Here is a 48,279-nt window from a genome sequence, read left to right on the forward strand (position 1 = left end):
AGCTGGAAAAGGCTGCGCTGGTGTATGCCAACCTATCGACCTGTACGATTGGGGAAATCATTAACTTCGTACCGAGAGAATCCGAGACGGTCATGATTTTGGACGATCAGGAACGGATTCTGTATCACACCATTCCGGGCTTAATCGGAAAGCATGCGATTAATACCGGCTTTATCAAAGGGCCCTTGAGCCTTTCGGATGCTTCCGGACAGTTTCAGGTATCGGTTGACGGTATAGAGTACACGGCTTCGTATATGCGGTCGTCGTTTAATAATTGGGTGTATTTATCCTTCATTTCCATCGACAGCCTGACCAGTGACGCGAAAGCAATCGGAACCTATACGCTGTTGTTTTGCGCTTTTCTTGCAGTAGTTTTTATCGCAATCGCATGGGCGGGCTCGAGAAAAATGTACGATCCGGTCAAACGGCTGCTTGTGCAAATGAATAACAAGGATGTGCCGGACTATCCTCGGAGCAATGAATTTGACCTGATCAGCGAGCGGCTCCACGATTTGTTCCGCACCCAAACCAAGCTGGAACGGGAGGCGAGGCAGTATTTACAGCAGGCCAGTCACTATTTCCTCATCAAAATATATCAGGGAAAGCTTAGGCGCAGCGAGATGGAGGAGAAGCTGGTGCTGTACGGCTTTGACCGGAAATTATCCGGCTGGCGTATCCTCACCGTGCTTACGCTTCAAATCGATACGCTTGGGAATACCAGCTACGATAAGGAGGATAAAGATCTTCTGCTTTTTGCGGTAAGCAATATGTTCGAGGAGCTATTGCCAGAGCATCAGCAGCTCCCGCCGGTTTCGATTGACCAGACGCTTGTGATCCTGGTCGGGGGAGAGGAACAATCGGAGGCTGATTTTCACAGTGATATGTATACGCTTACAGAATCGATCCAAAAAAGAGTGCTGCAGGTGCTTGGACTGCAGATCAGTATCGGGATCAGCTTGCCCTTTGAGGATTTGAAAGCTGCTTCCGTGGCTTATCGGGAGGGGCTGGAGGCGTTAAAGCACCGCATTCATTTGGGAGCTCAAGTCATTGTTCCTTATGCGAATGTGAACGAAGGCAAGCATCATATTCACTTGGATTATCCGTCATTAACGGAAGGCGAGCTGTTCGATGCAATCGTTTTGGCGGATGAGGAGACAGCGGCTCTGCTCTTCAAGCGATTTCTCGAGCTGGTGTTTAAGCATGAAATGAGCCCTCAGGAGGTTCAGGTCGTCATGCTTCGCTTCTTTAACAATATTTTAGTGATGATGCAGGAATCCGGCATTGCTTTGCATCAACTCGGCTCAGCTAAAGGCTCGCTGTATGAAGATTTGGGGAGTCTTCATATGGCCGCGGAAATCGAGGAATGGTTTTGGACGAATAGAATTCAGCCGCTCATCCAGATTTTTAAAGCACGTCAAAACTCCCAATACCAGAGCATTTCCGAAAAAATAATCAATATGATTCATGAAAGCTATGATTCGGAAATCACGATTGAAATGTGCGCGGCAAGGCTTCATTACAATGCGAATTATTTGAGCGGCGTCTTCCGGAAGGAAACCAATTCCACGTTTAGCGAGTATTTAAGCAGCTACCGGTTTTATATGGCAAAAAAATGGCTGGCGGAAACCGACATGACGATCCGGGAAATCGCGGAGCGGCTGCAGTACTTGAATTCGCAAAACTTTATTCGTTTTTTCAAGAGGCAGGAGGGGGTTACGCCGGGACAATACCGCGAATCTTGTAGAATAAATAGGCATGCCAAATAAGACTTATCGGATGCTCTTCCATGTGTTAAGATCAGGGGACACACTTCAAGGCTAATGCAAAGGAGAGCGTTTCCTTATGAATATAAAAATACCGGTGCGGGAGTACGTTAGGCTGCTGCATCGCTATCTGAGACCTCAGTGGAAATCGATGGCGGGCTTGACCCTGCTGCTGCTTGCAGGGATTGTAACGCAGCTGGTCAGTCCGCAAATCATTCGTTATTTTATCGACTCTGCTGAACAGGCGACTCCATTAGAGGCCTTGCTTGGAGCAGGAGCCTTGTTTATTGTCGTATCGCTGTTAAACCAGGTGGTTGTTATCGCCGCAACGTATATCGGAGAAAATGTCGGCTGGATCGCAACGAATCAGCTGCGGGGCGACTTGGCCGAGCATTGTCTTCGTCTCGATATGTCGTTCCACAAAGCTCAAACCTCAGGCTCGCTCATTGAGCGTGTGGATGGGGACATCAATTCGCTGGCGAATTTCTTTTCGAATTTTATGATCGTCTTGTTCAGCAATGCCCTGCTCATGATTGGCATCATCGTTTTGTTATTTAGGGAAAATGTACTGATCGGGCTTAGTATGCTGCTGTTTGTCGCGTTCGCGCTGGCTGCGTTTCAGTATATTCGTAAGCTGGCCGCCCCGCATTGGTCGAGGACGCGGCAGATCAGCGCCGAATTTTACGGCTTTCTTGGGGAGCATCTGGAGGGCACGGAGGATACGCGGGCGAATGGGGCGACCGGTTATGTAATGCATCGCTTCTATGCCATGCTGCGCCGCTGGCTGCCCATCCGCTTGAAGGCGTTTATGGGCTGGGCGGCGATGTGGAATACCAGCTTGTTCGTGTTTGCGCTTGGAAATGCTGTCGCCTTCGGAATTAGCGCCTACTTGTGGAAGCAGGGTGCGTTAACGATGGGGACGGTGTATATGATTTTCTTCTATACGGAGCTGCTGGCTAAGCCGATCGAGCGGATCCGTACGCAGCTGGAGGATTTCCAGAAGGCGGAGGCGAGCATCCGCCGGGTGCAGGAGCTGCTGCATACGCAGCCGGCCATCCCGGAAGGTCGCGGAGCTCCGCTGCCGGACGGGCCGCTTGCGGTCGAATTCGACCGGGTTACGTTCGGCTATGAGGAAGGCAGTACGAACCTGGACGGGGTGACGTTCCGCCTGGAAAAGGGCAAGGTGCTTGGTCTGCTCGGGCGGACAGGGAGCGGGAAGACGACGCTGTCCCGGCTGCTGATGCGCTTTTACGACGTGACGGGGGGATCGATTCGCTTGGACGGCGTAGATATCCGTGACCCTTACGTGAAGGAGCTGCGGCGCCGAATCGGGCTGGTAACGCAAACGATTGAAATTTTTGAGGGCAGCGTGCGCGACAATCTAACGTTCTATGATGACTCGATTACAGACGAGCAAATTCATATGGTATTGCGGGAGCTGGGGCTGGACCGCTGGGCGCAATCGCTTCCGGATGGGCTGGAGACACGGCTTGAATCGGGAGGCGGCGGGTTATCGGCGGGCGAAGCGCAGCTGCTGGCATTTGCGCGGGTGTTTTTGTCCGATCCCGGACTCATCATTATGGATGAAGCATCGTCAAGGCTGGATCCAGCGACAGAGCAGCTGATCGAGCAGGCGATCACGAAGCTGCTGGCGGGGCGGACGTGCATCATTATCGCCCATCGGCTGGGCACCGTTCAGCGGGCTGATGAAATCTTGATCCTGGAGGACGGCCGCATGATCGAATATGGTGATCGGGCGGCGTTAGCCGCGGATCGAGGCTCGCGCTTCAGCCGGATGCTGACAGCCGGGTTAGAGGAGGTGCTGGCATGAGCATGGCGGCGTTTCTTTGGAGGCTTGTGCGGTACCGCCCGGTGCTGTATACGCTCAACATTACCGCTTGGAGCTTGATTTATTTGGCGCCAATTCTGCCGGGTCTGGTGACCAAGCAGTTTTTCGATTATTTATCAGGCAGCTCTCCGTATGAATTCGGCGTTTGGACCATTGTGTCGCTGCTTATGGCGGCGGCGCTGCTTCGCATGACCTTGATTGTGGGCGGCTTTATAACAGATATTCAGTACCGCTTCCGCGTCGGGGGACTGCTGCGCCGGAACCTCCTGCACCATGTGCTGCAGGAGCCGGGAGCAAGGGCGATTCCTGTTTCGCCCGGGGAGGCGATCAGCCAATTCCGTGACGATGTGGATCAGGTGGAAGAAACGATCAGCTGGTCGGTGGACGGCTTCGGGATGGCGGCCTTTGCCCTTGTATCCTTCTTTATTCTCGTCCAAATCGATGCTTCGCTCACGTTCTGGGTGTTCGTTCCGCTTGTGCTCGTGGTTTCGGCGGCCCAGCTGTCGACGGCGCTGCTGCAAAAAACGCGCGCGGCCGCACGGGAAGCGACGAGCCAAGTGACCGGGGCGATCAGCGAAATGTTCAGCACGGTACAGGCGATCCAGGTGGCGGGGGCCGAAGAGCGTGTCATTCGCAAGTTTCGCGAGCTCGGCGATGCCCGCCGGAAATCGATGCTCAAGGATAAGGTGCTGACCCAGCTGCTCGATTCGGTATTTGCCAACACGGTGAACTTTGGCACAGGTCTCATCCTGATTTTAGCTGCGGAGTCGATGAAGAGCGGCGAGTTTACCGTGGGTGACTTTGCGCTGTTTGTATATTACCTGACTTTCGTAACGTCTTTTATCCAAAACTTCGGAAAGTTTGTTACTTATTATAAGCAGTGTGTCGTTTCGCTGGACCGGCTTAAGGGACTGCTGCAGGGGAAGCCGGCCGACAAGCTGGTCGAGCCGAATCCGCTGTATTTGCGCGGCAGCTTGCCGGAGCAAGGGCCGCCGGCACACGGTCAAGCAGAGCAGCTGCAGCTGCTCGAGGCGGAGGGCTTAACCTATCGGTACCCGCTGTCGGGCCGCGGGATCGAAAACATTCGCTTGCGGCTGGAGCGGCATTCGTTCACGGTGGTAACGGGCCGCATCGGGTCGGGTAAGACGACCCTTGTGCGCACGCTGCTCGGCCTGCTTCCGCTGGAGCAGGGGGAGATTCGCTGGAACGGGAAGCGGGTCGACGATCCCGGCAGCTTCTTTATTCCGCCGAACAGTGCGTATACGGCGCAAATTCCGCGGCTGTACAGCGATACGCTGCGGCAAAATATTTTGCTCGGCATGGCGGAGCAGCCGGAGCAGCTGGAGCAAGCGATACGCTCGGCGGTGCTCGAGAGCGATATCGGGAAGCTGCCGGCGGGGCTGGAGACGGTGATCGGCCCGCGCGGCGTGAAGCTTTCCGGCGGCCAGGCGCAGCGTACGGCTGCCGCCCGCATGTTTGTACGCGATGCGGAGCTGCTCGTATTCGACGATTTATCCAGTGCGCTGGATGTGGAAACCGAGCAGCGGCTGTGGGAGCGCCTGTTTGCGCGGCGTAAAGCAACGTGCCTGGTCGTGTCCCATCGCAAGGCGGCCTTTGAACGCGCGGATCATATTATTGTTCTTAAGGATGGATGGATCGAGGCGGAAGGCTCGCTTGAGGTGCTGCTCCAAACGAGCGAGGAAATGCGTCGTTTGTGGAGCGGGGATGCGGTAGAGGATGAGCCTAAGGTGCAGCCTTAATAGGCGCGGTGTAATAATTACCGATGGGCAAATATTTCCTGGAAAATATCATTAGCATGACGCAGAAAAGGCTCGGTAGAGATAAGAATCTCCGCCGAGCCTTTATGTTGACATCGTTTAACGCTGCTCTACCTTGCTCTACCTTTCGTCGGACAGCGCACTGCCGCCGCCAAATATAAAATTCTCTACCTGCGCAAGCTTCTCTCCGGAAGCTGGGCCCGTATTGTCTACGTATAAAACCGAGCCTTCCGGCAGCTTCCAACGGATCTCGCGGTGCACCAGTGTCCGGCTGAATTCGTCCCAATGCTCCAGCTTCCACTGATCGAGGACAGAGCCGCGCCCCTCAAGACGCTGACGGTACTGCTCCAGATCCTGCAAATATACGTAAACGACGCGCACCTCTACATCCGTGATCGATGCCCCGATTTGCGCCAGCTCACGTTCAATCCAATCCGGATCCTCCGTTTCTTTCGTGAAAGGGCCGACGACGAACACATCTAGGCCAAGCTCGATGTTTTCAAGCGCAGCCTCCATCGTGACGCGATAGCCCAGATCTCTGCAGTGCTTTTTATACACAGGCGAATCACGGTCGGTCGGGTCTTGGCCGCATAACGTCATAATGACCTCGGCCGACGGCCGGATAAGTGTGTCCATGTCGAGAAACACGGCTCGAAAGCGCTGGGCCAATGCTTTGGCCAGTGTCGTCTTTCCGGCTGCGGCGGGGCCGATGAAAAATACAAGCTTACGCATAAGTCACCCTCCACCTTGTGTCGTTTCGGCTTTCTTCCGCTGGAGGGGACGAATGAGCACAAGATAACATACAATCGACCCTAGCGCGGCCGTAGCGATTAAGATTCCAAGAGGCAGCGCCGATTCTTCGCCGCCGATCCCGGCTAGAGGGGATGTTATTGCCCCAAAGCCTAACGATAACACGCCCTGCAGCGCCGCTGCGCTTCCGGCAATTTTTCCCTTGCTCTGGAGAGCGAGAGAGGAACTGGTAGGGCCGACAATGCCGACACTTGATACAACAAGGAAAAATGCTGGTGTAATTCCAATAATTCCCGCATCAAGCAGCAGCATAATGACCAGCAACACGCCACCCGTCGCTGCAACGATAAAGCCGCTTACTAGCAGCTTGAGCTCCGATACCCGTCCGACGAGTCTGCCGGTAATTTGCGATGCCAATACAAAACCGAAGCCGTTCAGCGCGAAAATATAACTGAAGGTTTGCGCCGATACGCCGTAAATGCTTTGAAAGACGAAGGAGGAGCCGGACAAGTAACCGAATAACGCAGCGGTGATAAAGCCGGAAGCAAGTGCATAGCCCATAAATTCCCGGTCCCGCAGCAAGCTTCCGAAGGTTGTCACCGTTTGTCTAAGCCCGCCTGTGGAACGGCTTTCTTTCGTTAAAGTCTCCGGTAACCGCATCGAGACTACAGCGAGCAGCAGAAGGCCGACACCGAACAATACGACAAAAATTCCCGGCCACTCGGTAAAACGCAGTACCTGACCGCCGATCAAAGGTGCGATAATGGGGCCGGCCCCATTGACCAGCATCAGCAGTGTAAAAAACTTGGTCAGCTCCACACCGGAATATAAATCACGTACGATTGCCCGAGAAATGACAATTCCCGCAGCTCCGGCAAAGCCTTGGATTGTGCGGAACACGATCAGCCAGCCAATGCTCGGACTGAACGCGCAGAGCAAAGAAAAGATGGCGTAGACGAGCAGCCCTATGGTTAGCGGCAGCCGTCGTCCGCGCATATCGCTGATGGGTCCGGCGAGCAGCTGACCGAGCGCGAGACCGACAAGGTAGAAGGTCAAGCTCAGCTGTACCTGCGATGGCGTCGCCTGGAAATCAGTAACGATAGCTGGGAGCGCAGGCAGGTACATGTCGATAGTCAGCGGGCCCATCATTGCAAGGGAGCCGAGGATGGCAACCATCATGACTCTTGTGGGCATTTTGCCGCCAAGGGGCGTTTGCGGTTTGATTTCTGATTGTGCTTGGGAAGCGTTCAAGCCATCCACTACCTTTCCGAGTTAAAGCAATAACATCATGGAAATGTTTTTGCTTCTCTCTATGTTTTTAAAGATTAATTTTATCATTTTAGCAAAACCGGCTGATTCAAGCTAGACGTTTTTGGGCAATCGCAGAAGCATCGTCCAAGACGTTCCCGATTCCCCTACCTTGCCGAACCCGAACCGTTCGTACAGCCGCAGCGCTGCATTCGAAGGGTCGACACTAAGGGAAAGCGCGCCGTAGCCTTCTGCCGCGCACTGTTCGATCAGCTTTTGCAGCAGAAGAGAGCCAATTCCTTTGCCTGTATAGGACGGGAGCACGGCAATGTCGAGCTCCGGCGTTTGCTCGTCAACGAAGCCATAGCCCGGGGCGTCTGCACGAAACCGCCGGTACCATGCGGCGCCAACCGGACAGCCTTCCTCATTTTCCGCAATGAAGCCTTGATCCCCAGTTCTCCCCCAGCCCTCGAGACAGCGGGAAATTTCCGGTTTACGCAGCAGCTGCTCCTTGGGCGGCTTATTCACCGGAATATGCACCATTTCATAAAGCATATCCCATAAAAACGGCATGTCTTTTTCTTCAATATGGCGAAGGTTGATGGTTGTCATGATGATTTCTCCTTTAAAATGATGATCCCACTATAAGGAAAATTCGGGGGGCTGCCAAGGGTTAAAATGAATATAACGTTTTAACGCTACCTTAACCATACCTTAGGCATGCTTTGAATATACTTTAAGGGCTGGCAAGAGAATCGGTCAATTCGTAGGGGGGACTTCGCGGTGTACAATACACACGTAGTAATACAGCCGGGCGATATTTTGACTGTCTGTGATAACAATGATTGGGGAATTCCGACCGGTTATTTGGGGCATAGTGCAATTGCCGTTGATGAGCGGCAGCTGGTGGAAGCAGTTATGGAGTATCCGAATATTCAGCTGGGCTTGAATGAAAAGTTTTTGCGTCCGGATCGTCGGTGTGCCGTTTATCGACCGGTTCATGCACACTGGGGACCGGCAGCTGCAGGCTTTGCGTACCGCTATTATGAGCAAAGTGAGCATTACCGCAAGCATGGTATGATACGTCCGCCGTTTACGATTTCGCCTGCGGTGCCGCTTCACGATCCATGGACAGGAGTTTACTGCTCCAAGCTGGTCTGGCTCTCCTATTATTACGGGGCGGGGTATGCGATTTATAACGATTTTGGATTGTTTACACCGGAGGATGTGGACTCGTCGCTTCGAATGGATTCTAACTTTATGGCAGTGTACCGCCATCCTGATTTCGCTTTTCATATTGACACTTAATGAAGCAATGCCCGCACTGCTCCGGCGAGAAGCGAAGACAGTGCGGGCATTAGATGTTCATTAATCAAGACTGCCATGATCCATTTTATCGCGTACTACTCAAAAACCTTAATTTCTTCAAACACGACTTCTTTATCCTTGCGGTTGTAAACGATATAGTGCACCTCGTAATCCTCTTGATCCCATTCCGACCATGCGATTAATGCGCTGCCCTCTTCGTGTTGGCTGGCCCACGCAAAGCTTTTGTGCTTATAAGGGGAGCCGCTTCCGGCAGGTTTACTGAAAATTTGCAGGTATTGCTCGTGGCCTTCCTCAAGCACCCCGTCCATTGTTGCATGATGAACTGTATAGGAGCGTCCTTTTGCCCAATAAGGAGATTTGGTTTCAATCGCCTCGTCGGTAACCGTGAAGTCGTTTCCGGCTGCGTAGCCGGCAGCGGGAACGGTAAGTAACACAGAAGTGATAAGAAATGCGGCTATTTGCTTGTACATGGTCTCCTCCGGTAAAAAGCTTTTCCGATAATAGATGCTGCGGGGTATAATTCTACACTCGATGTGGAAATTCCTTCCTCCGCAAAAAGGCGGCTTTCCACTTTCCGTTACTCGGTCATGCGAATCGAATCGGTAATAGTTTGCTTTTGTGTTTTGCGGACCGGGAGCCATGCCGCAAGCTGCGAAAGAACGGCCATACCGAGCGAAGCCGTAAAGCAGGCAAGCCAAGGGGAGTTCCAGTGAGCGAGCAGGCCCGGGTCTTCTTCGTTGACATAACGGTACATCATATAGGATAGGGCCGTTCCAAGAGCGGAGCCAATGACCGACCCGATCAACGCATACGCCAAGCATTCAGAGCGAATCATCGCGCGGAGCTGGCCGGATGTCATCCCGATGGCACGGAGTATGCCGAATTCACGCATACGCAGCATGGCGCCCGTAGCGGCCGTATTCATCAGACTCATTCCGGCTATTAACGTAATGACGGAAAGGAAAACGGCTAGCATCACTTCAACCTGCCGGATATCTTCTTTGACACTGTCGATGCGATCCTGCAGCGAGTGCATCTTCCCGCCGTATGTTCCGGCAATTCGTTGGAGCTCCTGTTTTATATAGGCTGTATCTGCATGATCGGTTGTACGGATTTGGATTCTTCGGTCCAATCCTGATCCGGAAAACAATTCATAATGGGAGGAGTGGGTTAACAGTGACAGTCCGTCTGGAAAATCGCCCGAGGTTGGGAAATTTTCCAGGACAGCACCGATCCGATAAGTTTTCCTCTCGGGGGAGTAATTCCAGTTATCGTTTCTCGGGCCATCGACAAGCTTGGCGAAGCCAATTTCAATGAGATCACCCGCATGATAGCGGGTCTGCGGCCAAACGCTGCTCCGAAGCAGCAGCACTTCTTCCCCGTTTCGAAGCCGCTCCGGATTGATTTCCCCTTCCATCACATATTGATCTGCTTCCTTTACTATTGCATCTTCGTATGCATAGAGCTTCACGAGTGAGCTGAGCTTCCCGCTCTCTGAGAATGGATTGGCCAGCTCCTCCTGCTCTATGCTGAGGAGCTCTCGGAAGTCCGGCAGCAGCTCCGCTTCGTCCAGGCGGGTGTAGCCATAGCTGTATTTCATCGGAATGACGGCTTCGACTCCCGGCAGCTCCGCGAGCTCTTTCGCTGCTTGGGCCGGGAAGCCGTAGCCTTCCCGGTTGCTGACAAATAAATAATAGTCCGCGTCCCACGAAAAGTCGTCTCTAACCAAGGCGGCAGGATCTTTGGCCGAGACAAAGCCGTGCATCGTGACGAGAAGAGAGACGCTGATGGCCATGGACAAAACCGTGGTCCAAAATCGCGATGGGCTTCTCAGCATGAAGCGGAGCGCCATCCGATGAGCGATTCCTGCTCTGCTGGGAATCCAGCGGCTGAACGGTTTGGCCGGCTGTACGGACAGGAGCGATGAATCGGTGCCCCGCAGTGCTTCCAGCGGTGAAATAATCCGGGAGGCGATTCGCGCAGGTCCAAGACTGGATAAGAGCACGGTCGTAAAACCGATCCCGGCCACGATCAGAAGCATGCCAAGCGGGAGCTGCGGAGGACCTTCCAGCGTCCCGAACATCGTCCAATGAATGACCGACAAATGCAGCGCCATCCCTATAGCGATGCCAATGGGAACGGCGATGACGCCAATAAGTGAAGCCTCTCCGATTACGAGCCTTTGCAGCTGACGGCGGGTCATGCCGATGGCTCGGAGCATCCCGTACTGCTTCATTTTTTCCAGCACGGCAATATGAAACATATTGTAGATCGCCAGCATCATCGCTGCGCAGGTGATGACAACTATAAAATAAACGCTGGAATCCTGCTTGTTGTAGTCATTCATCGCTTTGACCAGCATATCGTTGTGATTCATCTGCCGATCGTGAACGCCAAAAGCTTTTCGCAGCTCAGCTGTTTTCGTGACAATATCGCCGCCGGTTTGAATAAACTCGGGACGGAATTGGACGTAGGCGGTGTGGGTCAGTTTTTCCTCATTTATCTTATTCAGAGTGGAGGGACCCGCTAAAGCGATAGATTGACTACTATTTACCGTTCCTTTCCAGTTCTTCATAATCCCGACGACGGTATATTTCGTTTCGCCGACGGTTACGGCATCTTTGCCTTGAATTGGCGCCGCTTGCAGCTGTTCGGCGAGCCAAGCCTCAAGTACGATTTCGTTCTCGGCCGAAGGCAATTGGCCCTGAATGAGCTTTACAGGGACCAGCTTTGTCTGGGCATTGGAATACTCGCTGAGCAGAAGCTTTACCCCTTCGGGGGTGTTGATCTGAACCGACGCGCTCTTTACCCAAAGCAGTTCTTCAATGGCTGCATGATGCTGCATCAGTTGAATCGTTTCCGGCTTCAAGCCCTGAAAATGCACATGGTACGTGCCCGCGGATTGAAGAGTAGATTGGAGCATAGCGACCTTAAGGTTGTGGGTAAATAAAACGGTTAAGGTTACGATGGCAACGGACAAAACAATTCCGAGCACAGCCAGCAGCTGACGTTTCCACTGATGCTTTACGGTTCGCGGGAGGAGCCCCCAATAAGATCGCATTATAGGGTCACCCTCCGGTCGTCGATGATCGCTCCGTCTTCGATTGTAATGATCCGATCGGCCGAAGCGGCAATCGATGCATCATGAGTGATCATGATCAAGGTTTGGTGATATTTCATTATGGAAAGACGAAGCAAGCTCATGACTTCCTGCCCGGTTTTACGGTCGAGGTTTCCGGTCGGCTCGTCGGCTAAAATCACGGCGGGCTTAGCAGCTAAGGCCCGGGCGATTGCCACCCGCTGCTGCTGCCCCCCCGACAATGCAGACGGAAGATGGCTGCGGCGCTCGTAAAGCCCAAGCCATTGCAGCAGTTCCTCGATAAAAGGCTGGTCCGGCGTATGTCCGTCCAGCAAAATAGGAAGCACGATGTTTTCTTCCGCCGTCAGCACCGGAATGAGATTATAATGCTGAAAGATAAAGCCAAACTTACGGCGTCTAAGCAGGGCTGCTTCCTGATCGGGGAGTGCCGTAATATCGCTTCCTTCCAGCCATACGCGGCCTCCTGTCGGCCGATCGAGGCAGCCGAGGAGATGCAGCAGCGTGCTTTTTCCCGAGCCGCTGGCCCCAATAATAGCGGTAAATTCCCCCTGCCGAAAAGCCAAGTCGGTTGGCTTCAAGGCTTGGACAGCGGCCGCTCCGCTTCCGTATGTTTTGCAAATTTGCTCCGTTCGCAGCAGCTCCAAAGAAAACATCCTCCATTCGTGTATATCTGTTCTTACTGCCGATTATAGGAGAATGAGCTTACGTTCCGGTGACGGTACTCCTTACCATTTTGTAAGCCGGGTTCGAGGCAGGGTTATGGTAAACATGCTTCCTTGACCGGACTTACTGGACGCACTAATCAAGCCCTCATGCTTCTCTACAATGAGCTTTGTCAATGCAAGACCGATGCCGCTTCCAATCCGTCCGCCGGCCCTGCCCTGCGAGCCTTGATAAAAACGCTGGAAAATATGCGGAAGCTCTTCCTCGGGAATTCCCGTTCCGCAATCGGAAATCGTGATGGAGGCGGTCACCTCACTGGCGCTCAGCGCGATGGATATTCGTCCATGGTCCGGGCTGAAGTCGGCCGCATTGTCAATAACGTTCCCGATCGCTTCTCCGAGCCAATCGCTATCATGAGGAAGGATAACGGGAGATTCGGGGACGCTTACGGACACCTCAAGCTGCTTGCGCGTAAGCCTTGCTTCGGAACGCCCGACAGCACGATGAAGCGTTTCGCCGAGATCGGCAGGCTTCACGGATAACGTCACGACATCTGCTTCGAGGCGCGAAAGCCGCAGCAGCGAGTGCAGCAGCCAATGAATCCGCTCAAGCTGCGCGTTGCTTTTCGACAGCAGCTTGCGCTGGTCGTCTTCGTGCAGCGGCTGGCCGCCAAGCAGCTCCATGAACATCATGAGGGAGCTCAGCGGCGTACGAATTTGGTGAGAGATGTCGTTGATGATATTTCGCAGCAGCTCCTTTTCCCGATCAAGCTTCTGCAGAGATTGCTGCAGCCGCTCCGACAGCCGGTTGAAATGATGGCCTAATACCGCCAGCTCCCCCTCGCTTTGTTCCGGCAGCCGAAAATCAAAAGAGCCGCGCATCATCCGCTCCGCTCCTTCCGACACCCGGCGAATTCCGCTATAGATTTGCGAGAACGCCCGATGAGCGGTGTAGGCGCAAGCCATGCAAAGAATAAGCAGCACACCTGCGGCCGTGTAGAGCATCGTCTGTCTCAGCTGCGAAAACAAGCCATTGGATGCTGCGAAAGCCGGATTCGAAAAGCCGTATTTTTCGGCAGCGGCAAGCCCGGCGGCGTATTCTTGTCCGCGGGTGTTTGGAACGGCGGTAGCACTGCGAATGACTGCTTCTTCAAGCTCCGGGTGCTCGATTAAGATGCTACCAATGGCTGTTATATGCGCTTGGTGGATTTGCTTCTGGAGAGCTGCAGTGCTTTGCAGTAAGGTACCCCACAGGATCAGGAAGGCCAGCAGGCACAATAAGGCCGTCAAGGCTAGACTTCTGCTGTACTCTTTGTTCCGCCAAAGGGTCGGATTCACAGCCTCTCACACCTTTCATTCCATTTATACCCGCTGCCGCGAACCGTCACAATCAGCGCTGGGGAGGAGGGATCGCTCTCGATTTTTTCCCGCAGCCGCCGGATGAGAACGGACAGCGTATTGTCGTCGACGAATTCGCCGTGCGAATCCCAGAGGCGCTCCAGCAGAATCTCGCGGGTCATCACCTGCAGCGGGTGCCGCATGAAATAGGCGAGCAGCTTGAATTCGGAAGGACTTAGCACCAGCGGCTCGTCCGCCAGCCATACTTTTTGTTCAAGCATACTGAGCGTGAGTTCACCTGAACGAATACGGTCTGCTTCAGCGGCCAAGAACGAGGCTTGATCTGCCGCAGCTTCCTTCTGGGGCGGGGAAAGCTGCGCGCGGCGAAGCGCCGCACGAATACGGGAAATCAGCTCCTGCAGGCGAAACGGTTTTGTGATATAGTCGTCGGCGCCGATTTCCAAGCCGAAAACAATATGCACCTCTTCATCCGAAGCAGTAAGAAATAAGATTGGAATATGGGAGCTCTTGCGCACTTCCTTGCAAAAGTCAAAGCCGCTTCCGTCCGGCAGCTGGTTATCGAGCAGAATGAGGTCCGGGGCGGTGGTTTGAAGGATGGCTCTCGCTTCGGCAAGCGTAGGGGCGAGCACCGTGGACCAGCCTTCCCGCTGGAGTGAAAATTGCAGCCCGAAAGCTAGTGTTTCGTCATCTTCAACGATCAGTAAGGTTTGCATTGGGGGTTCCTCTTTCCTAAGCCGGGTCAATGTACTATCACTATAACGCACACCGGCGACGAGTTGTCAATGAATTCCTGAACCTTGGCCACCTTACAAAAGCGTAATCTTCCCCGTAAGGCTGCGGTAAGCTGAGGGCGGTACGATAGCGGGGAATCCAGGGAAGAGGAGATCGTGAAATGAACAAACCAATAACCAAACCCGCTTGGAAAAAAGGGCTGCTTATCGTAAGCGGAGTTCTCTTTGTCTTAAGTGCTCCGATATCTGCTGCACAGGCTTCCGCAGAGTTGCCATCCATGATTCCAGTTCGGGTGGAATTAAATGGGTACGAGCTTCTGCAAAAGCAGCGCCCGTTATTAATTGAGGGGACGTCGTATGTATCCTTCGAGGAGATGTTCGGTGCTTTTGAAAACAGTAAAATCAGCTGGGACGAGAAAACGCAAACGGCTTCGCTGGAAGTCGTAAGCGGCGGTATGTTTGAGGCTGCGATATCAGCGAAGGTTGGCGAGGCGAAAGCCATTCTAAACGGAAGGACGCTGCCGCTCGGAGGAAGCAAGGTGCTGCTTGTAGACGGTGTCGTTATGATCCCGGTACGGCCGTTCGCCGAAGCGTTGGGCTGTGAGGTGGAGTGGAACGGCTCCGAGCTGACGGTCTCGATTTATCGCAACGGATTGACCGATCTGCTGAAGAAGGAGGCGATGGAGCAGCGGGCCTCTCGTTTCGTTAAGCCGGAGCTAAGCTCGGAGCATGCCTCGTTGTCCCAAGCGCAAAAAGTAGAGAAGGTAGATCATTATTTGACAGAAAACCTTTATAACGGAACCATTTTAATTGTAGATAAAGGCAGTGTACTGCTGCGAAAAGGGTATGGGCTGGCCTCTGCGGAAGGGAAGGAGAATCAGCCGGAATTGGCCTTCCGGCTGATGTCCGTATCCAAGCAGTTTGCTGCTGCGGCGATTTTAAAGCTGGAGGAGCAGGGGAAGCTCAGCACCGAAGACTTGATCGGCATCTACGCGCCGGGAATACCAGGAGCCGATCGGATTACCCTTCACCATCTGCTTACTCACACATCAGGGCTGCCTCGAGAGTACGAAAGAAGCGTAGATAATACGCTGGAGAAAATGGTGCAAGAGCTGCGCAGCGAGGAGCTGCTGTTTGAGCCGGGAACGCAGTACCGGTACAGTAACGTGGGCTACGCGCTGCTTGCTTATGTGGTAGAAAAAGTATCAGGACAAACCTATGAGCAGTTTTTGCGGGAGCAATTTTTCACACCATTAGGGATGACTCGCACCGGTCAGGCTCACCACAATAAAGAGGTGGAATATTTAGTACAGGGGCTCTGGCGGGCAAACGACGAAATGCGTGAAGCGGAATTTCATGTTTCGCTTTCCGGTAACGGGGATCTGTATGGCACAGTAGACGATCTATACTTGTGGGAGCGTGGACTGAGCGAAGGGAAGGTGCTTCACTCCGCTTCGGTAACGAAAATGTTTACGCCTTTCTTAAAAGGCTATGGATATGGCTGGCATATGAATGAGGATGGATCGGCGGAGCACAGCGGCTCGGGCAGCGGATTCTCCACGAATATATACCGCAGCCCGTCCACGTTCATTGCGCTGCTGTCCAACGAGTCGGAGGTCGAAACTGACGATGTTGGACGTTATCTTGTGGAAATGCTGAAGTAGTCCTCAGCTTGTGCTTTGATCCAGCTTCAGGGTCCATTCTGAGCCTTTTGCGTACGATGGGGCACAGGATGGGCCTGGATTTACTAATTCGAAGCGCAATTCGCCAGCGAGCTGAGTTAAGAGCTTGAGACCGTCACCGGTCGGGACACCGGCCATAATCGACGGCCTTGCTTCAATGCTCTGCTGACATTTGGCATCAAAAAATTCCTTGTACGGCTCCGTGACCTGCTGCAGGTTTCCTCCCTGGGCCAACAAATATACGTCTCTGTTCTGTGATCCGACAAGCAGATGAGAGCCCTCAATATAGCTGTCGACAGAATAGGTATCGTTTTCACCAAAAATTTCGGCCAGATCGATTTCCTTCTTCAGCTCGCCCGTGTCCGGATTGTAGATGAAAAGACGTGTTCCGTCGAGGAGAAACAGCTCGCTGCCTGCCAAAACGTCCTTCTGTTCCCGTTTTCGATAGGCTCCGCGAACTTCACCGGATTTGACAAGCTTTCCATTCATGAAATAGCCGGTCCGGTCTACAGAGTTGATCTTGGGCACTCCAAATGCTTTTGATCCATGGAGTATCGTTCCGCCTTGGGTCGAGTACAGTTGATAGGTCCAGCTCGGATCCTCCTCAGCTACCCGAAACCCGTCTTGGAAAAAGCTTTCCACATCCTGTGGAAGATCGCGTATCAGGATCAGCTCGTTCGAACGTGAGCTTTTTTGGATATACCACTTATTTTCGGAGATTCCAAATGTATATGTTCCATCGGGAAGGCTGTCGAAGGAAATGCTGCGTTCCGACGTGGCGGTGCAAGCGCTGATGATCGTGGCTGCGGCTAAAATTGCCGCGATGAATCGCCGGGTTCTCCTATCTTTCATGACACCATTCCTTTTCTGGAGACTTCTTAGAGCTGAGGTGGTCCCACTTCCTAATATGGTATAAAATGGAACACCTGTATATAGGAACGAGGACTTGTTTTCTGAACCCGTTATCTGAGGAAAGCCGGTGCAGGAGAGCTTGACAGCAGGTGACAAAAAAATGATCCCGACTGATCATAAAGACAGGGGACAGCAGGTCCCGGGCTGGATGTTCGGGCAATAGGAAGTATGATATTCTCAGGCTGAATGGCATCAGAGATTTTCAAACAGAGCACACACTTGAGATGAAGGAGTGAATGCATGTTGAAGAAGATTCTGATTTTAACCGGTGATGCGGCAGAGGTACTGGAGGTGTATTACCCGTATTTTCGGGTGATGGAGGAAGGTTACGAGGCTGTTATTGCCGCGCCGACCAAAAAGGTTCTGCATACGGTTGTTCATGATTTTGTTGAAGGCTGGGAGACGTTCACGGAAAAGCCTGCGCATCAGCTGCAGGCGCATATCGCCTTTGCTGACGTCGATCCATCGGAATACGCTGGAGTGATCATTCCGGGCGGACGGGCACCGGAGTATATTCGCACGAACGAGCATCTCCCACGGATTATGCAGCACTTCTTGGAAGAGGATAAGCCGGTTGGGGCGATTTGCCATGCGGCACAGGTGTTTTCCGCGCTTCGGGATACCAGCTTCTTCGAAGGTCGCACGCTGACGGCGTACAATGCGTGCCGTTTAGATGTAGAGAAGCTTGGCGCGAACTACACGGAGAATACGCTCCATGTCGATGGCAAGCTGGTCACAGGCCATGCTTGGCCGGATTTGCCGGGCTTTATGCGTGAGTTTTTGCAGCTGCTGAAAGCGTAGTTACGAATGGCAGGGTCCCATCTGGATTCATTTTAACGATGCGGAACAGAAAATCGATTCGTCTTAAGGCACAACCATTGGGTTGTGCTTTTTTTGCATTCATGTATCCACAAGTTAAAGAGGATAGCCAAGCTGCAATTCCGTTTTAATTGACCAATGGATCAATTCTAGTTACTCTCTGCAATAGCTTTGTTAGATAATATAACAGAGAAAATACTAATATTTAGTTAAAAAAATATTAATATAAAATGTTTACATAAATACTACCAACTATTGTATTGGTATGATATTCTTATGTCACATCAATGATACAAAATATTACAGACGTTAAATTATTTAAGAGAGGAGGAGATAGATTACTTTCAAGGGATTTCTGAAGTTGAAGCTAGTTTTTTGGTAAATCAAACATGTAGGTGCTTTGAAAAAAAAGAAAAGATTAGGAGAGGTGTTCTATGAAAATGAAAAAATTTACGGGAATGATGTTATCGGTTGTACTCGCAAGTCTTCCTTTTATTGCGGTTCAGGGCGCAGCTGCGGCGCCGGATGAGCAGAAGAAGAGCAGATTTGATGTGAAGAAGGCGATGTCCAAGCCTTACGAGGCAGGAGGAATTCTCGTAAAAATGAAGGAGGATGTAGTAGTCACGCAATCGCTGGTAAGTCAAGAGGAAGTGTCGACGATGTCCGCAGAGTCTTCTCTAGGTCTCACCTATATTAAATTGAAGGATCCTAAGAAACTAGAGAAAATGCTAGAGCGCTTAAACGCAGACCCTAACGTTCTCTATGCGGAGCCGAATTATGTATATCAGCTGGAGACCCCTCTAGCAGGGGCGGAGCTGCCAGCGCAAATCGCTGTGGCATACAACGACCCTTATGTTTCCAACCAATGGGGCCTAAGCGCAATTAAAGCTCCGCAAGCGATGGATTTGGTCAGCTCTTCGAGATTGGCCGGTGTAACCGTTGCCGTTGTCGATACTGGGGTCAATCTTTCCCATAGCGACCTTCAGGGCAGCATCGTTGCAGGCTATGACTTTGTAAACGGGGATTCGAACGCCAATGACGATAACGGTCACGGCACACACGTTGCGGGTATCGCTGCCGGAATCGGAAACAATGGCAGAGGCATTGCCGGTGTTGCCTCCGGAGCTAAAATTATGCCGATAAAGGTACTGAACGCAAGCGGAAGCGGAACGTCCTACGCCATTGTTTCGGGGATGCGTTACGCGGCAGACCGGGGGGCAGATGTGCTTAACCTCAGCTTGGGTAGCAGCTCGGCTTGCTCCAGCGCTTATCAAGACGCAATCAATTATGTCCGCAGCAGGGGCGCGGTTGTGGTAGCGGCTTCCGGCAATTCCAATACAGCGATTGGTTCGCCTGCAAGCTGCTCCGGAACGATTTCTGTCGGTTCCATTGACAGCAGCATGACACGCAGCAGCTTCTCCAACTATGGCAGCACATTAGATGTTACGGCGCCGGGCGGCTCGATCTTCAGCACTTATCCAACAAACACTTATCGCTCGTTATCCGGAACATCTATGGCTACGCCGCATGTTGCCGGTGTTGTTGCTTTAATGCTGGCGGCAGACAGCAGCCTGACGCCGAATCAGGTAGAGTCGCTCCTGAGGCAATCGGCTACCGATGCTGGCTCAGCAGGATATGATGCGTATTACGGCGCGGGAATTGTAAACGCGCAAAAAGCGGTTCAGTACGCGCTTCAATAAGATTGGACAAGCCGTACGCTTACATGCACCGAATGAAAAAAACTCCGCATTTCCGCGCATAGTTTGCGTGGAATGCGGAGTTTTTTCTTACATAGAGTTTAAGGTCAATAGCGGAGATGACTGATTACTTTTGCTGAGTCATCCACGCCTTAAAGACAACAACTGCTGCTTGCGCACGGGTTGTTGTTTCTGACGGGCCAAAACGTCCGTCGCCAAGCCCGTTAAGAATTTCGGCAGCTTTTAACCGTTGAATGTCGTCCGCAGCATACGCTGCAAAATCGCTTTGGTCGGCAAAAGGAGGAACACTGGTACGGGCGGCCGCCCATTGCTGATCCTGCGTCTTAAGAAGCCGATCAACCATGGCCGCCATTTCCTGGCGGGTGATCGGGTCGTTCACGCCGAAGCTGCCGTCTGTTTTGCCTTTACTAATGCCGAGCTTTTCGGCTGCAGTTATCGCATCGGCGTACCACGCGTTCGCGTTGACATCGCTGAATCGGGAATTTCCGCCGGCCGATTCACCCGTAAGATCAAAGGCCTGCATCAGCATCGTAATAAATTCGGCGCGGGTGACGTTACGGTCCGGCTCGAAGCGCGCCTCGCCGACCCCCTTGACCATACCGCGCGCCGCCAAGCCGTAAATGCTTTGCTTGGCCCAAGGTGCACGCTCCAAATCCATGAAATCCACTTCCGCGTAGCCGACCGCATAAACGCTGAAGTGGGATGGATAAAAGGCAACGGTGCTTGATGCCGAGTGATATACACCGTTTTTGATCGTCTCCATCGAACCGTTCTCGGCAAGATGCAGAACGACAATTTGCGAGGAAAGCTCGCCAGGGCGCTGCGTATACGGCAGCTCCACTTTTACAGCTTTCATGCCGTTGAATTTGCTGACAGAGGAGCCGTTCACTTGGGCATGGAATTTATAAACCGGGCGGGTTCCTACCCTCTGCTGCACTTGTTCGGAATAGCCGGAAACGTCTGCCTGCTCGACGCGCAGCTCAAGATTGCCCGCCGTATTCTCGGATGAGAAGAAGGCGTCCGGAGTCATTGTGAACGTCATATGGCCGGAAACGATAACAATTTGTTGCAGGCCGTCCGATTTTGCATCCGCCAAGGCTTGCGCAGGAACGACCAGCTTAAAGCCGTTCGTTTCTGCATCCGTCTGGGCGCGGATGGTTAGCCGGCCATTGCTTGCGCTCTGCAGAGCCGACCGGAAATCGGCGCTGCTCCATTCCACAACCGCAAAGCCGTCAACAACCTTGACAGCAGCCGGCTGCTGAACGGTGCCCGAACCTCCTCCGGAGCTGGAGTCGCTGCCGCCGGAATCGCCGCTGCTTCCGCTGTCATCGTCATCATCGTCGTCGTCATCATGGTTTGGACCGCCAGAGCTCTGCGGCGTTACGGTAACAAGAGCCTTCGCCTCCAGTGTCGTGCCCGCAACCGTTCCTTCAACCTCGAACACACCGCGGGATGCCCATTGCTCCGCATCCATCGGTTTCCACTGAACCGCTGCATTTTCCGTCGTGCCGTCGGTTTTCGTTACTTTTACATGTGCCGGAAGGTTTGGGGCAATTCCTACCTTCGTGCCGACATTGACCTGCTCCATGGACTGGATCAGAGGAGCCTCCGTTGTCCGTAAACGCAGGATTGTCACCGAATACGCCGGGAATTCGTAGGTGAATGTTGGCCCGAAGCCAGATGCCGTTTTCTCCACCGTTGAAACGTGATCCGGCTGTTCAAAGGAGTTTTCATCTGTCAAAGCGGCCCCTGTCAATTCAATGACGGTAGCCTCGGACGCGATCTGTTCCGCCCCGTTTACGCGAACCTCGGAAAGCTGCGCGTTGCCGGAAACGTTGACGACCTTCACAATAATTTCGCCGGTTTCTTCCTCGATTGTGGTCGAGCTGTAGAGCGGGCCGGCATATGCGCCTTCATTAAGATCAAACAGCAATTCGCCGTCCAAATATGCGCGAATGCGTGCGCCTTCTACAACGATCTTCACCTTGTACGTTTTTCCGGTTTCGATCGAGTGGGAGAGCACGTTGCTGACGGTCGTTTTCGCTCCGCCGACTGCCTTTTCGATGACCGTCTGAGTATTGTTCCATCCGCCCAGATTAAACCAATAATAGTTGTTCGGGTCCTGCGCTCCGAAGCCGATTAAAAAGCCTTCGTTCCCACCGGTTTTTGTTGCATCCAGCTCCAAGGTGTAATTCGTCCACTGCTGCCCCTGCTGGAGAAGGAAGCGGACGTCGTCATCGCTGTAGGTTTGCTTTAAAACGCCGTCTTCAACGGTCCAACGGCCGTTATCATTGAAGGATGCGAAGTCGGTAAGCGTGGCTGGATCGCTGAAATCGTTCGCGTACAGCACCGTTCCGTCGTTTGCCGTTACTTTTATATTGTCGTACTCCGCTTGTGTTGCCCACGTTCCGAGCAGAATGGAGCCTTTCACGGCATCTTCATTCCGCTTCGTCAGCGTCATCGGCAGCACTTGATCGCCGACATGATTCATAAACATGCTCTGCACATAGTAGTTCGGCGTACCGAACGCCCGGTGCTCGTCAAACCAGATCATATCCGGCGTCCACTGGGTAAAGCTCGCCGGCCTGCGGCTGAACAGCGGAGCGTAAGCGGCCATCGCGACGATATCCGAATTGCGCTCAAGCCCTGTCATGAACGCCGCCTCGGTCAGCGCCGATTCGACGTTGTTTTTCTTGCCGACACCATGGGAGGCGTATTCGCCGACAAACACCTTCGGTCCGCTGCGGTCAAATTGGTCGTAACGATCCACGTTGTTCAGCATCCACTCCGGCGACTGGTACATATGCTCGTCGACGAGATCGGCTTCGTTGCCGTCACCGACAGGTCCGAGCCAGTTGTAAGCATCACGGTAGGCGGAGTCTTCCGGGAAAGCGCCGGCACTGAATACCAGCTGAATTTCCGGATATTCTGCCTTCAATGCATCATAGAACATTTTGTACCGTTCAAAATATTTCTCGCCCCACAGCTCGTTGCCAACACCCAAATACTTCAGGTTAAACGGCTCGGGATGACCGTTCGCAGCGCGCACAGCGCCCCATTCCGTCGTCTTTGCATCGCCGTTGGCGTATTCGATCAGGTCGAGCGCATGGTCGATGTAAGGCTGCAGCTCATCGAGCGGAACGGTCGGCGGGTTACTGTTGCAGGAAATGATGCCGACATAAATGATCGGCAGCGGCTCCGCGCCGATGTCTTCGGAGAATTGGAAGTATTCATGGAAGCCGAGGCCGAAGGACTGATAATAGTTGTTCGCCCATTGATTGCGCTGGGTTTCCCGCTCAGCTATGTCGCCGATCGTATTTTTCCAGCGGTAATGGTTATCCAGCGCACCGCCCTCGACAATGCAGCCGCCCGGGAAGCGCAGGAACGCCGGGTTCATATTGTCCAGCATTTCGGCCAGGTCGTAGCGGAGGCCGTTTTTGCGGTTATTCCACGTTTTTTCCGGGAATAACGACACCATATCAAGCTCGACGACAGCCTTATCCTTGGCGGTGACGACCAGCTTCGCTTGCGGGTCCGTGGCACTTGATTCGATGGTGCACTCGAATTTTTTCCAATCCGAGGTAATGCCGCTGATGTCGCAGGCGCCGTATACCGTTTCATCCGCGCCGCGCAGCTCAGCTCTCAGCGGCTTCGATAAACCGCTGCTGCTTCGCGCATAAACGGAAAAAGCGTACGCCTCCCCTTGCTGGAGCGCTATGCCGGTGTAACCGCTGTTGGCGATACCGAAGCCGTCCCCCGGGTTCGTCACCTGCAGCTGGACGTACTGATGGTTTTTGTCGTTCAGCGGTGCTTCTGAGGCAGCGGTAACTTGTCCTTCTGCATCGCCGTAGCGTACCTCTGTCCATGAGTAGAGAGGGGTACCGAACTCGAACGAGCGGTTTTGCACCAGCTCTGCATAAAGTCCTCCGTCTCCGGCGTAGTTGATATCCTCGTAGAAGAGGCCGTAAAGGGTAGGGCTCACCTCATGTGCCGGATTCGCAGCGTCGATGTGAATGGTGTAGGCGACGGCACCCTGTTCCCATACCGTAACCTCGAAGGTTTCCGTCGCAGCAACCGCTCCTTTGCGAATCGTTGCCGTTAAGGTGACGGTCGCATCGCCTGCACCAGCCTGCGGACGAGTGACGGTACCGTCGGTTCCGATAACAGCAGGGTGAGAAGAAGCCCAAGTGATGGAGGTTTGCAGCGGTCCCTCGCTTGGAAGCGCGAGATAGTCAGTGACCTCGGAGGTGTCTTTGAGATCAAGCCACTCGGATGCGAACGCCACTGCCTCCTCGTCGGTCATATTTTCTGCGATGACTTCAAGCACCTCGTCGCTGCTTAAGGCACGATCATAAATGCGGAAATCATCGATCAAACCGTTGTAGTACGGATCGTTAAACTGCGATTTGCCGATGTAGTTTGCTGTGGACAAGCCCAGGTCGGCAGGGGTAATCGTCAAATTGGTGTTCTTGGCCACCTCGATGCCGTTAATATAAATGACTGCGGTTTTGTCCTCTAACGTGACGGCGACATGATGCCACCGGTCCGAGGACGGGAAGGCTGCCCCGCTCAACGATTGCACCGCACTGCCGGAGCGCAGTCCCATATGAACGGAGGTGCCGTCATTTAGTGCGAGGAAGAAATAGTTATCCGTTGATGAGCCGATATCAAATACCCGCGCCCAGTTCGGCGTGCTTTCCGGGTTCACCCAGGCGGCCACGGTTACGGAACGCTGGTCCGCCAGCACCCCGTCGGGCAGCTTCACATAACCGTCGCTGCCGTTTAAATCGAGCGCCTGGCCAACACGTCCTGGAACCCACGCGCCTCCTCCCATTAGCATACCGTCCTTGCCTTGGTAGGCAGCATCGGTTACTGTTGTTCCTTCAGTCTGGTCAAAGGTGTAGTGCAGCAAAAGATCCTCCGCCGCATAAACGGCTGGTTTCGCTGGAGCGTCCTGCGCTGGTTCAGCAGGCGGTTCGGCCGCAAAGCTTGGTGTAATCGAACCGAACACAAGCGAAGCGAGGACGGCCATCGAAAGCATTTTCTTTTTCATCGCCACCGTTTCCCTTCCTCCTTTAGGTTTTGCCGGTCTTGAAGCGTAAGGGCAAGCAACCGGCTCGTCTTATTTTAAAACGCTTCCATTTACATAAAAATAGAATTATTTATGAAATAATTGTAATTTTATACGCGCTGGTTCCAAGTTGGGTACAATGCATGCTCCATCTGCATTTACAGCAATTTAACCTTCGATTAACATCCAGCAAACATTTTCCCGGTATAGTCTAATTCATAAGATACGGGTAGAGCCGAGAGAAAACCCGCAAGCACGCATTTTTCCGCTAGTTTATTGGGCGGGCGTGTTTGCGGTTTTTTGTTTTCGAAACAAAGGGAGGATAAAAGCATGTCAGGTTTCGTGAAAAAGGGGCAGACGATTAGTGGTAATGAGCACAAGGTTAAGGAAAGTCAAGGGTTGAGCAAAAAGAGCGGGTTTAGCAGGTTATGGGCGTTAAAACGCTTGAAAACACTTTTCCCGGCCGTCCTTATTTTGGCGCTCTTTCTGGTATCGGCCTGCACGCAGGAGCAAAGCGCGGCGACAACCAAAACCTCGCAGCAGCCTGCTTTTTTCAATACGAGTCTTCATCAAGGGAAGCTAGCGATCCGGTACTTTGACCTGCAGGCGGAGGAAAAATCCGGCGATGCGATTTTGCTAACCGCACCGGACGGAAAAACGATGCTGATCGACGCGGGCATTCCGGTCGGCGGACCTCAGCTGGAGGAGCGGCTCAACAAGCTAGGAGTAAAGAAGCTCGACGCCGTTGTCAGCACCCATCCGCATATCGACCATATCGGCGGCTTAACGACGCTGCTCATTACAAAGCCGGTGGGAGCGTATTACCATAACGGCATTGCCCACAATACGGAAACGTACCGGAAGGTGCAGCAGCTGCTGAAAGAAAAAAGCATTCCCCAGACGATGCTGCGGGAAGGGGACCATGTGGAGTGGAGTCCCGGGATCACCATCGAAGTACTGAACCCATCGGCGGAGATTTCACAAAACTCTTTTGAAAAGTGGGGAACCGAGGAATTAAACAATCACGGGCTGGTGCTGCTCGTTACTCACGGGGACAACCGGATTTTGTTTACCGGGGACATTTACAAAAATCAAGAATATAAATTAGTAGAAAGATACGGTGACAAGCTGCGGGCGAAGCTGATGGACGCTCCGCATCACGGAGATATCACCTCTTCCTCCGGTACGTTTATTCGGGCCGTTCAGCCGGAAATTGCCGTGCTCAGCGCAAACGTTCTGCAAAGTCTGGATGTGCTGAAGCGTTACGAAAAGGAAGGCGCGACGGTTTACAATACAGGATTAAATGGAAATATTTTGTTTGTTTCCGACGGCGCAACGATTTCGTCATATCCGGATAAAGAGCGGAAAATGATTACACGCCCTTAACACTAACTTAATATGCACATGACAAAACGGGAGTAGGATGGGTTTGTAGGGAGTGAAACAAGCTATGAACAAACAGACAGAGCAACAGAACCCGATCATTGCTTCCGTCACGAAGCCGGAGCAAATCGAGGCGGCACTGCAAAGCAAGGTCACGAGGGTAAACCTGATGACGGGTGACATTCTTTCTTTGTCCGACTTGATCTCACAATTTCACGCAGCGGGCAAGCAGGTATATGTTCATTTGGAAATGGTGAACGGGATTGGGCGTGACAGCTCAGCGGTTCAGTATTTAGCGAAGAACTTTGGTATTGCGGGCATTGTTTCGACGAAGAGCAACGCCATCGCAGCAGCGCGTCAAGCGGGAATTCGTTCGATTCAACGGATTTTTGTCATCGACACCGCGGCGCTGGAAACAGCGATCAAGATGATTGGACAAGCACAGCCGGACGAGGTCGAGCTGATGCCTGGACTGATGCCTCGCGTAATCGGTGAGCTGAAGGAGCGCATCAAGCAGCCGCTGATCGTGGGCGGTCTGATCCGCAGTGAGGAAGAAATTCGTGTGGCGCTTGATAGCGGAGCGGATCATGTTTCTATTGGTGATAAGCGTTTTTGGTAAAGTCATTCGATTTGCCGAAAACGATTGATAATTGCATATGAGATGCGGACGGGTGGAGACGATGAGAAAACCCAAAAGCACAGCTGCTTGCCAACATTTTTGACTGTGGGGGTGGTCTGTTTTTTTGGACGGTTTTCTTAGGTCTCTTTTTGTTTGCTTAAAAGGGTGAATTTTTCGTAATTATCAGCTTGGAACATGTAAAAATCAGAGATTAAGGGAGAGGAAACAATATGGCATTAAAAAAATGGATGAGCTCGATCGCAGCGGGAGCACTGGCACTTAGCTTGACGGCTTGCAGCGGCGCAGAGATGACAAACAGCACGGAGCCGGCAAAAGCGGCGGACGCAGGTCTTAAGGACGACAAGACGCCGATTACGATTCAATATTGGCATTCCCATGCGGAAGCGCAACTGGGCGGCCTGAATTATATGATCGAGGAGTTTAAGAAAAAGTATCCTCATATCACCGTGGAGCCGGTTTTCCAAGGCGCATATACAGAGCTGCATAAGAAGCTGCAGGCGGCTGTTGCGGCTGGAGACGTGCCAGCGGTTACGAACGTCGAGGTTTCGGCGCTGCCGAACTTCGCGGACAGCGGCGTGTTCGCTGATATGACCCCATGGATTCAGCGCGACAAGACGCAGCTTGACGATTTTTCCAAGGGCATGCTGCAGGCATATGCATATAACGGCAAGCAGTACGGCTTCCCGCTCATCGTGAGCACGAGCGTGTTCGTTTACAACAAAACGATGCTGGACGAGCTCGGTGTACAGCCTCCGCAAAAATGGGAAGAAATCGATGCGTTTAACGCAAAGGTAACGAAGAAGGAAAACGGCAAGACCACCCGCTACGCATTCTCGGTTCCGGGCTGGGACACTTGGTACTACGATCCGTGGCTCGTTAACGGAGGCGGAAGCATTTTGACGGAAGATGGTAAGAAAGCAGCGGTAGATACACCGGAATCGCTTCGTTATATCCAAAACTTCCAAAAGTGGAAAAACGATGGTCACTTGCATATTGGTTACGGTAAAGGTGCGTCTGACAACATGCGTCAAATGTTCCTTAAAGGGGAAATTGGCATGGTACAGCACACCTCGGCTCTGCTCAAGATGTACCGTGAAAACGCAAAGTTTGAAGTCGGTGTTTCGTTCCTGCCGGGCGACAAGGAGCGTACCTCCAATATCGGCGGCGCGGGTATTGTTATGATGGAAGGCGCGGATGAGAAGGAAAAAGAAGCGGCATGGAAGTTCGTTGAATTTATGACGTCCTCCGAACACAACATCAAGTGGGCAGAGTCGGTAGGTTACCTCCCGACACGTAAATCGGCAATCAGCTCCGCTGAAGGCGCTGAGTACTTCAAGAGATGGCCGCAATACAAAGCCGTATTCGATAACTTTGATCGTGTAACCCCGCGTCTGCAGCATCCAGGTTATCCAGAGTTCAGCGCCGTTTATAAGGAAGTTATGGGCGAGCTGGCTTTGAACAACACAGATCCAGTACCGGCAATGAAAGCAGCAGTGAAGAAAATGAACGATATTTTGGCGGATTATTAAGACATGGAAGCAAGAACAATGGAATCGGTAAAAAACGGGCAAGCGGCGTCCATGGGGGCGGCCGCTTCCTCCCGTCGCAAGAGCGGACGCCAATTTTGGGAAGCGTGCAAGGATTTTTCTTTTGCCCTCCCTGCGCTTGCTTTTCTTGGCGCATTTCTGTATTATCCGCTGCTTTACTCGGTGTATATTAGCTTTACGAATTGGAACATGACCCGTCCCGTTAAGAAATTTGTCGGGCTGGAAAATTATTCGAGGCTTCTGACGAATGAGGATTTTTACCAATCGTTAAAGGTGACGATGCTGTATACGGTAATGGATGTGGCCGCTACACTGGCCATCGGGCTGCTGCTGGCTTTGTTGTTTAACGTGGCGAATTCCCGGTTTTATGCGTTTATGCGGGGGGTTATTTTCCTTCCTTACTATGTGTCGATGGTTATTGCCGCAATGGTATTCACTTGGATTTACAACAACCAGTATGGCCTGTTGAATCATATGCTGGGCTGGTTCGGCTTGGATCCAGTGAATTGGCTGGTGGATCCGAAAGCGGTTCTTCCGGCGCTCGTTGCGGTGTCCGTATGGAAGGGCGCAGGCTTTGCGATGATTTTGTTTATCGCCGGAATGCGCAGCATTCCGCTGGAATATTACGAAGCGGCGGCGATTGACGGGGCGAATCGGGTGCAGTCGTTCCGCAGCATTACGCTCCCGCTGCTTTCGCCGATGGTGCTGTTCCTTGTCATTACGACGTTTATCTCGTCGATGCAGGTATTCCAATCGATCGACGTTATGACGAACGGCGGTCCGCTGCAGGCTTCGAATGCGCTCGTTTATTGGATTTACACGATGGCGTTCGGCGATTTCAAAACAGGGCGAGCTTCTGCGCTGGTCATTATTTTGTTCGTGATTATTTTATTGCTGACGTTTTTGCAGTGGGTTGTCGGCCGGAAGAAGGTGCACTATGAGGGGTAACATGGTTACGGTAAAGCAGGGAATACAGCTGGGATCGGTATGGAGACCGGTGTTAGCCGTCGCTGTAACGGCGATCATGTTTTTCCCGGTGTACTGGCTGCTCATCAGCTCGTTTAAAACGCAGTTTGAAATGCGTTCCGCCGTGCCGACGCTTTGGCCCCAATCGTTTGCATGGGAAAATTATGCCGAGGCGTTCCGCGTCATTCCGTATGCGCGTTTTTTCGGAAATACGCTGCTGATGTCGATCGGTCTTGTTTTTTTGCAGCTGAATGTCGCGTTGATGGCGGCGTATGCCTTCGCTAAGGGGCGTTTTTGGGGCAAGGAAGTGCTGTTCTTTTGTGTGCTGGCCGCCATGATCGTCCCGGATCAGGTCACATTCGTGCCGGTTTATGTCATGATGTCCAAGCTGGGCTGGCTCAACACGTACTGGGCCTTAATCATTCCGCATGGCGCTTCGGCATTCGGTATCTTTTTGCTCCGGCAGTCGTTCAAATCGCTGAGCAACGATGTTTTGGAAGCGGCGCGTGTGGACGGGGCAGGCCGGTTCGGCATGCTGTACCGCATTTTGCTGCCGATGGCGTTTCCGACGGTAGTAACGCTCGGCGTGTTGATTTTTATTTCCGGCTGGAACTCGTATTTTTGGCCGCTTATTATGACGAATTCGAATGATATGCGGGTGCTGACGGTCGGGATCGCCATGCTGCGGGATTCGATCGCCGGCAATGAGGCGATGCACTTCCATATCATTATGGCGGCTAGTGTCATGGCGATCCTGCCGATCGTCGTGGTGTTCACACTGATGCAGAAGCATATCGTCGCTGCAATGGCGAATTCGACGTTTAAATAAGGGAGTGTCGATATGAAAGTAAAAGGACTTGCACATCGCGGGTATCCGCTGCAGCAGCCTGAAAATACGATGGCCGGGTTTCAAGCGGCGCTTGAGCTCGGATTTACCCATTTGGAGCTTGACGTCCAGCTGACCCGCGACGGGGTGCCGGTTGTCATCCATGACCCGACGGTGAACCGCACGACGAACGGACAAGGAGAGGTGCGATCGTTCACGCTGGAGGAGTTCCGCACATTAGACGCCGGGAAAGGCGAGCGCGTTCCGACCTTGGAGGAAGTGCTGCGGTTTGCCAAGGACCGAATGCTCGTGGATGTAGAGCTAAAGCAGACCGGTGACGCTTACCCGGGGTTGGAGGAAGCGGTGCTGAAGGTCATTCGTGAAACCGGGATGGAGAAGCAGGTTTTCGTTACTTCGTTCGATCATTACGCAATTGAACGAATGCGTGCTTTGGACGTGGAGATTGAGCTCGGGCTTGTCATTTACGGCGCTACTCCGAGTGTGTTCCCGTATATGCGGGAGCATGGCATTCGTTATTTATCGATGAAGTATGTCTTTTTAACGGATTCCTATGTAGAGGCCTGCCGCCAGAACGGCGTGCAGCTAATCGTGTGGACTCCGGACAACGAAGAGGTGCTGAAGCAGCTGATCGGCCGGTATCCGGAGCTGCTCATTTGCACGAACAATTTGGACGGACTTGCCGCCGCTCAGTCCGCTATCGGTGCGGCAAGATAGACAGCATTTGTCCGCTGTTCTGCTTTATCGCCGTACATCAATATGACATTTTTAACGGACCTCAAAAGCCTTCTTTTAATTGGCAGCCCGGATGAAACGAGATTTCGGGCAGCCACTAAGGGCTTTGGGGTCCGTTTTTATTTTTTAAGGACAAAAGGAACAAAAATGATTGTCCGCCTGAGAAGGGACAGCCGTGCAGATCGAGAATTTAACATAGCAGGCTAGGAAAATTACGGAATAGATTCGATATGGGGAGTTTATTATTTTCTGTCAGGAGGTCATTACATGGCATGGCTTCATGTGCAATATCATTCCGAGTCGCTGCGGATGCCGGTGTCGATGGAGGTGCTGCTGCCGCAGCACCGGTTTGGAGGCTCACGTAAGGTGGATGCGCCGGGGCCTTATCCGACGCTATATTTACTGCATGGCATGGGAGACGATCACACGGCGTGGATGCGCAGAACGAGTGTGGAGCGCCATGCGGAAGGACTGCCGCTGGCCATAGTGATGCCTGCCGGGCATCTGGGCTGGTATACGGATATGGTATATGGACGGGACTATTTCCGGTTTATTTCGCAGGAGCTGCCCGCTGTATGTGAGCGGATGTTTCCGCTGTCGAGCGCGCGGGAGGACCGGTTCATCGCAGGCAATTCGATGGGCGGATACGGCGCGCTGAAAGCGGGCCTGCATGCGGCGGAAACGTTCCGCGTGGCAGCCGGTTTCTCCAGCGCGATTGAGGCGCGGCCGTGGCTGCATAAGGTGAATCCATCGCTTACCGACGATGTATTCGGAAGCGAGGAGGCTTACACGGGCAGCGTCAATGATTTATTCGCAAGCGCGGAAAAGCTTGCCCGCAGCGGAAACCCCTCCGCCGAGCTGCTTATGTTCTGCGGGACGGAGGACTTTTTCTACGAGGACAATGTTTGCTTCAAGCAGCATCTGCAATCGCTGGGGCTCCCTCTTCACTATACGGAAGGACCGGGGGATCACAGCTGGAAGTATTGGGATGATTGCATCGAGCAGCTTATACAAAATCTGCCGCTGAAGAGCCGCAGCAGCGAAGGAGGCAAGCAGCATGGCATTGATTGAAACGCATATTTTTTCCGAAGCATTGGGAATGGATATGACCGTGACTGTCATTTACCCTCAAGAAAAGCAGCCGTACTCGGGTGATGGCAAGCTAAAGGTCGTGTGGCTGCTGCACGGCGGCTCGGGCGATCACACCGCATGGCAGCGAATGAGCAGCATCGAAAAGTACGCGCTGGATTACGGAGTTGCGGTTGTCATTCCCGGAGGATTAAACTCCTGCTTCACGGATATGGAGCATGGCGGAGCGTTTTTTACCTACGTGTCCGACGAGCTTCCGGCGGTTCTCCAAGGCTTGTTCCCGCGGCTTTCCGACCGTCGGGAGGATAACTATATTTCCGGCTTCTCGAACGGCGGCTTCGGCTGCCTGCGCGTCGGGCTCGCTCGTCCGGAACGGTACGCGGCGATCGGGGCATTTTCGGCGGGCTGCAAGTCCGATGTTGCTTTTGTGAATGACGGCTCGCGCCGCGCATTGGATCGAATTATTTTGTTCGGTGACGGGGATATGAAGGGGACAGACAATGACGTCAAGCACCTTGGGCGCCTTGCCCTTGAATCGCGTGCTGCGCTGCCTAAGGTGTACCATGCATGCGGCAGCCTTGATCCGTGGCTGGATTTGAACGAGCTGGTTCGCGATTTTTTCGTGAGCCAAAAGGGGAATCCGTTCCACTACGAATTCCATCTGGCGGAAGGCTACGGCCATACGTGGCCGTTCTGGGATATGGAGATCGTGCGCTTTTTTGAATATTTGGGATTGCCAAAGGACGAAACAAGGTATATTGGTATATAGTGAAAACCTACAAAGCAAGCGGAACAGGAGCTGACGGAGTTGTCGAAGCAAAAATTTTATGTCGTCTGGGTCGGAAGACAACCCGGCATTTATACAAGCTGGCCGGAGTGCCAAAAGCAGGTCATTCAATTCGATGACGCGAAATACAAATCCTTTGGCTCCAAAAAGGAAGCGGAGGAAGCGTACGAGGCGGGCTGGCGGCTGCACTGGGGGCAGGGCGGAGCGAAGTCGGGATCCGGCGGAGGGAAGGCTTCCACCCTATCGATGGAGTCGTCCGCAGAAATTGACTACGACAGCATTTCGGTGGACGTCGGAACACGTGGCAACCCTGGGCCTGTCGAGTACAAAGGGGTTGATACCCGGACGGGCCAGGTCATTTTTGAATACGGTCCGGTGAAAAAAGGGACGAACAATCTCGGCGAATTTTTGGCGATCGTGCATGCGCTTGCCTATCTCCAGCAAAAAGGCAGTACGATGACGGTGTACAGCGATTCGGTCAATGCAATCAAATGGGTCAAGCAGAAGAAGGTTTCCACGACTCTGGCGCGCGATGAATCGACCAAAGAAATTTGGGAGCTGATCGATCGGGCGGAACAGTGGCTGCGAACGCACCCCTACAAAAACAAGGTGCTGAAGTGGCAGACCGACAAGTGGGGCGAAATAAAAGCGGATTACGGTCGGAAGTAAGACCAATCCACTGAAGCTGCATTGGTTCGGCCGACAGCATGGAAAAACGGGAGCCCGCCCGGTCGGGTCCCGTTTTTTTGGGTACGAGGAGTTTTCGTATGTTCGTTTCGTACACATACACAATCAGGCACTGGGGAAGGGGGATGAGGTGTGGATATGCTGCCAGCGGGGATTACGTTATCGGAGGATGGCCGTTATGAGATAACCGCCGCCGATTTTAATTTTGAAGAATGCTTGTTTTACTTAAGCCGCAACGCCAACGAGGTGCTGCACGAGGCTGACCGCGAGCAGGCGATCATCCGCAAAGCAGTGCGAGACACCGATGGCTCATTAGTGCTGCTTCAGCTGGAAAAGGGGAAGAATGGCCGGCCGGTTCTATCCTTCCCGATCGAGGAGCCGGAAGTGCCGGCACGCCAAGCCGCTCTTGGTACGGCTGTCGAATGGCTCGATCTTTCCACGGATCTGCAGCCATTTTACCGCATGGCGGCACAGGACCCGATCCTGGGGCAGGTCGTCCCGTCCTACCAAGGACTGCGAATCGTCGGCGTTCCCGACCTGTTTGAAGCGCTGTGCTGGGCGATTATGGGACAGCAGGTGAGCCTCCATGTCGCTTACTTAGTAAAGAAGAAATTCGTTGAAACGTTCGGAGAAGCCGTCTGCTTTCAAAACAAGTCGTACTGGGTGTTTCCGTCTGCAGCAGCGATTGCTGAACTCAGTAAGGAGCAGCTAACCGAAGTGAAGCTAACCCAGCGGAAAGCGGAATATATTCTGGGGGTTGCCAAGCTCATGGCGGAGGGCGGCTTGACCAAGTCAGCGCTGCAGCAGCAGCCCGATCTTGCTTCCATGGAGAAGCAGCTTACTGCAATTCGCGGCATCGGCAGCTGGACGGCCAACTATGCGATTATGCGCTGCCTGCGCCACCCGGATGCGTTCCCGCTTGCCGATGTCGGCTTGCATAACGCGCTCAAGCATGTGCTAAGGCTGGACCGGAAGCCAGCTTTAAGCGAGATTGAAGAATGGGCAGCACGCTGGAGCGGCTGGAAGGCGTACGCAACCTTCTACTTATGGAGAACCATTACAACGTAAGCTTTTTGTAATTGTCAAAAATTTAACTATGAATTGCATCTGGAATGTTCGAAAGGGGAAACAGCGGAGTGTCGATTTACTACAAAATAATTGGAGAGGGTTATCCCATCGTAATGCTGCACGGCTGGACTCTTGATCATCAAGTCATGCTGCATGCAATGGAACCGTTATTCGAGAAACGAAGCGGTTGGAAGAGAATATACATCGATTTACCAGGAATGGGACAATCCGAGCCGCAACCGTCGATTCAAAACTCTGATGATATGCTGGAAGCAGTAATACGTTTATTGGACGAGATCATCCCTGATCAACCCTTTATCATTTGCGGTAATTCGTATGGGGGGTATATTGCCAGAGGTATTGTCCAATTCCGGAAGGATAAGGCACGTGGATTACTGCTGATCGCACCTATGACAATAGCTGACTTCAGTGACAGAGTAGTGCCGCCGCAAAAGGTTCTAAAAACGGATAGCGACCTGGTAGCCACACTATCTCCCGAGGATGCCGGAGCGTTCTGCTCCATGGGGGTTGTGCAGGGGCAGACGGAATGGGAAAGGTTTCGAAATGAAATTTTACTTCCTTCCATGAAAACAGATGAAGAGTTCTTAAAACGGGTTCGCATGAACGGATACGGCTTTACCTTCGATATTTCAACGAAACTAGAACATCCTACACTAATTATTACCGGACGTCAGGATCATGTAGTCGGATACCACGATGCCTGGCGGCTCATTGAAGACTATCCAAGGGCAACTTTTGCAGTGCTTGATATGACCGGTCACAATCTGCAAATCGAACAACCGGATGTATTTAACGCTTTGGTTAACAACTGGTTAGATCGACTTGTTTAGGAATTTTTGACAGTTGTAATTAGTAACGGGCTTCCATGTAAATGGAGGCCCGTTTTTATATTAGAAAAATTAGGATTGACTAATAACGATATATCGTAATAATATAACGATATATCGTTATTAGGGGTGATCCTGTTTATGAAACATCATAATCACCGTTTTGGACATTTAAATCATTCAGACCGAAGAAGGCTTCACAAAGAAGAAGCTGTTCATGAATTGTACCTGAAGCACCGCCATGGCGGCTCACGGGGCGGCTTTGGCGGACGCGGCGAAGGGAAACGCTTTTTCGAGCGCGGAAAATTCAAGTTTGCTTTACTTGAGCTGTTATCCGCGGAACCGATGCACGGGTATCAGCTGATTAAGGCTATGGAGGAAAAGACAGGCGGGTTGTACGTGCCGAGCCCGGGTTCCGTGTACCCGAACCTGCAGCTGCTGGAAGATATGCAATTGATCGGCTCCAGCGAAACGGACGGTAAGAAGCTGTACCATATTACAAATGAAGGGCTGGCTTATCTTCGGGACCATGGAAACTCAGGCACTGAAGAGAAAGAAGAGATTTGGGGAGCACATGACCGTCACCACCGGCATCGGCGCGGAGGGTTCGGGAAGCATCAGCTGCGCGGATTTATGAAGGAATGGTCTGATGTTATTTATTTGATGGCGAGTGCAGCGGAAGCTGCGAAGGAAAATCCATCCTCCAAGCAAGCGCAGCAATTTCAAGAGCTGATGGGTAAGTTTCAAAAAAGCTTGAAAGAGATTGCCTCTGAGACGTCGAATCCCGGCTCGGATGAAGACGTTACGCCGGGGATGTGATCGGCGTTGCAATCGAATGGCATCTTAAAGCCTTTTTTCAAAGAGACGTGGCACATTTACCTTGCGTCCTTCGCACTTCATGCAATGTCAAGTATAGTTTATGCCTATTTTCCAAGAGTGCTCGGAAACTTTACGGACCAGCTGCAGACCGGCGGATTGACTGCGGACGATGTTGTCCGCTACAGCGTGCTGCTGCTAGCGATTGGTACGGGGCATGCTCTCCTTGGAGGATACGGCCAATATCTTGTCATGTATGTCGGGCGCTGGTTCGAATATGTGTCCCGCAGCAGACTATTTCTGCACTTCTCCGCACTGAGCGAGCATTATTACTCGCGTAACGGCGTCGGCAGGCTGCTAAGTTATTTTATGAACGATGTGACGGGGGTACGGGAATCCATTTCGATGGGAATCAACCAGCTGATGATGGCAGTGCTGCTCTTGATATCCTGCATAGGCGCGATGGCGTTAAGCGATATCCCGCTCTACCTTATTGGAGCTTCTGTCGGGCCGCTGCTCTTGATCCCCTGGATCGTGATACGTTTTGGCCCGGCTATCCGCAAACGATCGCTGAAGGTGCAGGAGGCGCTTGGCGAAATGACAGAATCAGCCGAGGAGCAGTTCAGGGGCATACGCGTAGCGAAAAAATTTGCGGTTGAGCCTGTGATGGTGTCGCGTTTTGGCTCATATGTGGATCGAATTCGCGACAACCAGCTGTCCCTGGTTCGGATGTCTTCGTTCTTTCAGGCGCTCGTGCCGTTCTTAGGGGCGTTGTCCTTAATTGTATCGCTTGCGGTTGGCGGATATTTGACCGTCACAGGCAGGATTACGCTTGGCAGCTTTGTGGCATTGACGCTGTACATTCGGATGCTGATGAATCCGCTGCAGCAAATCGGCAATGTCATTAATACCCTGCAGCGCTCACAAGCTTCCTTGCAGCGGCTGAATGAATTGGTTGCGGTGCAGCCGGATATCGTGGAGGCCGATCATGCCGTACCGGCTGACCTTGAACGGGCGGAAGTGCGAATAGAAGGGCTGACCTTCACCTATCCGGAAGCGTCACAGCCCGCCCTGCAGGATATTGATCTCGTTATCGAGCCCGGCATGACACTCGGCGTTGTCGGGCGAACCGGAAGCGGCAAGACTACGCTTGTTAAGCTGCTGCTGCGTACGTACGAACCGCCCGCAGGCGCGATTCGAATCGGAAATACGGCTCTACACCAGTTAACATTAGAGAGCCTTCACAAGCAGATCGCCTATGTCCCGCAGGACGGGTTTTTGTTCAGCACGGCAATCGGAGATAATATCGCATTTTCGAATAGGGAAACGGGACAGAAGGAGATCGAAACGGCGGCCAAGCAAGCGAGGATATACGACAATATTGTGGAGTTCCCCGACCGCTTTCAGACAAGGCTTGGGGAACGGGGCGTCACCCTATCTGGTGGACAACGCCAGCGTACGAGCTTGGCCCGCGGACTTTTGAAGAAGGCGCCGTTTATGATATTAGACGATAGCGTCAGCGCCGTCGATGCGGTTACCGAAACCGAAATTTTGCAGACGATTCAGGAAGCGCGACGAGGGAAGACGACGATCATCATTGCGCATCGCATTAGTGCTCTGAAGCACGCAGACCTCATCATCGTTATGGATGGCGGACGGATCGTTCAACGCGGCAAGCATGAAGAACTGCTGGCCGCACCCGGATTGTACGCCGAGCTCCATGCCATACAAGAGGAGGGAAGTCAGCATGCGGCAGGCCATTAGCAGCTGGCAGATGGACCAGAAGGCGGATCTTAGCAAGCAGCAGAAGCCCCAGTACCGCTCCGCCTTCCGGATTTTGAGCTCCTATGCAAGGGAGCATGGAAAGACATTTGCTGCCGTTGCAGTGTGTACGCTTATTGCCATCGCGGCAGATCTGTTGCAGCCCTACTTGGTTAAGGTGGCGATCGACGACAATCTGCTGGCGGGCAAAAACCATTACGGCAGTTTACTGGTGATATGCTTGATCTATTTCGGCTTATCCATAGCCGGGCTCGTGTTCACTTATTTACAGAACAATTTGCTGCAGTTCGCCGCGCAAAGCATCGTGTCCAAAATCCGTAAGCAATTATTCGAGCATATTACGAAGCTGTCCATGTCTTTTTTTGATAAAACGTCGAGCGGCAGCCTCATTACACATGTCTCCAGCGACACCGAAGCACTCAATCAATTTTTCAACCAAGTGCTGCTTACGCTCCTGCGGGATGGGCTAACCCTGATCTTCATTCTGGTTATGATGTTTCAGCTTGATGTGACGCTTGGCATGTATTGTCTCGTGCTGCTTCCGCTCATTGCGGTGATCGCCGTTGCGTTCCGTTCTTTTATGCGCAACACGTACCAAATGGCCCGCACACGGCTTTCGCGTCTTGTAGCCTTTGTGGCCGAGAATCTGGCGGGAATGGGCTTGATTCAGGTCTTTCATCAGCAGAAGGTACAGGCCGAGCAATTTCAAGAAAAAAATGACGCGTATTTCAAGGCGAACATTCGTGAAATTCGGACCCTTGTTCTCTTTAACCGCTCCTTCGATCTCCTGAGTAATTTGACGATCGCGTTGGTGACATGGGTCGGCGGAAAGGCGGTTCTGGGAGAGACGCTCGAATTCGGTGTTCTCTATGCATTCATCGCGTATATTCGCCAGTTTTTTCATCCCGTTACTGCGATAACCCAGCAGTGGAATACGCTGCAATCGGCTACCGTCGCGGTTAACCGGATTTGGAGCCTTTTTGATATCAGGCCGGAGATTGAGGACCGATTGCAGCCGGTTCACATCGATGAGGATTCGGTAAAAGGCCGCATCGACTTCAACCGTATTACCTTCGGCTACGAGACCGGTACTCCGGTCATTCGCGGACTTGATCTGCATATTCGCTCGGGCGAGATGGTCGGCATCGTCGGCACGACCGGTGCGGGCAAAAGCTCGCTAATCAGCCTGCTCTGCCGATTTTATGACGTGCAGGAGGGCAGTATTTTAATCGATGGAGTCGATATTCGCGATCTCACCCAAGCCCAGCTGCATCGGATGGTCGGGCTGGTGCAGCAGGAGCCTTACTTATACGCGGGATCCATCATCGATAATGTCCGCCTCTTTGATGAAATGATCTCTCGCGAGGAGGTCATCCGCGCTTGTGAATTTGTGGGCGCTGATGCGCTAGTTCGGCGCATGAAGGATGGATACGACACGAAATTATCCGAACGCGGCAGCGGGCTGTCCGCAGGTGAGCGCCAGCTTTTATCCTTTGCCCGGATTATCGTGTTTCGCCCGCAAATTCTCATCCTGGACGAAGCCACAGCAAATTTGGATTCCCAAACCGAGCAGCTCATTCGGCAGGCGCTTGAGGTCGTCTCCAAAGGGAGGACGACACTTGTGATCGCGCATCGTCTGTCGACGATTATGCAGGCGGACCGAATTCTTGTTATGAGGCATGGTGAAATCGCAGAAGAGGGTACGCATCGTGAGCTGCTTGAAATGAACGGTTATTACGAGGAGCTGTACCGTCACTCGCAAGGGGAGCAGGTAAAAGAATGAATGGGAGGAAAAGACAATGTTAATTCAAACGAGAACAATAACGGTGCAAAAGGGTAAGGCGGATTTGGTTTTTGAACGCTTCACAGAAGAGAGTCCCATGGACGAAATGGAAGGCCTTATTGATAAAACCATTATGGTAAACCGGAAGAAGCAGGATGACGCGGAGGAAGTCATGATAATGATCCGCTGGAGATCCGTTGAGGATTGGAAAAACTGGGAGAAAAGCGATGAGCATATTCAAGGACATCGGCAAAACAGCGGTTCTCCAAGGCCGGAGCACATTTTAAACGTGTCGGTGAATATGTATGAGGTGAAGGCGGTTAAACAAATCGCCAACGGGTAACTGTGTGAAAAAAATTAGGCTGCTGCTCAGTATTACACTGGGCTGCAGCCTTTTGCTTTAGCGACATCGTACCGGGTGTTATACGTAAATGGAACGCGTAATAATAACCAGCAAAATAAAGAGAACAAGAATCGCCGCCGTGTTCAATCCTTGGGTTCCGGCGTATGGAGCCGCATATGCTCCAACCCCGGCTCCTACGCCTGCACAAAGATGTGCTTGCATTTTTGCGTTGGCGTTCAGTCCAGTGGTCAGTCCAGCATTCATTCCGATGGCTGGGTATGCACCAAGCGCGGCAAGGGGCTTTGCTCCGATTCCCGCCATTTGCGGGCTAAGATTAGGTGCAGCATTCGGCACCGATTTTATGTTTCCGAAGTCCATGTGTACAGCTCCTTTTTCATTTCCTAGTGCTGTTCTCCAGCACATAGACATCATATGTACCTGCGGCAAACGCGGAATGGTTTGCCGCCCACTCAGCTTAAACTGGGCTTAGCCGTCCTGTTTAAAGGAACTGCGCCGTTTGGTAAAATACGTTCATGGAGGTGCGGCTTTCAAATGGAAGATATCATTATCGTAGGAGCAGGGCCTTGCGGGCTTTCCGCAGCACTGGAGCTTCAAGCAGTTGGATACGACCCGCTCATAATTGAGAAACATGTCGTGGTTCACTCGATATACCAATACCCGACGTATATGCATTTTTTCAGCACACCGGAGCTGCTGGAAATTGGCGGCATCCCGTTTTCCACTCCGAATGAAAAACCAAGCCGTGTGGAGGCGCTTCACTACTACCGCAATGTGGCGAAATCCCGGAACGTACGCATAAATCAGTATGAGGAAGTGTTCGCGGTGCAGAAGACAGGCGAGCACTTTCAGGTGCACAGCCGGAAGCTGAACGGTGAAACCGCAGTTTACGAATCCAAAAAGGTTATTATTTCGGTCGGCTACTTTGACCATCCGAACCGGCTCGGCATTCCGGGAGAGGAACTGCCCAAGGTGAGCCATTTTTTCCGGGAGGCTCATCCCTATACAGGCATGAAGGTCGCCATCATCGGCGGCAGCAACTCGGCAGTTGACGCTGCCTTGGAGCTGATGCGGGTCGGAGCAAAGGTGACGGTGGTCTATCGCGGAAGCGACTATTCCCCCTATATAAAGCCTTGGGTGCGTCCTACCTTTGAAAGTATGGTTCGAAAAGGAATCATCGACATGCGCTTTTCTTCGCGTGTCATCGAGATTGATCAGCGGCAGATCACCATTCAAAGAAGTGCTGACCGAATGGAACCGGAGTCGGCAGCAGCGGCTGAAACGGAGCACATCGAAAATGATTTTGTGCTGGCTCTCACCGGATTCAGGCCGGATCGCAGCTTTTTGCAAAGAATGGGCGTTCGAATGGAGGAAACGGAAGAAAAGCCGGGCTTCAATCCGGAAACGATGGAAACCGATGTGCCCGGGCTTTATTTGGCGGGCGTCATTGCGGCGGGCCGGGAGGCCAACGAAATATTTATCGAAACCGGCAGATATCATGGACGGAAAATTGCCGAGCATTTACAGCTGCAAAGTATGAAGTAGCAGGATCATTTTCATCAATCATGAACGTTATTGAAAAATGCCGCGGCACTAGCTGTGGCGTTTTTCTTTTTTGCCGTTGGTTCAAGCAAGCAGCTACTCCCCCTTTTTGGGGGATAGTCTTGAAGCCGTTTATCAGGTAGGATGGATAGCAGGCAAGGAAATCAATCATAGGATGGAATCCGTATCATGAGGGTTCGATTTGATAAACGAGGTTGATACAGCAATGGAACAGATCGGGGACGCGACAGTAATTCGCGTAAATGATAAAGTTGTGACGCTTCGGGAGCTTATACGCCAGGCAAAGCTCTGGAATGGGCTGACAGCCGTTGCGGAAGGCATAAAGCATAAAGTGCTGGAATGCTGGGCGGAGGAGCTGGGGCTTGAGGCCGATACGGAAGATCTGCAAAGCGAACTGACTGTGTTTCGAAAGAAAAATCGACTGTTTACGGTCGAGCAAACCAATGAGTGGCTTAAACAGCAGGGAATCAGCCTTCGCGAGCTGACGGATGAACTGAAGCCGCGCGTATTACGTCGTATGCTCATGGACGTATGTGTGACGAATGAAGAAATCGAGCGCAGCTTTCAGGAGCATATTTTGGAGTATGATCGGGCGGAATTATCGGTCATTGTGATGCCGGAATTCGGGCAGGCTCAGGAGATGCGGTTTCGTATCGAGGAAGGCGAGGATTTCCATATGCTCGCCAGAACCTATTCGCAGGATGCCGGCAGTGCCAAGGCCGGAGGATATATTGGCCTGCTCGGGCGGAAGGACTTGGAAGCGTCCGTCGCTTCGGCTATTTTTGGAGCGGACGATGGGGAAATCGTCGGGCCATTGGAAGGCAAGTACGGCTTTTCCGTTTTTTTAATCGAAAAACAGTTCCCTGCTGCTTTAGATGAAGAGGTTCGATTTGAGGTGCGAGAGCGGCTTTTTCAAGAGAGGCTGGAAGCATATCAAAGCAAGCTTAGGATACAAGAGGATATTTGGAGCCTATGAATACAGTTGATTCGAAAATGCATATGGAGCTGATCCCGTATTTGGATCGTGTCCCGCTGTTCGATGTTTTTACGGAAGCGGAAAAAGAGCTGTTAGCTCGGCAAATGCAGCGAGAAGCTTTTGAGCTGGGACAAACGATCGTCGGAAGCGATGTTGGTGTAGACGCTTTTTTTATCATTGTTTCCGGTAACGCACGGAAAATTGGAAAGAGCGCTTCGGGTAAGGAAACGAATTTGGGATTGCTCCAGCCAGGAGAGCATTTCGGCGAGCAAGCCTTGTTCAACGATTCCGTTGAACGGCAGCCGCCTTTTACCATTCGCGCTTCAACCCCTCTTGAGGTGCTCCGCATCCGGCGGGAGCAGTTTATGGAAATGGCAGCCCAGCACCCGGCGATCGAAAAGTACTTCCGCGATTTCATCTCATCGGATATTATGCGGTCGTTTTTGAAGAACAACACGGTGCTGACGCATGTCGATCATTCTGCCATTCGTTCGCTGTTAGATCGTTTGGAGGTTCGTACGTATTCCCCGGAAGAGTATTTAGTCCGGGAAGGAGACGTCGGCGATGCCTTTTATATCGTAAAGTCCGGCACGGCCGCGGTGGAGCGGGGAGCGGAGGCGACGATAGTGAACCGCTTGGTTGCCGGCGACTTCTTTGGCGAGCTTGCGCTGCTTACCGGCGGTCCGCGCAAAGCAAGCGTCCGTGCCAGCGAAGCCGTAGAAGTGTTTCGTCTCTCGAAGACGGACTTCGATGAGTTGGTTCAAAACTATCCTGTTATCCTGGAGTCCATTCGCAGCATTTCAGCCCACTACAGCTCGGCGGCCATGGTGCTTCCAGAGGCTGTGGAGGAGAATGAGGCGCAGCCGTTACGGGAATCAGACGGGTTTTGGGGAGAGAAGATTGCTGAGAAGGAGCGGCCCAAGCTTTGGCGCCGGCGCAAGGGCTGGAAGCGCTACCCCGCTTTGCTTCAACAGAATGAGATGGACTGCGGACCGACCTGCCTCACCATGATTTCCAATTATTACGGCATGAAGGCAAGCGTCAACCGCATGCGCGAGCGCTGCAATGTTGGTGTGGAAGGAACCTCGATGCTTGGGCTGACGGAAGCGGCTGAGGCGCTTGGCTTTGAGGCGAAGGGCTTGAAGGCCACCGTCAGCCTGCTGCACGAAATGCAAACACCATTTATCGCGCATTGGAACGGCAATCATTACATTATTGTGTACGAGGTAAAAGAAAACGGAGTTGTTGTTGCCGACCCGGCGGTAGGTTATGTTGACGAGCTGCCGATGGATAAATTTAAAAGCCATTGGACCGGGTACGCCATAACGCTGCAGCCGACGGATCGATTCGTCCCGATAAACGATCGAGAGCCGATGTTATCACGGTATCTCCAGTTTTTCCGTCCGTACCGGAAGCTGCTAGGCTCCGCGTTGGCGCTATCCTTGCTCATTGAGCTCGTCTTCCTCGTGTTTCCGGTAATGACGCAGCAAATTTTCGACCATGTGCTTGAGGATGTAAACTTGTCGCTGCTGCATGTGCTGCTTATCGCGCTGCTTGCGCTTTCCTGCTTTAATACAGTCAGTATCGCTTTTCGCCACCTGCTGGTGGCCCGCCTTGCCTTTGTCGTGGACCGGGCGATGCTGGAGCATTTTTACAAGCATTTGTTTAAGCTGCCTTTTACCTACTTCTCGAAGCGAACCTCGGGCGACATTATTACGAGGGTATACGAGAATGAGAAGGTGCGGGCGCTGATTACCGACCACGCGATCGAGCTGCTGCTGGATCTTCTTACTCTCGTCGTCTACGGCGGTTTAATGCTTTACTATCATCCCGGTCTGGCGATGATTTCATTTGCGCTGCTGCCGGTGTACGCCGGCCTGTATTTATACATGCTGCCGCTAATGCGCCGTAATTTCCGCAAGCAGATGGTCGCGGAAGGCGAATCGCAAACGCAGGTGGTGGAAGCGGTCCAATCGATCGCAACCGTTAAAGGGCTGTCGATGGAGCGGACGGTTCGCCGCAAGCTTATGGAGAAGCTGGCAGTGCAGCTGCAGCTTCGTTTGGAAGGCAATCGGCTGGAGCTTATGACAGCGGCCGGTTCGACCGGAATTCGGGCGCTAAGCAATGTGGCGCTGCTGTATTTTGGCTCGCAGTTTGTCATTGGCGGTGAGCTGAGCGTAGGCGCGCTGGTTGCCTTTACGGTGCTGTTCACTTCGTTTATGTTTGCGTTAGAGTCCATTTCCAAGCGCAGCGGCGAGCTGTCGGAGGCACGGATTTCGATGGAACGCCTTAACGATGTGTATGAATCGACGGTGGAGCATCCCCATCCTGAAAAAATGCGGCTGCTGCCCGCGATTCAGGGCCATATCCGCTTTGAGAACGTCTCTTTTCAATATTACAACGGCGGAAAAATGATTTTGCAGCATTTGGACGTGGAGATTCAACCGGGGCAAAAGGTGGCTTTGGTTGGGCGCAGCGGCTCCGGCAAATCGACGTTTGCCAATCTGCTGCTGAAGCTGCTGGAGCCGACCAGCGGTACGATCTATATTGACGGCTATCCTTTGCGGGAGGTGCATGCAGCTTCGATTCGCAGGCAGGTTGGGGTTGTGCCGCAGGAGACGCTGCTGTTCCGCGGGACGGTGCGGGACAATATTGCCGTTCACGGCAGAGATGTGCCGTTTGAGGAGATTGAGCGCGCGGCGATGCTGGCCGGGGCGCATGAGTTCATTGAAGCGCTGCCGCTCGGCTACGATACGATGATCGGAGAGGGCGGGATGCGGCTGTCCGGCGGGCAGCGGCAGCGGATCGTCATTGCGCGGGCGCTTGTGACGAACCCGCGGATTCTGATTTTCGACGAGGCGACCAGCGCGCTGGATACGGAATCAGAGCGGATCATTCAGCAGAACATGGAGAAGATGCTGCAGAACCGCACCACGCTGATGATTGCTCACCGCTTGAGTACGATCCGCAACGCGGATGTCATTCTTGTGCTGGATCAGGGCGTTGTCGTGGAAGCGGGAACGCATGAGCAGCTGCTTGCGCGGCGCGGCATGTACCATCATTTTGTTCATCAGCAGACTTTGTAAGACCTTGAAGGAAAAAGGCGGGCGTTTTCAATTAGGCTTATTAGTGGGTACAGCTGCCCTGTCGTCAGGGCGCAAAGCTCCATAGGATAGAAGTGTACCAAGGGTTAAGGCAACCCGAACACTAAGGAGGTTTGCGACATGGCAGCAGTAGGTTACGGAGCAGGTGCAGGCTTCACGAACACGGGTGCAATATTGGTGCTGTTCATTCTGCTTGTGATCATTTCCCGTCTGTTTGTTTAATGAAGATGCTTGATTGGAAAAATGAACTATTGGAGGTGCACGTCACATGGCAGCAGTAGGTTACGGAGTAGGTGCAGGCTTCACAAACACGGGCACAATCCTGGTGCTTTTCATTCTATTAGTTATTATTAGCCGTTCCGTATTGTTTGGATTATAATATATGTTCTAAAGTGAGATGCCGCGGCGCGATGCCGTGGCATCTTTTTTTTCGGATGAGGGTTGGATTTAGCGGATGTAAGCCTTAAAATCTAGTACCTTTGACATGCCCAATTTGTGCTAAAATAGGAGAGTCGACGGGTCTGCTTCATCCATAAGCAGCCAAATTGTGGACAGAGGTGAGTCTGTGTACGGGAAAAAATATACGAATATAACAAGTCGTTTTTCAATTATGAAGATGGTCGCATGCTCGTTTGTCGCAGCCGTGTTCATGCTTCAAACCGCGGCCGGCGGTGCGGGGGCAGCCGGAGCTGACCGCGTAATGGCCGGTACTGCCTCGAAAGCAGCGGCTCCTGCGTCGGCGGCCGCTTCATCCGTCATCGCCGCGAAGCCGCGGCCGTGGATCGACCATTATATGATTCATTACGGACAGCTGAATGATCAGGTGATTGCGCTGGCACAAAGCTACCAGCTTGTCATTTTGCATCCGCAGCATGCAAACCTGACGCGGGAGCAAGTAAAGCGAATTCAGCAGGGGAAAAATGCAGCCGATCCGAAAGACGATGTGCTGGTACTGGCGTATGTCTCTGTCGGCGAGGATGTGCGCACTTACGGATTAACAGCCGAGCAAATGCGCAAAGACCCGCGTTTTATCGGCGATGCCAGCGGTCCGCGAGTTGATCCGAGAGGCCCGAAGCCCGGCGGCTCCACATCGCTTGACGGCATCGAGCCTTCAGGAAAGCCTTCCCCTGGCGGAACGGGCTTTGCCTCGTGGTATCTTGACGATAACGACCGCGACGGTCTGCCGGACCGCAATACATATTTTGATGTCGCATTCGTCAACATCGGCGATCCCAAGTGGTTCGACGAACTGAACGCCATGAAAACGGATGTTGACGGCGCAGCCGGCTTTGGTGAAATATTGACCGATACCTATGGCAGGGCGTTGGGCTGCGACGGGGTATTTTTGGATACGGTGGATACAACTGCGCCAAATTCCTATACCGATGAAAATAGCCCGAATCAATCGGAGTTTGAGTGGACGGCTCCCGGCTATCTTTCGTTCGTCGAAAAGCTCCGTGGGGCTTACCCGAATAAGCTGATATTACAAAATCGAGGGTTGTTCTACTTTGACCCACGGCTTCCGCACTACCAATATAATGCCGGCCGATATATCGATTTTGTACTTTTTGAGAGCTATCGACTGAATTCAAGCGCATTTGAAACGTTTAATGTTAATTTTGCTTTGGATAACAAATATAGCGCGATGCCGAAGCTGATGGCTGAGGCGAATCGTCCGAACGGCTTTCAGGTGCTGTCACTTGGTTATGCAGAAGGTCCAGCCGGCCAGATAAATGCGGATACGCTTCTTCGTAAATCCGAGGTCGGAGAGAAGCTGCTCCGGCAGGACATTCATGAGGCCCAAAATATCGCGGGCTTCCGCCACTATATTACGAATCAGGCGATCACCTTAACGAATGATTTTGTGCTAAAAGAAGGCTCTCTTAAGGATGAGACTGCCCCTGCATGGTCGAGCACCTACAATGATTCACCGGCTTGGCCGCCAAAAACCGTTACGCCGCGTATCGGCATTCAAAAGGCTGCCGCCTATCCGCAGGGCGTTAAGGTAAGCTGGGATGTGGCGCTTGACCTTCATCCTGTCCGGTACACGCTTTATTACCAGGACAAGCCCTTCGACTTTGCTCAAGACCCGGAATTAAGCAAAGCAAGCAGGCTGGAGCTTCCATTAGGGATGGGGGAAGGCTATCGCTCAGGTGTGGGTCCCGCTGTATATCCTTATGAAGCAACGATCCGCGGACTTCAGCCTGGCGTCACGTATTATATGCTGATTCGCGCGTCGGACCGTTCCAAGAACGCGAATGAAGAAAAGAATCAGCAATGGATCGCAGTAACGCCGTTATCCTAGCTGAAGAAATGTCGGGAGCTGCCCTGTAAAGGCGGCTCTTTTTCTTTTTAGGCTCGGAAACGGGTACAGCTGTCCCTGACGGCAGGAAGCAATGCGCCATAGGATATAGTGTACCAAGGGTTAAGGCAACCCGAACAATAAGGAGGTTTGCGAAATGGCAGCAGCAGGTTACGGAGTAGGTGCAGGCTTCACGAACACGGGTACGATTTTGGTACTGTTTATTT

At 52.6% G+C, this 48,279-nt stretch carries 39 protein-coding genes (1 of these 39 cut by a window edge); 28 read left to right on the plus strand and 11 right to left on the minus strand.

Annotated elements, in window-relative coordinates:
• The 3 genes from GQS10_RS18670 to GQS10_RS18680 form a co-directional block, all read left to right on the plus strand.
• Positions 1-1,766 carry the 3' portion of a helix-turn-helix domain-containing protein gene (locus tag GQS10_RS18670; RefSeq protein WP_341805099.1) on the plus strand. Its footprint begins 490 nt before the window's first position, so the window shows 1,766 of its 2,256 coding nt (coding positions 491-2,256); its start codon lies beyond the left edge, outside the window; the stop codon is at positions 1,764-1,766.
• A gap of 76 nt (positions 1,767-1,842) precedes the next feature.
• Positions 1,843-3,594, plus strand: a complete 1,752-nt coding sequence (locus tag GQS10_RS18675; RefSeq protein ID WP_166245058.1) for an ABC transporter ATP-binding protein — start codon at positions 1,843-1,845, stop codon at positions 3,592-3,594.
• Entirely contained in the window at positions 3,591-5,372 is a 1,782-nt protein-coding gene (locus GQS10_RS18680; RefSeq protein ID WP_166245060.1) for an ABC transporter ATP-binding protein, read from the plus strand. Before GQS10_RS18675 ends, GQS10_RS18680 begins: the two co-directional genes overlap by 4 nt.
• 138 nt (positions 5,373-5,510) lie before the next feature.
• Here the strand turns inward: GQS10_RS18680 and GQS10_RS18685 are convergent, their stop codons facing one another.
• The 3 genes from GQS10_RS18685 to GQS10_RS18695 form a co-directional block, all read right to left on the minus strand.
• A complete protein-coding gene (locus GQS10_RS18685) occupies positions 5,511-6,122 on the minus strand; it encodes a P-loop nucleotide/nucleoside kinase family protein (RefSeq protein WP_166245062.1) in 612 nt (203 codons plus the stop codon).
• Positions 6,123-6,125: 3 nt separating this feature from the next.
• Positions 6,126-7,334 carry a multidrug effflux MFS transporter gene (locus GQS10_RS18690; protein WP_166245064.1) on the minus strand — a complete coding sequence of 403 codons (1,209 nt, stop codon included), beginning with the start codon at positions 7,332-7,334 and terminating at the stop codon, positions 6,126-6,128.
• Between the two features lie 168 nt (positions 7,335-7,502).
• Positions 7,503-8,000 carry a GNAT family N-acetyltransferase gene (locus GQS10_RS18695; RefSeq protein WP_243735263.1) on the minus strand — a complete coding sequence of 166 codons (498 nt, stop codon included), beginning with the start codon at positions 7,998-8,000 and terminating at the stop codon, positions 7,503-7,505.
• 171 nt (positions 8,001-8,171) lie between these two features.
• Between GQS10_RS18695 and GQS10_RS18700 the strand changes: the two genes are divergently transcribed.
• On the plus strand, positions 8,172-8,696 hold the full coding sequence (locus tag GQS10_RS18700; RefSeq protein WP_166245066.1) for a hypothetical protein: 525 nt from the start codon (positions 8,172-8,174) through the stop codon (positions 8,694-8,696).
• A 95-nt stretch (positions 8,697-8,791) separates the two neighbouring features.
• On the opposite strand, the gene GQS10_RS18705 is transcribed toward GQS10_RS18700, so the two are convergent.
• The 5 genes from GQS10_RS18705 to GQS10_RS18725 form a co-directional block, all read right to left on the minus strand.
• The gene (locus tag GQS10_RS18705; RefSeq protein WP_166245067.1) at positions 8,792-9,187 is read right to left on the minus strand and encodes a hypothetical protein; all 396 of its coding nucleotides are present in this window, start codon (positions 9,185-9,187) and stop codon (positions 8,792-8,794) included.
• 107 nt (positions 9,188-9,294) lie between these two features.
• Entirely contained in the window at positions 9,295-11,778 is a 2,484-nt protein-coding gene (locus tag GQS10_RS18710) for an FtsX-like permease family protein (protein WP_166245069.1), read from the minus strand.
• Positions 11,778-12,461 carry an ABC transporter ATP-binding protein gene (locus tag GQS10_RS18715; protein WP_166245072.1) on the minus strand — a complete coding sequence of 228 codons (684 nt, stop codon included), beginning with the start codon at positions 12,459-12,461 and terminating at the stop codon, positions 11,778-11,780. Before GQS10_RS18715 ends, GQS10_RS18710 begins: the two co-directional genes overlap by 1 nt.
• Positions 12,462-12,542: 81 nt before the next feature.
• A complete protein-coding gene (locus GQS10_RS23315; RefSeq protein WP_166245074.1) occupies positions 12,543-13,817 on the minus strand; it encodes an ATP-binding protein in 1,275 nt (424 codons plus the stop codon).
• Complete coding sequence (locus tag GQS10_RS18725) at positions 13,814-14,551, minus strand: response regulator transcription factor (RefSeq protein WP_166245076.1); 738 nt, start codon at positions 14,549-14,551, stop codon at positions 13,814-13,816. The genes GQS10_RS23315 and GQS10_RS18725 overlap by 4 nt, the downstream gene beginning before the upstream one ends.
• 179 nt (positions 14,552-14,730) lie before the next feature.
• On the opposite strand from GQS10_RS18725, the gene GQS10_RS18730 reads away from it, so the two are divergent.
• A complete protein-coding gene (locus tag GQS10_RS18730) occupies positions 14,731-16,233 on the plus strand; it encodes a serine hydrolase domain-containing protein (protein ID WP_166245078.1) in 1,503 nt (500 codons plus the stop codon).
• Positions 16,234-16,236: 3 nt separating this feature from the next.
• Here the strand turns inward: GQS10_RS18730 and GQS10_RS18735 are convergent, their stop codons facing one another.
• Positions 16,237-17,103, minus strand: coding sequence for a hypothetical protein (locus tag GQS10_RS18735; RefSeq protein ID WP_166245080.1), 867 nt, complete (start codon positions 17,101-17,103; stop codon positions 16,237-16,239).
• Positions 17,104-17,403: 300 nt separating this feature from the next.
• On the opposite strand from GQS10_RS18735, the gene GQS10_RS18740 reads away from it, so the two are divergent.
• Positions 17,404-17,964 (plus strand): DJ-1/PfpI family protein, encoded by a 561-nt coding sequence (locus tag GQS10_RS18740; RefSeq protein WP_166245082.1) that lies wholly within the window; start codon positions 17,404-17,406, stop codon positions 17,962-17,964.
• Positions 17,965-18,416: 452 nt separating this feature from the next.
• The gene (locus GQS10_RS18745) at positions 18,417-19,682 is read left to right on the plus strand and encodes a S8 family peptidase (protein ID WP_166245084.1); all 1,266 of its coding nucleotides are present in this window, start codon (positions 18,417-18,419) and stop codon (positions 19,680-19,682) included.
• Positions 19,683-19,806: 124 nt separating this feature from the next.
• Here the strand turns inward: GQS10_RS18745 and GQS10_RS18750 are convergent, their stop codons facing one another.
• Positions 19,807-24,753 carry a LamG-like jellyroll fold domain-containing protein gene (locus tag GQS10_RS18750; protein ID WP_243735270.1) on the minus strand — a complete coding sequence of 1,649 codons (4,947 nt, stop codon included), beginning with the start codon at positions 24,751-24,753 and terminating at the stop codon, positions 19,807-19,809.
• Positions 24,754-25,101: 348 nt separating this feature from the next.
• On the opposite strand from GQS10_RS18750, the gene GQS10_RS18755 reads away from it, so the two are divergent.
• The 15 genes from GQS10_RS18755 (at position 25,102) to GQS10_RS18825 (ending at position 40,089) form a co-directional block, all read left to right on the plus strand.
• Positions 25,102-26,157, plus strand: a complete 1,056-nt coding sequence (locus tag GQS10_RS18755) for a ComEC/Rec2 family competence protein (protein ID WP_166245088.1) — start codon at positions 25,102-25,104, stop codon at positions 26,155-26,157.
• A 64-nt stretch (positions 26,158-26,221) separates the two neighbouring features.
• A complete protein-coding gene (locus GQS10_RS18760; protein WP_166245090.1) occupies positions 26,222-26,773 on the plus strand; it encodes a glycerol-3-phosphate responsive antiterminator in 552 nt (183 codons plus the stop codon).
• Between the two features lie 230 nt (positions 26,774-27,003).
• On the plus strand, positions 27,004-28,323 hold the full coding sequence (locus GQS10_RS18765; protein WP_166245092.1) for an ABC transporter substrate-binding protein: 1,320 nt from the start codon (positions 27,004-27,006) through the stop codon (positions 28,321-28,323).
• A 3-nt stretch (positions 28,324-28,326) separates the two neighbouring features.
• The gene (locus GQS10_RS18770; protein WP_424991806.1) at positions 28,327-29,289 is read left to right on the plus strand and encodes a carbohydrate ABC transporter permease; all 963 of its coding nucleotides are present in this window, start codon (positions 28,327-28,329) and stop codon (positions 29,287-29,289) included.
• Position 29,290: 1 nt separating this feature from the next.
• Positions 29,291-30,136, plus strand: a complete 846-nt coding sequence (locus GQS10_RS18775; RefSeq protein ID WP_243735264.1) for a carbohydrate ABC transporter permease — start codon at positions 29,291-29,293, stop codon at positions 30,134-30,136.
• 12 nt (positions 30,137-30,148) lie between these two features.
• The gene (locus GQS10_RS18780) at positions 30,149-30,868 is read left to right on the plus strand and encodes a glycerophosphodiester phosphodiesterase (protein WP_166245096.1); all 720 of its coding nucleotides are present in this window, start codon (positions 30,149-30,151) and stop codon (positions 30,866-30,868) included.
• A 285-nt stretch (positions 30,869-31,153) separates the two neighbouring features.
• Positions 31,154-31,957, plus strand: coding sequence for an alpha/beta hydrolase (locus GQS10_RS18785; RefSeq protein WP_166245098.1), 804 nt, complete (start codon positions 31,154-31,156; stop codon positions 31,955-31,957).
• Positions 31,944-32,744: an alpha/beta hydrolase gene (locus GQS10_RS18790; RefSeq protein WP_166245100.1), complete on the plus strand. Its 801-nt coding sequence runs from the start codon at positions 31,944-31,946 to the stop codon at positions 32,742-32,744. The genes GQS10_RS18785 and GQS10_RS18790 overlap by 14 nt, the downstream gene beginning before the upstream one ends.
• 39 nt (positions 32,745-32,783) lie before the next feature.
• The gene (rnhA, locus tag GQS10_RS18795) at positions 32,784-33,431 is read left to right on the plus strand and encodes a ribonuclease H (protein WP_166245102.1); all 648 of its coding nucleotides are present in this window, start codon (positions 32,784-32,786) and stop codon (positions 33,429-33,431) included.
• 156 nt (positions 33,432-33,587) lie between these two features.
• Complete coding sequence (locus tag GQS10_RS18800; protein WP_166245132.1) at positions 33,588-34,517, plus strand: DNA-3-methyladenine glycosylase family protein; 930 nt, start codon at positions 33,588-33,590, stop codon at positions 34,515-34,517.
• Positions 34,518-34,585: 68 nt separating this feature from the next.
• Entirely contained in the window at positions 34,586-35,368 is a 783-nt protein-coding gene (locus GQS10_RS18805; protein ID WP_166245104.1) for an alpha/beta fold hydrolase, read from the plus strand.
• A gap of 138 nt (positions 35,369-35,506) precedes the next feature.
• Positions 35,507-36,184: a PadR family transcriptional regulator gene (locus GQS10_RS18810; RefSeq protein WP_166245106.1), complete on the plus strand. Its 678-nt coding sequence runs from the start codon at positions 35,507-35,509 to the stop codon at positions 36,182-36,184.
• Between the two features lie 6 nt (positions 36,185-36,190).
• Entirely contained in the window at positions 36,191-37,945 is a 1,755-nt protein-coding gene (locus tag GQS10_RS18815) for an ABC transporter ATP-binding protein (RefSeq protein ID WP_166245108.1), read from the plus strand.
• The gene (locus GQS10_RS18820) at positions 37,929-39,746 is read left to right on the plus strand and encodes an ABC transporter ATP-binding protein (protein ID WP_166245110.1); all 1,818 of its coding nucleotides are present in this window, start codon (positions 37,929-37,931) and stop codon (positions 39,744-39,746) included. The genes GQS10_RS18815 and GQS10_RS18820 overlap by 17 nt, the downstream gene beginning before the upstream one ends.
• A 16-nt stretch (positions 39,747-39,762) precedes the next feature.
• Positions 39,763-40,089: an antibiotic biosynthesis monooxygenase gene (locus GQS10_RS18825; protein WP_166245112.1), complete on the plus strand. Its 327-nt coding sequence runs from the start codon at positions 39,763-39,765 to the stop codon at positions 40,087-40,089.
• A gap of 78 nt (positions 40,090-40,167) precedes the next feature.
• Here GQS10_RS18825 and GQS10_RS18830 read toward each other — a convergent pair whose 3' ends face one another.
• Positions 40,168-40,467 carry a hypothetical protein gene (locus tag GQS10_RS18830; RefSeq protein WP_166244970.1) on the minus strand — a complete coding sequence of 100 codons (300 nt, stop codon included), beginning with the start codon at positions 40,465-40,467 and terminating at the stop codon, positions 40,168-40,170.
• Positions 40,468-40,641: 174 nt separating this feature from the next.
• On the opposite strand from GQS10_RS18830, the gene GQS10_RS18835 reads away from it, so the two are divergent.
• The 6 genes from GQS10_RS18835 to GQS10_RS18850 all read left to right on the plus strand — a co-directional run bounded on the left by GQS10_RS18835 (position 40,642) and on the right by GQS10_RS18850 (position 48,055).
• Positions 40,642-41,652 (plus strand): YpdA family putative bacillithiol disulfide reductase, encoded by a 1,011-nt coding sequence (locus tag GQS10_RS18835; protein ID WP_166245114.1) that lies wholly within the window; start codon positions 40,642-40,644, stop codon positions 41,650-41,652.
• 199 nt (positions 41,653-41,851) lie between these two features.
• Positions 41,852-42,646 carry a peptidylprolyl isomerase gene (locus GQS10_RS18840; RefSeq protein ID WP_166245116.1) on the plus strand — a complete coding sequence of 265 codons (795 nt, stop codon included), beginning with the start codon at positions 41,852-41,854 and terminating at the stop codon, positions 42,644-42,646.
• Positions 42,643-45,732 carry a peptidase domain-containing ABC transporter gene (locus GQS10_RS18845; protein ID WP_166245118.1) on the plus strand — a complete coding sequence of 1,030 codons (3,090 nt, stop codon included), beginning with the start codon at positions 42,643-42,645 and terminating at the stop codon, positions 45,730-45,732. Before GQS10_RS18840 ends, GQS10_RS18845 begins: the two co-directional genes overlap by 4 nt.
• Positions 45,733-45,870: 138 nt before the next feature.
• Positions 45,871-45,972, plus strand: coding sequence for a YjcZ family sporulation protein (locus tag GQS10_RS22960; RefSeq protein ID WP_207952342.1), 102 nt, complete (start codon positions 45,871-45,873; stop codon positions 45,970-45,972).
• 46 nt (positions 45,973-46,018) lie between these two features.
• Entirely contained in the window at positions 46,019-46,129 is a 111-nt protein-coding gene (locus GQS10_RS22965) for a sporulation protein YjcZ (protein WP_207952343.1), read from the plus strand.
• Positions 46,130-46,360: 231 nt separating this feature from the next.
• Positions 46,361-48,055 carry a hypothetical protein gene (locus tag GQS10_RS18850; RefSeq protein WP_166245120.1) on the plus strand — a complete coding sequence of 565 codons (1,695 nt, stop codon included), beginning with the start codon at positions 46,361-46,363 and terminating at the stop codon, positions 48,053-48,055.
• The last annotated feature ends 224 nt before the right edge of the window (positions 48,056-48,279 follow it).

Origin of the sequence: Paenibacillus turpanensis, assembly GCF_011421635.1 — a bacterium.
GTDB lineage: Bacteria > Bacillota > Bacilli > Paenibacillales > YIM-B00363 > Paenibacillus_AK > Paenibacillus_AK turpanensis.

Bases quoted from the DNA above. Each gene is read 5' to 3' on its own strand.
- GQS10_RS18685 (WP_166245062.1), bottom strand. From the start codon at position 6,122: ATGCGTAAGCTTGTATTTTTCATCGGCCCCGCCGCAGCCGGAAAGACG.
- GQS10_RS22960 (WP_207952342.1), top strand. From the start codon at position 45,871: ATGGCAGCAGTAGGTTACGGAGCAGGTGCAGGCTTCACGAACACGGGT.
- GQS10_RS18785 (WP_166245098.1), top strand. From the start codon at position 31,154: ATGGCATGGCTTCATGTGCAATATCATTCCGAGTCGCTGCGGATGCCG.
- GQS10_RS18760 (WP_166245090.1), top strand. From the start codon at position 26,222: ATGAACAAACAGACAGAGCAACAGAACCCGATCATTGCTTCCGTCACG.
- GQS10_RS18750 (WP_243735270.1), bottom strand. From the start codon at position 24,753: ATGAAAAAGAAAATGCTTTCGATGGCCGTCCTCGCTTCGCTTGTGTTC.
- GQS10_RS18765 (WP_166245092.1), top strand. From the start codon at position 27,004: ATGGCATTAAAAAAATGGATGAGCTCGATCGCAGCGGGAGCACTGGCA.
- GQS10_RS18690 (WP_166245064.1), bottom strand. From the start codon at position 7,334: ATGCCCACAAGAGTCATGATGGTTGCCATCCTCGGCTCCCTTGCAATG.
- GQS10_RS18730 (WP_166245078.1), top strand. From the start codon at position 14,731: ATGAACAAACCAATAACCAAACCCGCTTGGAAAAAAGGGCTGCTTATC.
- GQS10_RS18780 (WP_166245096.1), top strand. From the start codon at position 30,149: ATGAAAGTAAAAGGACTTGCACATCGCGGGTATCCGCTGCAGCAGCCT.
- GQS10_RS18850 (WP_166245120.1), top strand. From the start codon at position 46,361: ATGAAGATGGTCGCATGCTCGTTTGTCGCAGCCGTGTTCATGCTTCAA.
- GQS10_RS22965 (WP_207952343.1), top strand. From the start codon at position 46,019: ATGGCAGCAGTAGGTTACGGAGTAGGTGCAGGCTTCACAAACACGGGC.
- GQS10_RS18820 (WP_166245110.1), top strand. From the start codon at position 37,929: ATGCGGCAGGCCATTAGCAGCTGGCAGATGGACCAGAAGGCGGATCTT.
- GQS10_RS18825 (WP_166245112.1), top strand. From the start codon at position 39,763: ATGTTAATTCAAACGAGAACAATAACGGTGCAAAAGGGTAAGGCGGAT.
- GQS10_RS18755 (WP_166245088.1), top strand. From the start codon at position 25,102: ATGTCAGGTTTCGTGAAAAAGGGGCAGACGATTAGTGGTAATGAGCAC.
- GQS10_RS18845 (WP_166245118.1), top strand. From the start codon at position 42,643: ATGAATACAGTTGATTCGAAAATGCATATGGAGCTGATCCCGTATTTG.
- GQS10_RS18790 (WP_166245100.1), top strand. From the start codon at position 31,944: ATGGCATTGATTGAAACGCATATTTTTTCCGAAGCATTGGGAATGGAT.
- GQS10_RS18770 (WP_424991806.1), top strand. From the start codon at position 28,327: ATGGAAGCAAGAACAATGGAATCGGTAAAAAACGGGCAAGCGGCGTCC.
- GQS10_RS18695 (WP_243735263.1), bottom strand. From the start codon at position 8,000: ATGACAACCATCAACCTTCGCCATATTGAAGAAAAAGACATGCCGTTT.
- GQS10_RS18710 (WP_166245069.1), bottom strand. From the start codon at position 11,778: ATGCGATCTTATTGGGGGCTCCTCCCGCGAACCGTAAAGCATCAGTGG.
- GQS10_RS18675 (WP_166245058.1), top strand. From the start codon at position 1,843: ATGAATATAAAAATACCGGTGCGGGAGTACGTTAGGCTGCTGCATCGC.
- GQS10_RS18735 (WP_166245080.1), bottom strand. From the start codon at position 17,103: ATGAAAGATAGGAGAACCCGGCGATTCATCGCGGCAATTTTAGCCGCA.
- GQS10_RS18740 (WP_166245082.1), top strand. From the start codon at position 17,404: ATGTTGAAGAAGATTCTGATTTTAACCGGTGATGCGGCAGAGGTACTG.
- GQS10_RS18810 (WP_166245106.1), top strand. From the start codon at position 35,507: ATGAAACATCATAATCACCGTTTTGGACATTTAAATCATTCAGACCGA.
- GQS10_RS18745 (WP_166245084.1), top strand. From the start codon at position 18,417: ATGAAAATGAAAAAATTTACGGGAATGATGTTATCGGTTGTACTCGCA.
- GQS10_RS18775 (WP_243735264.1), top strand. From the start codon at position 29,291: ATGGTTACGGTAAAGCAGGGAATACAGCTGGGATCGGTATGGAGACCG.
- GQS10_RS18830 (WP_166244970.1), bottom strand. From the start codon at position 40,467: ATGGACTTCGGAAACATAAAATCGGTGCCGAATGCTGCACCTAATCTT.
- GQS10_RS18800 (WP_166245132.1), top strand. From the start codon at position 33,588: ATGCTGCCAGCGGGGATTACGTTATCGGAGGATGGCCGTTATGAGATA.
- GQS10_RS18835 (WP_166245114.1), top strand. From the start codon at position 40,642: ATGGAAGATATCATTATCGTAGGAGCAGGGCCTTGCGGGCTTTCCGCA.
- GQS10_RS18705 (WP_166245067.1), bottom strand. From the start codon at position 9,187: ATGTACAAGCAAATAGCCGCATTTCTTATCACTTCTGTGTTACTTACC.
- GQS10_RS18680 (WP_166245060.1), top strand. From the start codon at position 3,591: ATGAGCATGGCGGCGTTTCTTTGGAGGCTTGTGCGGTACCGCCCGGTG.
- GQS10_RS18725 (WP_166245076.1), bottom strand. From the start codon at position 14,551: ATGCAAACCTTACTGATCGTTGAAGATGACGAAACACTAGCTTTCGGG.